Consider the following 49295-nt stretch of genomic DNA (forward strand, 5'->3'; position numbering starts at 1 on the left):
GTGCTCAATCGCTTCAGTCAGATCGGCCGACCGCAGACCGTGCCGGTGGTCGCCGTGGCATGAGTCCGTCCGGGGCTGGGGTCATGCCGTCTGCTCACGGGTTTGTGCAACAGAGCCGTCCGGTTGAGCGAATGGTTAGGCTGCGCCGATGATATGTTGACCAACTAAAATTACGGTATACGCGCCAAGCAGTGCCGGGAGCAAATACCGCCAAAAGAATCTAAGGCAAAGTGTGAATAACGCAGAAAATGTTGGCATCTCAACCATTGCATATTCTGTCGAAAACCACGAATTGCTCAAGAGGACTTCATCGCCACGTCTCCCGACCGAAGCCCATGCAAGCGCCTTTGCCCGAAGTTCAGAGAGCTTTGTGCTTTGTTCCTCGTGGATCAGTTCTGTGATACCTAACATGACGTCCAGTATGCTTTGCTGCATAGCTAAAGAGTTATAGTACTCTTTTCGTCTATTTTCGAACTCTCCAAGTGAGACTTTGTAGTCTGTGTAGGCGCCCATTATGAATGTTGCCAACGCGAGGAGCATTAGCCAAAACACGATTCTCGCAATGTCAAGCCCGGCGCCTGCGGAAAGCATTGAGCCAGCACCTTGCTTTGCAATACTCGATACATTCTGAAAAATGAACGCAGATACACCTGATAACACAAGAAATCTAGCCATTGCCGATGTGAATGGCTGGGGCGCGGACGACGCATAAAGGTGGGGAGCAAAATTCGACATTGGTAGATTGTATTGGTTACTGATGGAGGAGCGACGCTTGTTGATGCGCAGCCTAACGTTTGACATGAGAGGCCAGGCCCGGCTTGCCGGGACTGGTCCTCTCGATGGAAGGGTTAGGCGCCCGGTTGCGCGAAGTGCGCTTCAGGACGGAGCAGTTGGAGGTAGTCGGCGAAGTGGCTGCAACGAAACTCGTCATTTCTTGCCTACTTCCTCTCCGCCGCGGTAGATGACTGATTCCTCAGGTTGCCCCGTTGAGTTCCAGAAGTGCCACGTGCCTTCTTCCTTTCCGTCGGTGTAGAGCCCTTCTGAGGCTTTCTGACCGTTCTCATGGAATGAACACCACGAGCCTTCCTCCTTCCCGTTGAGGTAACTGCCCTCGGCGAGAACGACACCTGACTCGCTGTACTCGACGAACAGTCCTTGACGTATCCAACGGGTTCCGTCTTCCGAGAGCACTCTCGAATAGCGAAAGTGGACCGCCCCCGATTCGTATGAGATCTCGGCGATGTGGAGGTCTTGCATAGGGCGTAAGGCGTCTAACGTTTGAGCTGAGGCGCGAGCGCCGGAATGGCGCTTGGCCCGCTGGACGGATGATGGACCACTCCGGGAAGCGGGCCAAGTGCTATGCCGGTGCGAGTCGGCTCCAGCGAAGGGTTAGGCGGCACTCTCAGCAAAGACCGCCTTCGCGCCTGCACTGAGCCGCGACAGAAGCGAAGCAACGTTGAAGCTTTCGGTGGCGCTCAACATAGAAGGACTCGCAGGACTTCCGCTTCTCTACGGTGGTCTCCTTCTGGCCACAATCTTCAATGAGTTCCCGGAGATCTGTGTCGCGCAATGCGAACTCCAAGGTTACGTGCTGCTCGACCCAGAACCCCCTCGGATCCCAGGCTCGATGCAGCTTTGCCCTGACGCCGTCGGGTTGGCACGAATCTAGTTCGATCGCCACGCCAGGCCACGGCCGCTGGAACAGTGACATGAGGACGAGCATGCCGATGACTACTGCAAGTCCGATAAGGGCGTTCTTCATCTTCGACTACGCGGCACTATGGGGGATGTCTGTGCCGCCTAACGCCCAAGGTAAGCGGCGCCGGAAGGAGCGCAGCGAGTGAAGGGCACCAACAAGGCCCATGAAAATGGCGAAGCCATGGGCCTTGTTGGCGTCCGCTTGACCGCAATGTTAGGCCACGGATATTGGATTTTTGCGCTGAAATTCATGTTTGATGCCGTCCCTGGTTGAATAACGCACTTCATGTTGGATCGGATCCTGCGATCAGTGATTCTTTGAACGACTGTGGAACTGTGTCCCCCAACGGAATGCCGCGCGCAGACACTAAATTTCCGATTAGTCTTAAATAGCGATTTGCATGTTCATAGTACGTGGCGGATTCCTCGCCAGCCGGGAAATCGTTCATGTGTTGCAGAGCTCGCCCCACAAAGACCGGAACTACGTCGAGGTTTTCGCTGTTAAGCAGACCTATGATGTTGTTGATATAGCAGACAAGGTCGTAGTGAACCTTGTTTCGACGATAGCAGTGCCGAGGAACGATGTCCGCTCGGTTCAACTCGCTATGTAGCTTGAATATTTGCTCATCGAGCGTTGGTGGCATGACGCGAAATTTGTGTTGGCCTAACGAATGAAAGGGCCATCCCCTCGCACCGCCCCCGGTGCGCAGGATTCTGCCGATAGCCGGTGCGCCCGACCAGCGCGCACCATGGGATGGCAGAAGTTCAACCCGCGGCCGGACGCCGCAAGGAGATGACCATGACGGTGGTGTTTCTCGGGATCGATCTGGCCAAGAATGTCTTCGCGCTGCATGGCGTGGATGCTGCCGGCAAGCCGTGCCTGGTGCGGCCGCAGGTCCGGCGCGATCAACTCACCGAGCTGATCGCCAAGCTGCCGCCGTGCACCATCGCGATGGAGGCCTGTTCCGGTGCGCACCACTGGGCCCGCACGTTCAGCGCCTTCGGCCATACCGTCAAATTGATCGCGCCGCGCTTCGTCATCCCGTTTCGCATGGGCGGCAAGCGCGGCAAGAACGATCAGGCCGACGCCGCCGCGATCTGCGAGGCAATGCAGCGGCCGGCCATGCGCTTCGTGCCCGTCAAATCCGTGGATGCGCAGTCGATGTTGGCCCTGCACGCCACCCGCCAGGGTTTTGTCCAGGCGCGCACCGCGACGATCAATCGGCTGCGGGGTCTGCTCAGTGAATTCGGCATCGTGCTGCCGCTCAAGGCGCAAACCATCCGCAAGCGGGCTGCCGAGGCGCTGGAGGGTTTGCCGGGCTGGGCCCGCTTCGCCTGCACGGATCTGTTGAGCGAAGTTGGCCGCCTGGATGAGCGCATCGACACCTACGACACCCATATCCGCCTGAGCGCCCAGCACGACGCCACATGCCGGCGCCTGATGCAGATGCCTGGCATCGGGCCGACCATCGCCAGCGCGCTGCGCGCATCGGTCGGTGGCGGCCATGACTTCGACAATGGTGGCCAACTGGCGTCGTGGCTGGGGCTGGTGCCCGGGCAGTACAGCTCGGGCGGGAAGAATCGGCTGGGCCGGATCACCAAGGCCGGCGACAGCTATTTGCGCATGTTGCTGATCCTGGGCGCGCGGGCCGTGCTGGCCGCCGCCGCCGGCAAGAAAGACCGGATCAGCCGATGGGCCGTCAGCTTGGCCGAGCGGCGCGGGTATTGGAAGGCGGTGGTGGCCATCGCCGCGAAAAACGCGCGCATGGCGTGGGCCATGCTGTCCAAGGGCGAGGATTTCAAACCGGTGGAGGACGCGCTGCCCGCCGATGTGGCGCCGGCCTGAACCCGGCTGGACAGACGCACACCCCCTGCGACTTCGGAGATACCCGCCCGACTCCACTTCAGTTTCTTCCATCGCGTGACGCCTGCGTTGATGACACAAGGTTGGACCTGCGCGGGGACGGCTCGGTTAACTCAAGGTGGTGCGGCTCGACCGCAACCACGGCTAACGAATGGAGCCCCCGCGCGCGTCTTTTCATCAGGGCCAGCAGCCTTGGATGCTGCACCGAAGGCCGGTTGTAGTCATGCAGTCCGCTCCTTGTGTGTTTTGTGCGGGTGAAGGCGTGGAAGAAACCTGCTCAGCAGAAGATGGCGTCAGCAACTGCGGACGTCAGGGGACAGGTTTTGCTTGAAAGGACGGGGATGCCCTTGTAGCAGAGTTAACCGGGCGACGACGGGTGGGCGCCAGGCCCGCGCGGTGCATGATGAACCAAGGCGCCGCTCGGGCCTGGTGGCCAGCCGTTGGCGCTCCGGTTGAACGACCTGTTAGGCGTCATCGCTTACGAGGATTGTGGGAGCCTGTGTAGACGCGACGTTGACGATGTGGTCCAGGCACAGGACGCAGTAGTGCCTGAACGGACCTGGATAGTCGGGCGTTGCGAACGACGACCTTGCGAGGTAGTTCAGGTAGACCGACTTGGTGTAAACGCGAAGTAGGCGCCCTTCGTACTCAGATGAATCCGGCTCAGGCAACGCGAAGCTTTCGTTCTCGACGCAATAGCCAATGTACTTGGCCCAAGTGAGGGTGAAGACCTTGCAGCCTGGGCTATGAACGATCGCACTAGACTGGGCGAGGATCTTCTTTACTTCCGCGAGTGGTTCGGAATCCAGAACCTCAGCGTTGACTTGTTCACCAGTCCTTGCCTCGTGAATGACAAGGCGGACTCCTCCTTCTTCTGGCTCGGAGATGGAGTGCAAGTACAGGAACTCGCAGGCCTGAATGCATGAGATCGGGTCGTTCATGACGCCTAACGTTTGACATGAACGGTGGCTTGACGGCACAGCCGGCAAGACATCCGCTCGATGGAAGTGTTAGGCATCATCTTGCGGCTCTGCGGGCAGGCGAAGCAAGGGCTGTCGAGCGCGGAACCAAGGATCAGCAATCTCATCCCAAGGCCAAACGCCGCTGGTATTTGGGAAGACGATTTGAAGAACCTCAAAGTTCGGCCCCTCATACAGCCACAAGTTGTACCCAAAGTACTCTTCGTAATTTGATGCGTGGACACGATCGAAGAGGACATCAAAGCCATCAATGAAGCCAGCAGAGGTTTGTCCTGCAACGAAGGCTTCTCCAGCTCTAACTCTTCGGTTGTACTCATTCACAACGAAGTGGGCCAAGGGTTGCTTAAGACCAACCACGACGACCTCCGGGGCCGATGAGGTCTTGGATATCCCCATTGAGAACGCGAACGGCGGTAGATCATCCTCCGCCGCAATATGCATGACAGAGCAGCCGAAGCGCTCAATGTCATCAAGAATCTTTTGATCCGCTTCATCCATGCGCGTGATGCCTAACGCCCAAGGTAAGCGGCGCCGGAGCCCGATAGGGCGGAGGGCACCAACACTGGCCATGAAAATGGCGAAGCCATGGCCAGTGTTGGCGTCCGCTTGACCGCCGAGTTAGGCCACGGTGCCTGCGCGAAGCGCCCGTGCCAGTGCTCGGTGATGGCGTTACCACTTCCAGAGCGATGGCGTGCGCCAATGGGCGGACAGCTTTGCAAAGGTGCTCCCAACAGTTCTTGTTTGGCGCCGGTCAAGCAGCGCATCGAATGCAGCCAGCATAACGCGAAGACGCTGACCAGTGATGGCGAAGCCATGACTGCGGCTTCATGTTGCGAGCTGGTGGCGTGGCGAAGACACGGCACAGAACTTGGCGCTGATTGCCGAAGGACAAGCAGCCCACTTGGCGGTGGCGCGAGGCACTTTGGCGCCGCGCGGCGGTGAGCAGGCAGCCGAAGGACTGACAGCCAGATTGAGCCCGCGAACCGCGCGAGGTGGCGAACCAATTGGCGAGTTAGCGCCAGGCCTGAAACGAAGCCAGCCGGTAACGATGCGATTCAATTTTAATTGAAATAAGCGTAGGCGCCTGCTGCGGCAGCAAACCAAAATACCATGCCAACAAGAGAGGCTAATTCCGCCTCCATGATGTAGTGCCCTTTACCGCTTCGCTGCAGCCTACCAAATCCCGGCTTTACAAACTCCCGCAGGGGAGTCGGCTCCACATAAACCCGTCCGAAAGTGATGATCGGGACTATCAGCCATGCAGTTCCAAAGCAGGCCAGCTGCGCGACTATTTCTATGACTGGCTGAAGTATGGCTTTAGCAATGGCACTTAGTGGCATGAGAGGCCTAACGCAAAAGGTAAGCGGCGCCGGAAGGAGCGAAGCGAGTGGAGGGTACCGACATGGGCCAAGAAAATGCCGAAGGCATGGCCCATGTTGGCGTCCGCTTGACCGCACGGTTAGGCAGCGGCCGAGTTGGACGAGCCGCTGTGCTGAGGTACTGACCTGCGAAGTTGAACTGGATGTTCAAGCCGTGCCCTTCCTGAATGTTTGTGTTCGCTTGAAAGCGATGCCTTGACTGTAGCGGCCAACCGATGCGCCGCCAAGCGGTGGCGGGGAAACCGCGACCGTGGGCTGTGTGTGCGGTGGCTTGCCACGGCACATAACCTGACGCTGGCCGCCGCAGGACGGGCAGCCCGCAAGGCGATGGCACCTGGCACTTTGGCGCTGCGCCATGGTGAGCAGGCTGCCGAAGGACAGACGGCCAGATTGAGCCGTGAACATGCTTCCCATGGCAGAGCTGGGCAAGCCTTAGCGCTGAGCCTGTGCAGGAGCCAGGCCGTTGATGAGCTTGGAGCGGTTTGGGAATGAAAAACTGATCCCGCGAGTGCTGCCTAAATAGAAGCAAACCAGTTGCCAAACTCGCTTGGTATTTGGTGTTGCCTAACGCCCAAGGTAAGCTGCGCCGGAAGGAGCGAAGCGAGTGGAGGGTACCGACAAGGGCCATGAGAATGCCGAAGGCATGGCCCTTGTTGGCGTCAGCTTGACCACCCTGTTAGGCCACAATTTCGTGTATTGGTGTTGCACGTGCTATTTGGATTAATGGCCTTTGGTTCGTCACTCATTGCTGCCTGACTCGCAGTTTTTCAGTAGCGCTCGACCACGAGACTTGGTTACGAGACTGATGCATTTTGTTGTTTTCCCGTCATCCGTTGAGATGTGGACCTCTAAATCCTAGTCCTCAAATGACTGTAGTTCTTCGATCAACTGTCGGATTGTCTTTCCGCGTGTGACCCATTCTGGTTCGATGCTCATATGCGGTATTTGTGGCCTAACGCCCAAGGTAAGCGGCGCCGGAAGGAGCGAAGCGAGTGCAGGGCACCAACAAAGCCCATGAAAATGGCGAAGCCATGGGCTTTGTTGGCGTCCGCTTGACCGTACGGTTAGGCAGAGGCCGAGTTGGATGCGCAGCTGTGCTGAGGTACTCGTTTGCGAGGTTGAACTGGATGTTCAAACCGTGCCCTTCCTGAATGTTTGTTGTGCGCTTGAAAGCGATGCCTTGACTGTAGCGGTCAACTGAGGCGCCGCCAAGCGGTTGCGGCGAAGCCGCGACCGTGGGATGTGTGTGCGGTGGCTTGCCACGGCATATAACCTGACGCCGGCCGCCGCAGGACTGACAGCTCACAAGGCGATGGCGCACGGCACTTTTGCCTTGCAGCTGCCGGCTATAGCAGTCGATCGGTTGGTCGCTTAGGAGTGTGACGCCAGATCAATCGGGCCGCTGCAACCCCGGTGAGCGCGAGGGCAGAGAAAACAACGGCTACACCCTTGGTGCCGGCTATTGTGAAAAATATGCCTAATATTCCACGGCTCGTAGGTATGTACATGCCAGCCCAGGTCCGTGCCGCCAAATACGCAAAGAATGCGCTGATGACAACACAGAGACCGATAGCAAATCTTGTTTGATGCATAGGTGTTGGCATGTATTTTGGATTTGCCTAACGACCTGTTAGGCAGGGGCCGCGTTGGACGCGCCGCCGTGCTGAGGTACTGACCTGCGAGGTTGAACTGGATGTTCAAACCGAGCCCTTCCTGAATGTTTGTTGTGCGCTTGAATGCGATGCTTCAACTGTAGCTGCCAACCGATGCGCCGCCAAGCGGTGGCGGCGAAGCCGCGACCGTGGGCTGTGTGTGCGGTGGCTTGCCACGGCACATAACCTGACGCTGGCCGACGAAGGACGGGCAGCCCGCAAGGCGAGGGCGCATGGCACTTTGGGGCCGCTCGCTGGTGAGCAGGCTGCCGAAGGACAGACGGCCAGATTGAGCCGTGAACATGCGCCACATAGCCGACCTAGGTGAGCCTTAGCGCTGTGCCTGTGCAGACGCCAGGCCGGCGATGAGCTTGAAGCGGTTTCGGAATGAAAAACTGCTCCTGCGAGCGCTGCCTAAACAGAAGAAAACCAGCTGCCAAACACGCCTGGAATTTGGTGTTGCCTAACGCCAAAGGTAAGCGGCGCCGGAAGGAGCGCAGCGAGTGGAGGGCACCACCAAAGCCCATGAAAATGGCGAAGCCATGGGCTTTGTTGGCGTCCGCTTGACCGTAATGTTAGGCATTTTGCTTTATGCGGGAAAAATCTGATGCGATGAACTTCTCCCACTGAGGTTTGCAATACTCTTCCGTGTCTCCAGTGGTTTTGTTCTTGCGCCTGCCATTAAACCAAATGCTCCTCAGGCCAATATTTTTGCCACTTTTGTTCTTGACTGCCAGCTTGTCGAATTCCTCCGACGTGAGGATCCATGTCATGTCCATTCGTTCCGAATAGAAGATGAACCAATAGTTCTGGCGTACTTCTTCGTGGGGGATTGCGGCAAACAATGCTGCATCGCCTTCAACCACCTCTTTTGATCTTGCTTTGATTTGGATAAGTGCCGTGGTGCCATCGTGACGCTTAATGATTGCATCAACCGCGTGGTCATCAACCAGTGGGACATACACATCTAGCCCCTCTTTGAGCATTCGGCCGATGATCCAATATTCGATCCGCTTTCCAAAGGCCGCAGAGTTTCTGAAAGATTTGGTTGCCATGAGACGACTGTTGAAAGGAGAGGCCTAACGCAAAAGGTAAGCGGCGCCGGAAGGAGCGAAGCGAGTGCAGGGCACCAACAAGGCCCGTAAAAATGGCGAAGCCATGGGCCTTGTTGGCGTCCGCTTGACCGGACGGTTAGGCAGAGGCCGTGTTGGGCGCGCAGCTGTGCTGAGGTACTCCCCAGCGAGCTTGAACTGGATGTTCAAAGGCATGTGCCAACCTGAGTGTTTGTTGTGACGCTAGAAGCGATGCGACCACTGTAACCGGCGATGGCCAAGACGCCAAGCAGCGACGGCGCCAGCCGTGACTGCGGGATGTCTGCGCGGTGGCTTGCCACGGCGCAAAACCCGACGCTGGCCGCCGAAGGATGGACAGCCCAGCTAGGCGATGGCGCATGGCACTTTGGCGCCGCTGGAGTGAGCGCTGGCTGCCGCAGGACAGACAGCCCGATTGAGCCTGGAGCATGCGCCCCTTAGCGCTGCTGAGAAGAACTTAGCGCTGGGCCTGTGCAGACGCCATGCCGATGATGAGCTTGGAGCGGTTTGGGAATGAGGAACTGCTCACGCGAGCGGTGCGTAAATAGATGAAAAGCTATTGCCAACTGCGCCTGGAATTTGGTGTTGCCTAACGCCCAAGGTAAGCGGCGCCGGAAGGAGCGCAGCGAGTGGAGGGCACCAACAAAGCCCATGAAAATGGCGAAGCCATGGGCTTTGTTGGCGTCCGCTTGACCGTAATGTTAGGCCACGTATATAGGTTTTGGGTGTTACAATTTATGTGTGAAGCCGCGCCACGGATATTGGTTTTTCGTGTTGCGCTTCATGGGCGAATTCGTGTTTTTAATGAGTTTCCAATTTGGAATAAATCAAGGAGGCAAAATCGTTTGTGACGAATCCGTTTGAGTCGGTCATTGTTGGGCATTCGCCTGAATTGAACGCCAGCTTGAAGGCCTTCGAGAATTCATTGTTCACTTCGAATGGCCGAGTTGATTTTGGCGTTGAAGTGAGTTCTACCACCACGGATGTGGATGTTATTTTCGCAATGTGATCAACGAATAGCCATCTAGGCTTGTTGATCGCCTTCCCGCTTTTCTCGCTAACTTCGACTTGAAGGATAAAATCGCCGGGCTTGAAGTGCTCTTCTTCAATTCCGTGATAGTTTGTCCAATCCGGAGCGCCGAATGTCGCGATAAGACCATCCTGCAGTTCGATTACATCTTCCTCAGGTAAGTCTTCGCTAAATGTTGCAATTTTCCATTTTTTGGGGAACGCTGATCGCGTTGCCTCCTGGAAAGTTGGGCATTTGCTGGTCGTTGAGGTGTTGGCTGCCGGATTTTTTCTGGTGTATATGTTGTGCTCAAGGTCTAGCTTGGATAGATTGTCTTCGGAGACCGGGTAAATGGGTGATATTTGACTTAGTACGGTGCCGATGGCAAATTTCTCGTCGTCAATAAAAACACAGAATTCATGCTGGCCGCCGTTTAAAGCGTTCGTTGATAAGTTTGCGGATCCGATAATTACGCCGGCCCCTTCACGGTAGAACAGCTTGATATGCATGTCGTCGCAGAAGCTTACTTTGATTCCTGCGGAAATTAACTGCCTGATGCCGTCGGGGTGTGTGCCGCCGGCTAGCGGCCAGCAAATAACATGCAAATTGTTAATGCCATCAGGGAGGAGCGTGGTTGGCTTGCTCCCAACGAAGGCAACAATGGCTAGTTTTTTTCCTTTGTTGGAGAATAACTTGTGAAGCTCTTCTTTTATTGATTTTGAGGATGTAAGATATTTCATATTTGCTTTCTCGGGCGGCGTTAAGATGCACTTTATTTGCCCAGTCTGTTCTATTTCTGAGGCGCTCGTCTGAGTTGCCTAACGCAATTTAGGCGTCAAAAGTGACGCCTTTGGCCGGTGTAACCGTCAAAAGTGTCGGATAACCTGGGTGACACGCAAGTCGCTAAGTCTTTGCTGTGCCTTGGAAAAATGGCGTTTTTGACCATGTGACTCCCGTGTTTTACGACTGTTGTTACACATGAGGCTACCAGAGCCACCCGTGGCAGGCAATCGCCCGTGTTTTGGTGTTGCCTAACGCCCAAGGTAAGCGGCGCCGGAAGGAGCGCAGCGAGTGGAGGGCACCAACAAGGCCCATGAAAATGGCGAAGCAATGGGCCTTGTTGGCGTCCGTTTGACCGATATGTTAGGCGCTGAGTTTGGTGGCATTGATACTGCTGGCTGGCGTTGCGATTTATTTTTGAAGTCGCGATTGGCTAGCTATATATTAATTAATTGCAGGAAAGTGCATCGGGGCAATCACGGTTACTGGTGTGGCTATGCCATCTAACGTATACGGTAAGAACTTCATCTTGCGCATTGCTCCCAATGCCGCGCCATCCATCCTTGGAGTTCCATTGCTTTCCAGGATGACTGTTTTCACCACTTTGCCTTGCTCATCGACGTGCAGTTTCAAAACAACTGTGCCTGCGGGGCTTGCTTGTATTGAGCTGATAAGCATAGACGTTTGAATGCGCTGAGTGGCGCGCATGCTATTGATGCTTACAATTCTCTCTGGCCAGGCAGTGTCATCTTGCACTGACGCGCAGCCAATAAATTGCGTGCAAAGTCCCGTAATCGCCAGGGCTGTTACCGCGCGAATGAGCAACAAAGTTTGATCTCCTGCATTGAAAGATTCGAGGTCGCTACAAGGGGCGCGCCCTATGTGGAGAGGCCTAACGTGTTGTCGGGAGACTGTCGCTGCCGGATAACACCGCTGCAGTCTCCATAACACAGGTGATGAGATGGTGGCCAAGGGCTTGATGCCACAGGCTTTTTTGGCCAAGCGCCCGTTCTGGCCTGCTCATAAAAATCCGCAAAAGGCGGCAACGCGCATCGCATCGGTGGTCAGGCCGCCGGATAACACCGGGTGTCGCCGCATAACACGGCCTGTATGAGCGATCGCAAGTCCTTTTCGCAAAACGACTTCCTCCCGATTGACTGGATGTCTGTCCAGTACTAAATTGGCCGCAGGTGCGGCACTTGTTGCAGCCATTCTGGCTGCAGCACCTGTCCTTGCCAAGCGTTCAGGAGTTCACATGTCGCTGCCATCAGCCGCTACCGTGTTCGCGCCGCAGCGCCTGCTGGCTGCCCAAGATGTCCGGCGTTACGGCGTGCCCAGTGTGGCCAGCGCCGTTCGCCCGCCGCGCCTGCTGGATCGCGTCCGTCTGCAGATCCGTGCCTTGCATTACAGCCAGCGGACGGAGGACGCGTACGTGTACTGGTGCAAGGCCTTCATCCGCTTCCACGGCCTGCGGCATCCGCAGGACATGGGCGGCGACGAGGTGCAAGCCTTCCTGCAACATCTGGCCGCCGCGCGCCAGGTCGCGCCGGCCACGCATCGGCAGGCGCTCTCAGCCTTGCTGTTCCTGTATGGGCGCGTCCTGGATCGCAAGATGCCGTGGATGGAGGAGATAGGCCGTCCGGTGCCCAAGCGGCGCCTACCTGTGGTGCTCACCCAGGAGGAAGTCTGCCGGATCCTGTCGAGCCTGGGCGGCGTTCATGGCCTGCTGGCGCGCCTGCTCTACGGCACCGGTCTGCGGATCAGCGAGGCGCTGCAACTGCGCATCAAGGATGTGGATTTCGGCCAGCAGGCGATCTATGTCCGTGGCGGCAAGGGCGACAAGGACCGGATCGTGATGCTGCCGCTGGCCCTGGTGGCGGCATTGCGCGTGCAGATGCAGCAGGCGCATGCCCTCTGGGCGTCCGATGTGTCGGCGGGGCAGGCCGGTGTGGAGATGCCGCACGCACTCGAGCGCAAGTACCCACGGGCAGGCCAGTCCTGGGCCTGGTTCTGGCTGTTCCCGCAAGATCACCATGCCACCGACCCGCGCAGCGGTGTGGTCCGCCGTCATCACCTGTATGACCAGACCTTTCAGCGCGCCTTCAAGCGGGCACTGCAGGCGGCCGACATTCCCAAGCTGGCCACGCCGCATACGTTGCGGCATTGCTTTGCGACACACCTGCTGCAGTCGGGCAGCGACATCCGTACCGTGCAGCAGTTGCTCGGCCATGCCGATGTGTCCACGACGATGATCTACACCCATGTGCTCAAGATGGGTGGCATGGCGGTGCGCAGTCCGCTCGATGTGCTGGCGCCGCCCTGATCCGGCGGCGCCCTTCGGTCACCTCATGGGTGCCGTCACTTGTACCGCCCCTCCTGCGCGATCATCTGCGCCAGCCGGCGGCGCACGCGTACCGGGGCGGCGTCGCTGCTGATCAGCACGGGGTTGAGGGCGAAGAAGTCGGTGGTGCCCATCTCGTTGTGGACGGCTTCGATGATGGGGCCGTCCTCGTTGACGAAGGCGTCGTGCATGGCCTTGATCTTGAAGGCGTTGAAGCCCTCGTCGTCGACGACGTGGTTGCGGCGGGTGACGAAGAAGTAGTGGGTCTGGCCCTCGCTGGCGGGGGTGCAGGTGTGCAGGTCGTACTGGCCGGTGGTGTGGGCCAGGTCCATCGGGCCGCCGTCCTGGTTGGCGCCCACGCTGAGCTGGATGCTGGCCGGGGCGTGCCAGGTCACGTTCAGGAAGTGGCGGGCGGGGGCGGCGGGCTCGGCCATGAAGGGGGCGAAGATGCCCATCGGCGGCTGCTGCTGCCATTCCCAGCGCACGGTGATGGCGCCGTCGCGCTCGCTGACGGGCGGAATGATGGGCGAGAGCTGGCCGCGGGTGCTGATGATCTCGCCGTGCACGTGGTCGACGTGGCTGAGGTCCATCACGTTGTCGATGATCAGCTCGTAGTTGGCCTGCATCGGCATGTAGGTCCAGGCGATGGCGCTGGCGGGGCCTTCGTCGAGTGCGCTGTGGTCGGCCAGCTTGGCGGGGTCGGCGGGCTGGTCGCCCATCCAGATCCAGACGAAGCCGTGGCGCTCCAGCAGCGGGAAGCTGCGCACCTTGGCCGCCGTCGGGATGTGCTGGTTGCCGTGCGGGTTGTGGGTGCACTGGCCCTGGCCGTTGAACTGCAGTGCGTGGTAGGCGCAGCGCACCTCGTCACCGCAGCGCTTGCCCATGGACAGCGGCACGAAGCGGTGCGGGCAGCGGTCGTGCAAGGCCACGGGGCTGCCGTCGGCCAGGCGGTACATCAGCACGCGGGTGTCGAGCAGCTGGCGGCTGAACAGGCCTTCGGCCGGGATCTCGCGGCTGAGGGCGGCGGCGTACCAGCAGTTCAGCAGGTAGGGGGTGGTGGGCTTGCCGGCGGGGTTGCCGCTGGGGTGCAGCAGGATGGTGGGGCGCTGGGCGGCGGCCGGGGTGGCGGCGGATGCGGTGCCGGCGGTGGCGGGGCTGGGGTTCAAGGCATGTCTCCTGGGTTGTCGGCCTTGGGGCCTTGGGGCCTGGGCGGTCGGTGGCGTGCCGGCTTCTGTCGGGCCTGGTGCGAGCCTGTCGCGGACCTCTGTCGGGTCTCTGTGGGTCACTGGCGGTCCGGTCACGTGCGGTCTGCTTTGCAACCGGCGGGCCAGTGCGGGTTTGTGCGGGGCCGCGGCGGTGGCGGCCGGTGCCGTCCCTGGGGCGCCGGGCCATGGGTGTTGGCCACGATGGCGGGCGGGCCGTGTCGATTGCATGATTCCAGCAAGCCGCAGCCCTCGGCCTTGCATGATTTCAGGCAGGGCTGCGCGGGTGCCGCGGCCTTCAGGACCTTGCCCGATGCGCCGCAGCCCCCCGCCACCGGCCGATGCCCGCGATCCCACCCGCACGCTGGCCGCCCATCTGCACTTCTCGCCGGATGGCGGCCACATCCAGCTGTTCGACCAGCGCATGCTGCTGATGCACGCCAGCGCGCTGGCCCAGCTGCGCCAGGAGCTGCTGGCGCGCCTGGGCCTGGCGCAGACGCGTGAGCTGCTGATGCGCATGGGCTGGGCCCAGGGCTTCGAGGACGGCCAGCGCGTGCGCCGCGCGGTCGACACCTCGACGCCCGAGGCGGTGGCCGCGGCGCTGGCCATGGGCCCGCGGCTGCGCGAGATCGAGGGCTTCGTGCGCCACCAGCCGGTCGAGGCGATGCGGCTGGACATCGCCCGCGGCGAGTTCTACGGCAACTACTTCTGGCACGGCAGCTGGGAGGCGCAGGCCCATCTGGCCCACGCCGGCATCGGCGGTGAACCGGCCTGCTGGACGATGGTCGGCTATGCCGACGGCTACACCACCGCCGTCACCGGCGTGCCGGTGCACTGGCGCGAGGTGGAGTGCGTGGCGATGGGCCATGCGCGCTGCCGCGTGGTCGGCCGCCCGCTGGCCGAATGGGCGGCCGAGGATGCGCGCGCCGCGGCCGACGGCCATGCCCACCTCGGCCATCCGGAGCTGCAGGGCGCGTCGTCCGGGCCCGGGGCCGATCTGCGCTATCTGCGCATCGATGACTACGTGGTGCATCCGGCCTGGCCGCAGGCGGCGGGCCTGCAGGGGCTGGGCGGGATCGGCGGCTTCGTCGGTGCGTCGGTGCGTCGGCCGGCTTCCAGGCGGTCGCTCATCTGGTGCGCAAGGTGGCGCCCACGGCGTCCACCGTGCTGTTCCGCGGCGAGAGCGGCGTCGGCAAGGAGCGCTTCGCCCGCGCGCTGCATTCGATCAGCCCGCGCGCGGCGCGGCCCTTCGTCGCCGTCAACTGCGCGGCCATTCCGCCGGATCTGGTCGAGGCCGAGCTGTTCGGCGTCGAGCGCGGGGCCTACACCGGCGCCGATCGCAGCCGGCCCGGCCGCTTCGAGCGGGCCGACGGCGGCACGCTCTTCCTTGACGAGATCAGCAGCCTGGCGCTGCCGGCCCAGGGCAAGCTGCTGCGCGCGTTGCAGGAGCGCGAGATCGAGCGCGTGGGCGGCACGCAGACGCTGGCGGTCGATGTGCGCATCGTCGCCGCGGCCAACGTCGATCTGCGCGCCGAGGTCGAGGCCGGGCGCTTCCGCACCGATCTGTTCTACCGGCTCAACGTCTTTCCGGTCGAGATCCCGCCGCTGCGCGAGCGGCTGGAGGACATCCCGCTGCTGGTCGCGCACTTCCTGGTGCGTGCGGCCGAGCGCTGCGGCCGGACCGTCAGCGGCCTGACGCCACGCGCCCACGCCGCGCTGTGGGACTACGACTGGCCCGGCAATGTGCGCGAACTGGAGAACATGATCGAACGCGGCGTGATCCTGGCCGACGAAGGCGGCCAGATCGACGTGCAGCACCTGTTCGCCGGTGGTGAACGCCGGCGCGGCGGCGGGCTGTCGCTGGACGCGCACGGGGATCTGGTGGCCGAGGGTGCGTTGGAGGGGGGCGATCGGGCGGGCGAGGGGTCCGGCGAGGGGGTGGGCCTGCGCGACGGTGACGGCCGTGCGGCTGCCGCATCGGCCGCACCTTCAGCCGACACCCTGGCCGACCAGCTGCTGCAGTCCCTGCCCGATTTCGACGCCATCGAGCGCCTGGTGTTCGAACGTGCGCTGGCGCGCTGCGACGGCAATGTCTCGGCCGTGGCCCGGCTGCTGCGACTGGGCCGCGGTCAGGTCGAGTACCGGCTGAAGAAGCGTGCGCCGGTGGCGCCGTCGGCGACGCCAGAGATACCGGTATCTCTGGCGTCGCCGCAGCTCAAGGGTTAGCGGCAGCCGCCGCCCGCCCGCTCACTCCAACACGATCCGCGCCCTGGCCGCCACCATGCGGAAGCGGGTGATCTCGTCGTCGATCAGCGGCCGCAGCGCGGCGCGGCCGACGAAGGCCGGCTCCATCGCCTGCTGGCGGATGGTGGCCTGCACCGCCGGGTCGGCCAGCGCGGCCTGGGTCGCACGCTCCAGCGTGGCGCGGGCGGCCTCGGGCAGCTTGCCGGGAGCGGCCAGGCCGTACCAGGCGTCGAAGGCGGCGCCGGGCAGCTTCAGCTGGGCCAGCGTCGGCACCTCGGGCAGCGCGCTGGCCGGGCGGGTGTCCAGCACGGCCAGCGCCCGCAGCGCACCGGCACGCACCTGCGGCGCGGTGGCTGCGGCGGTGTCGATCAGGAACTGCAGCTGGCCGCCCAGCAGATCGGTCAGCGCCGGCGCGCTGCCCTTGTAGGGCACGTCCAGGAACTGCGCGCCGGTCTGCAGCCCCAGGATGGCGCCGGCCAGCTGCGGCGCCGAGCCGGGGCCGAAGCTGGCATAGGCCAGGCCGCCCGGCCTGGCGCGTGCGGCGGCGATCAGCTCCGGCAGCGTCTTCCACGGCGCATCGGCACGCACCACCAGCACCACCGGGGCGCGGGTCAGGCGGGCGATCGGCGCCAGATCGCGCATCGGGTCGTAGGGCAGGCGGCTGCGCAGCGCCGGGTTGACGGTGAAGGTCGACGAGCCCGAGATCAGCAGCACATGGGCATCGGCATCGGCCTTGGCCACGCTGTCGGCGCCGATGACGGTGGCGCCTCCGGGCTTGTTCTCGACGGCCACCGGCTGGCGCAGCTGCGCGCCCAGCGCCCCGGCCAGCGCCCGGGCCACGATGTCGGTGCCGCCCCCCGGCGCGAAGGGCACGACGATGCGCAGCGGCCGCGTCGGCCAGGCGGGATCGGCCGCACGGGCCGACCCGAACGTCAGCGCCGCACCCGCGGCGGATGCGGCGCCCAGCGCCAGACGACAGAAACGACGACGAGTCATGGGGTCAGGTCTTGCGTTTTGCCAGCGCACGGGCAGGGCCCGGGCGCCAGCGTGGAGGTGAGGGGAGACGAGGGAAGGGGATGAGGGGCGGGAGTCTTCAGCCGGCGCGCGGCCCCGTGGCCGCGGGATGGGCGCCGGCTGCGGCCGCCCACGGCGCGCCCGGCTCGCCCAGGTCCCACCACAGGCCGGCCATGATGCGCAGGCCCTCGCGGGCGATGGTGGGCAGCAGGTGCTCGTCGGGCGCGTGCTGGGCGCAGGCCGGGTAGGAATGCGGCAGCCACAGCGTGGGCAGGCCCAGCACGTCGGCGAACAGGTCGTTGGGCAGGCTGCCGGCCAGGTTGGGCAGCAGCACCGGGCGCTGGCCGCAACTGCCCTCGACCGAGGCGGCGGCCCAGTCCACCCAGGGGTGGCCGATGTCGAGCCGGGTGGCGGCGCAGGACATGCCGCGCTCGACCGTCACGTCGTCGAAGCCGGCGTGGTGCAGGTGGTCGCGCACATGCTGGTCGACGCGCTGCCAGTCGGTGCCGACGACGAAGCGCAGCTGCAGCGTGGCCACCGCCTCGGCCGGGATGGCGTTGACCGGGCGCTGCGGATTGCCGGCGCCCAGGGCCAGCACCTCCAGCGTGTTCCAGGCGTAGAGGCGCTCGGCGGCGCTCAGGCCGGGCTCGCCCCAGTCGGCGTCGAGGGCGGGATCGTCCGGGCCGCCGCCCACCGGCACCTCGGCCAGCGCGGCGCGGATGGTGGGCGAGGGCGCCGGCGGCGTGAGCCCCGGCACCTGGATGCGCCCCCGCGCATCGACCAGCGTGCCGATGGCCGCGCCCAGCCGCACCGCCGGATTGGCCAGCACGCCGCCCCAGTTGCCCGAGTGGAAGGCCTGCGGCCGGCGGCTGCAGCGCAGCGTCAGGTTGACCGCGCCACGGGCGCCGAGGAACAGCGTCGGCCGTTCGGCCTGCACACGCGGGCCGTCGCAGGCGACCAGCAGATCGGCGCGCAGCAGGCCGTCGCGCTCGCGCTCGCAGACGGCGCGCAGGCCGGGCGAGCCGGCTTCCTCGCCGGTCTCGAACAGCCAGGTGATGTTGTAGCCCAGGCGGCCATCGCGCGCGGCCAGCGCCGCCTCCAGCGCCAGCAGCGCCACCGTGTGCTGGCCCTTGTTGTCGGCGGTGCCGCGGCCGTACCAGCGCTCCTGGCCGTCGGCACCGTTCACCCGGCTGAGCTGCCAGGGCGAGCGGCCGGCGCCCCAGCGCCCGTCCTGGCCGCTGACCACGTCGCCGTGGCCGTAGCACAGCACGGTGGGCCGGGCCGCGTCCTCGATGCGGCGCGCGATCAGCATCGGGCCGCCGCGGCCGGACGGGTTGGCCACCGTCGTGCAGTCGAAGCCGAGGGCCTGCAGCGCGGGGCGCAGCTCCTCGTCCAGGTAGGCGATGAGCGCGGGCGGGTTGGCATCGGCGCCGTCGCTCTCGGTGCGGCAGGCGATGCGCCGTGCCAGGGTGGATTCGAAGCGGCCGTCGTCCATCGCGGCGGCGGCCTGCAGCAGCAGTCGGGTGCGGTTCATGCTTGCATCGTGCCCGCCTTCAGCTTTGCGCACCAGCATCGTTCATCGAATGCTGGTTTGCCGCAAAGGCACGGCAGGCCGGCGCTGGCGATGATGTGCGCGCCCGGTCTTTCCGATCCCCTGACCGTCCACCGATCCACCCGGAGACCGCCCAGCCCGATGCGAGCCGATCCTGATGCCCTGATGCTGAGCATGCCGATGCGCTACTTCTGCGCCGTGGCCGACGCGGGTTCTGTCAGCCTGGCCGCGCAGCGGCTGCACGTGGCGGCCTCGGCCGTCAGCCGCCAGATCACCGCGCTGGAGGACAGCCTGGGCGTGGCCCTGTTCCAGCGCGCCCAGCGCGGCATGCGGCTGACCGAGGCCGGCGAGCGCCTGGCCGGCCATCTGCGGGTGGTCTGCAGCGACGCCGGCCAGACGCTGGACGCCGTGCGCGGCCTGCACGACAGCGCCGCACGCTGTGTGCGCATCGCCTGCACCGAGGGCTTCGTCGCCGGGCTGCTGCCGCAGGCGCTGGCCGACTTCCGCGCGGATCAGCCGGAGGCGCGGGTGGAGATCAGCGTCTGCGCGCCGGACGAGGTGCTGCCGCGCCTGCACCGGCGCGAGGCGGATCTGGGCCTGCTCTACGCGGCCGGTCGCGTCAAGGATGCCGAGGTGCGGGTCGATCGCTCCGTGCCCACGGTGGCGCTGATGCGCGCGGACCATCCCCTGGCCACACGACGCCAGCTGACGGTCGACGAGGCCGCGGCCTGGCCGCTGCTGATGGGCGCGCCCGGCACCACGGCCCGTGCGCTGTTCGACACCGCCTGTGCCTTGCGCGGGCTGCAGCCCACGGTGGCGGTGTCGTCGACGGCGCTGGCCCCGCTGCTGGCCCTGGTGGGGCCGACCGATCTGCTGATCGTCAGCCAGACCACGGCGGCGCCGTTGGTCGGGCTGGCACCGCCGCACGGCGGCGGGCTGGCGGTGCCCGCCGCCACCGCCGCGGGGGACTGGGTGGCCGTGCCCTTCGCGGCCGGTGAGCTGCCGGCGCGTCGCCTGATGCTGCTGGCGCCGCGGGGCCGGGCGCTGCCGGCCTCGGCCGAGGCCTGCGCCACGGCGCTCACCCAGGTGCTGTTGCGGGCGCAGCCGGCCTCCGCGGGCGAGCGCACGGGCGAGGCCGGGGCACGTCGGCGCGCTGCGGGCTGAGGCTGGGCGCTCGGTGCCTGGTGCCTGGTGCCTGGTGCCTGGTGCCTGGTGCCTGGTGCCCGAGGCCCGAGGCCCGAGGCCCGAGGTGAGGCCGGCATCCGGCGTTCGGGGGGCGAGCCTGCCCGGGGCACTGGCTCATGCGGCGAGGCGGTGCGGCCGTGCGGAGCTGCGACACGCACCGCGCCGTACCGCCCCGCATCGCATCACCCGTGCACCTGGACGCTGCGATCAACCGCTATCAGACACCGTCATCGGCGCTCGGCGCTGCCGGCCGGCAGCGGGCGCCGGGCCCTGGACATGAGGGGCACCGCCGGCCCGGGCGCTCCGGCGATGACCCTGTGGCTCGCGCCCTGCCACAGCCGGTGTGCGGACAGACCGCCCTGCCGCCGGAAGCCCGCCTGAATCAGTGGGTGATCCCCTGGAATTCCGGTAACGGACATGGGGGGTATGACCCCCAAGGACTGGGGCTTGCGCGGCACTACTGTATGGCCATACAGTAGTGTCATGGTCGGAGTCGCGCTGGCCAGTGTTTCGGGGGCGGTGCACATGGGTGCGGTCCGGCTCCCGGGGCCCCCGGCGCGCGGTCCGGCCAGCCGTGGCGGCTGTGCTGCGCCACCTGTCCAGTCCGCTGATTCGCCCGCCGGAGCCCTCAGATGTCCTCGATCGATCGCCACGTCTACCCCACCAAATCCCGCCGCATGCCCACCTGGTTGAACCGCCTCTGGTCCTGGTGCTGAGTCCCTTGCCGTGTGGATCCTGGCCACACGGCCCATCCATCGCGTCAGGCTCATGACAGCTTCGTGGTGCACGCCTTTGCGGCACGCCAGATCTGCTGTCCGTGTGCCAGGGCCGGCTGGATTTTCCGGCCGCGCCGGTCGGGTTCCTGCCTCTCCTGCCACTCCTGCCGCACCCTGTTTCGCCTGATCTCCCGGTCGCCGCCTGCCGCTGCCTGCGGCCCGCTCAGCCCCGGGCTCCCGCAGGTCCGGTCTGCTTCAGGCGGTAGATCAGCTGTGAGCGGCTCAGGCCCAGCAGCCGCGCCGCGGCCGACTGGTTGCCACCGGTGGCGGCCATCGCGCTGCGCACCAGCGCCTGCTCCAGGTCGTCCAGCGCCACGGGTTCGATCCGTCCGGCGCACGGCCCATGGCCCTGCGCCGCGCGCAACAGGCGGTTCACGCCCCGGGCCAGCGGGTGGCTGTCCGGCCCCACTTCTCCTTCTTCGCCCCCCGTGCCCACCTCGCCCGTCGCGCTGACACCGCCTGCGCCGGGCCCCTCGCCACGCGGATCGGCCGCCCGTTCGTCCGCCCCTGCGTCCGGCCTGCGTCCCGGTCCGTGCGTCAGCGCCAGCCGGCCGTCGCGGCGCCAGCCCAGCCAGCCCTCGGGCGGCTGCTCGTCGCCCAGGAACAGGTGCGGCAGGTCGATCGCGCCATCGTCGCTGGCCAGCACCACGCCGCGCTCCACCAGGTTCTCCAGCTCGCGGATGTTGCCCGGCCAGCGGTAGGCCAGCAGCGCGTCGATGGCGCGCGCGGTGAAGCCGGCCACGCGCCGGCCGTCGCGTGCGTTGAAGCGGCGCAGGAAGTGGTTGAGGAAGACGGGGATGTCCTCGCGCCGTTCGCGCAGCGGCGGCACGCGGATCGGCAGCACGTTGAGCCGGTAGTAGAGGTCCTCGCGGAAGCGGCCGGCGGCCACCTCCTGCTTCAGGTCGAGGTTGGTGGCGGCCACCACCCGCACGTCGACCTTCAGCGTCTGCGTGCCGCCGATGCGCTCGATCTCGCGCTGCTGCAGCGCGCGCAGCAGCTTGCCCTGGGCGGTCCAGCCCAGGATGCCGATCTCGTCGAGGAACAGCGTGCCGCCATGGGCGCGCTCGAAGCGGCCGGGCCGCGCGCTCTGGGCGCCGGTGTAGCCGCCGCGCTCGACGCCGAACAGCTCGGACTCGATCAGCTCGTCCGGAATCGCCGCGCAGTTGATCGCGACGAAGGGCCCGTCGGCGCGCGGGCCGATGCGGTGCAGCGCCTGGGCCAGCACCTCCTTGCCGACGCCGCTCTCGCCGAGGAACAGCACCGTGGCCTGGGTGCCGGCCGCGCGCCGCACGAGGTGGCAGGCCGCGTTGAAGCCGGCCGAGACGCCGACCACCGGGCTGTCGCCGAGCAGGGCCGCGGCGTCCGAGGCCACGAGGGCGCTGGCGGTGCCGGCCGGCACCGGGGCCCGGCCGTCCCAGGCCGCGCTGCTGACGCCATGGCCCAGCGCATCGGCCTGCAGCGGGCGCAGGTCGTCGGCGGCATCGTCCCAGTCCTCGGCCGGGCGGCCCAGGATCACGCAGCAGGGCGCGCCGTGGCCGCTGCACTGCAGCTCGCGGAAGACCACCGGCCGGCCCATGAAGCGGCTGACATAACCGCTGGCATAAGCCGTCTGCTGCCAGCACACCGGGCCGGTGGACAGGCCGCACATCTGCACATGGGCCTCGGCCTCGGCGCAGCCGTGCCAGCGGAATTCACCGAGAAAGCGGCCCTGCTCCTCGTCGAGTTCCAGCCGCACCTGCTCGACCCGCGCCACGCCTTCGAGCATGTGCAGCCGCGGGCCGATGTGCAGCGCATCGGTCGGCGCCTGGCCGCGGCGCAGGCGGTGGGCCAGCTCGGCATCGTTGGCGCCGCTGTGGTAGCCGATGCGCGCGATCAGCCCGCGCGCCTGGTCCAGCCCCAGCGAGGCGATCAGCTCACGCCGGAACACGCCCAGCGAGGAGTTGTGCAGCAGCAGCATGCGCTGCTCGTCGAGCCAGATGCGGCCCTCGTGCGGGTCGAAGCGCAGCCGGGCCAGCAGCGCTTCGGTCGGGGGCAGGGGTTCGGCCGCGGGATCCCCGGCCGGGGCAACGACGGGGGCGAGCATGGCGCGGGCGGCGGGCGCGTCAGAGCTTCCAGACCGCCTTGAGCCACAGCGCCGTGCCCTGGGTGTGCCAGCGCGCGGCCGTCTCCTTCAGCACCTTGGCCTCCAGCGAGACGCCGGCCGGCGACTGCCAGCGCACGGCCGGGCCGAGCGCCAGCACGCGGGTGCGCATGCCGTCGCCGACCACCGCGCCAGCCTGTTTGTCGTCGGTGGTCTGGTGGATCAGCATGCCCTGCAGGCCGACCTGCCAGTCCGGCGCCACGCGCTGGCCGAGGTTGAAGTCGGCGTGCAGGTACTGGCCCGAGCGGTAGTCGGTGTCGTCGTTGCGGCCGTTGATGCTGTAGGTGATCTTGGCCGAGGCATCGAGCCCGGCCGCGTTCAGGTAGGAGGCGACGAAGACCGGTCGCAGCGTCCAGTGGTGGTTGCCGGTGTTGGCCAGGCGGGTGCGGTCGTAGGCGCCGGTCGGCGCGACGACGGCCAGTGCCGCGGCGTGGTGCCATTCGGGGCCGTGCCAGGCCACCAGCGCGCCCAGCTCCGGGTCGCCGAGGGCGGTGCGGCTGTCGCTGGCACCGGCGGCGTCCACCTTCAGATCGACCAGCGGCAGCACGCCGTAGGCGCCGAACTGGCCGCCGGCCACCGGCGTGTCCGACATCCAGACGACGCGGCCGACCACCGCCGTGGCCCGCACCTTGAAGCCGGGCACGGCCGAATCGCCGTCGCCGTTGTTGAAGCGGTCGGCCCGGTAGTGGTTGACGTAGACCAGACCGTAGCTGCCCGGGGGCGGCAGCGCGCCGGCCAGGAAGCCCTCGGCCCCGGCCGCGGCGGTGGTCAGGCCGCCCTCGGTGGCGTGGGCGGCGGGTGGGATGGCGGTCAGGGCGGCCAGCGCGGACAGGGCCAGGCCCGTGGCCCGCGCCGCGGTGGCCGCGGGCCGATGGGTGGTGCTGACGGTCGACGAGAGGGTCTTCAGGGGCTTCAGGGTCTTCGAAAGGCGCATGGTTGTCTCCTGCGTGGGTGTCGCTATCGAGAACGAGGGGAGAACGAGGGGCGGCGGCCGGCCATCGCGGACCGGCCTGCGGAACCCGGGGCCGGCGATGCGGCTCGCCGGGGGGCCGGAGCGCTCGGTGCTCCGGCCGGGACGGGCGCCGCGGGGCGCAGGCTCTGCCGGCCTGTCGCGCACCGCGGGCGCGGGCTCAGGGCAGGCCCTTGCGGCGGCCGGCGTCCATGAACAGCGTGCCGCCGGCCAGTGCGTCGGCCTGCGGATCGCACAGCAGCGCGATGGCCCAGGCGATCTGCTCGGGCGTGGTGAAGGCGCCGATGGCGGACTCGGCGCGCATCGCCTCCAGCACCTCGGCCGTGGACTGGCCGTCGCGTGCGCCGCGGGCGGCGGCCACGCGGTGCAGGCGCTCGGTGTCGGCCGGGCCGGGGGCCACCAGATGGGCGGTGATGCCGCGCTCGCCGAGTGCCCAGCTGTACTGCCGCACCAGGTTGGCGAGCGCGGCATTGGCCACGCCGGCGGTGGCCGCGTAGGCGCTGGGCTCGAAGCCGTAGTGGCCGCCGATGGCCACGATGCGCGACTGCCGCCGCAGCGCCGGCTCGACCGCCCGCACCAGCCGCACCAGGCCGCCGACCTTGATGTCGACCGCCTGCACCAGCGCGGCCGTCGGTGCCTCCAGCACGCCGCCGGCCGTGGCCACGCCGGCGCCCTGCACGGCGATGCGCACCGGCCGGCCGAGCGCGGCGACGGCCGCACCGATGTCGGCGATGGCGCGGTCGTCGGCGATGTCGGTCGGGCACAGGTGCAGGGTGGCGGCTGCGCTGGCGGTGCCGGACGCGGTGGGCGCCGCCGGACGGGCGGCGTGGTCCGGTGTCACGCCCGGGGCCAGGCCCGATGCATGGCCCCTCGCAGCGGCCTCGACCTCGGCCTTCAGCCCGGCCAACGCGTCGGCCGAACGGGCGACGGCCATCACGTGCAGGCCGCGCGCCAGCAGCGCCTGCACGATGACCCGGCCCATCGCGCCGGTGGCGCCGACGACGACGGCCAGCTCCGGCCCGTGGCCCGCGGGCATGGCGGTGGATGTGGTCATGGGGGCGGCGGCACCGGCACGGCGGCCGTCAGCGGCGTCCAGGGGCGGTGACATCGGCCCTCTCCCCTCAGGCGCGACGCGCCACGTCCTGGAGCAGGCCGCGGGCCTTGGCCATCGTCATCGCGGTGTCCTCGATCATGTCCTCCTGGCCGCCGATCATCTTCTGGCGGCCCAGCTCGACCAGGATGTCGCGCGCCGGCACGCCGAAGCGGGCCTCGGCCTTCTTCGCGTGCAGCAGGAAGGTCGAGTACACGCCGGCGAAGCCCAGCGTCAGCGATGAACGGTCGACCCGCACCGCGTGGTCCATCATCGGCACCACCACGTCCTCGGCCAGGTCCATCAGCGGGAACAGGTCGCAGCCGGTGACGATGCCCAGCCGGTCGCAGACGGCGACGAAGACCTCCAGCGGCGTGTTGCCGGCACCGGCGCCCAGGCCCGCGACCGAGGCGTCGATGCGGCTGGCCCCGGCGGCGATCGCCGCCAGCGAGTTGGCGATGCCCATGCCCAGGTTGTGATGGCCGTGGAAGCCGATCTCGGTCTCGGGCCTGAGCACCGCGCGCAGCGCCTGCACGCGGGCCGTCACGTCGCCGGGCAGCATGTAGCCGGCCGAATCGGTGATGTAGATGGTCTGCGCGCCATAACCTTCCATCAACAGGCCCTGGCGTGCCAGCCCTTCGGGGCTGTTCAGGTGGGCCATCATCAGGAAGCCGGTGGTGTCCATGCCCAGCTCGCGGGCGCGGGCGATGTGCTGCGGCGCGGTGTCGGCCTCGGTGCAGTGGGTGGCCACGTGCACGCTGCGGGCGCCGCAGTCGTGGGCGGCGCGCAGTTCGCGCATGGTGCCCAGGCCCGGGATCAGCAGCACCGAGACCTTGGCCTGCGTCATCCTCGGGCAGACGGCGCTCAGGTACTCCTCGTTGCTGTGCGGCGCGAAGCCGTGCTGCAGCGAGTTGCCGCCCAGGCCCGCACCGTGCGTGACCTGGATCAGCGGCACGCCGGCCGCATCCAGCGCGCTGGCGATGCGCACCATCTGCTCGACCGAGATCTGCTCGCGCTTGGCATGCATGCCGTCGCGCAGGCTCATGTCGTGCAGCATCACGCGGCGGCCGCGCAGCGCGGCGTCATCGAACCAGGGCGTGGCGCCGGCGGTCGGCGTGGACGGGGCGGTGCTCACGAGGGCTCCTTGGATGCGGCGTTGGCGTTCGTCGATGTCAGCGGGATGGCCTGCAGCGTCAGCCGGCCGTCCAGGATCTCCTGGGCGAACATCTCGGCGGTGCGGCAGGCGGCGGCGGTCATGATGTCGAGGTTGCCGGCATAGGTCGGCAGGTAGTCGCCGAGGCCGGCGACCTGCAGGAAGACCGTCACGCGCTTGCCGTCGAACAGCGGCCCGTTGACCAGGCGGTAGCCCGGCACATAACGCTGCACCTGCTCGATCATGGCCAGCACCGAGTCGATCAGCGCCTGCTCCTTGGGCGCCTCGTCGAGCAGGCAGCTGACGGTGTTGCGCATGATCATCGGCGGCTCGGCCGGGTTGATGATGGCCAGCGCCTTGCCGCGCCGTGCGCCGCCCACGCGCACCAGCGCATCGCTGGTGGTGTAGGTGAATTCGTCGAGGTTGGCCCGCGTGCCCGGCCCGACCGACTTCGACGACAGGCTGGCCACGATCTCGGCATAGTCGACCGCCTGCACCCGGCTGACGGCATGCACGATGGGGATCGTGGCCTGGCCGGCGCAGGAGATCATGTTGACGTTCATCTCCAGCCGGTCCACGTGGGTCTGCAGATTGACCGGCGGCACGCACAGCGGGCCGATGGCCGCCGGCGTCAGGTCGACCATCAGCACGCCCAGCGCATTGAGCTGGCGCGCGTTCTCGGCATGCACGTAGGCGCTGGTGGCATCGAAGGCGATCTCGATGCCGTCGGCCTGCACGTGCGGCAGCAGGCCGGCCAGGCCGTCGGCGGTGGTCTTCAGGCCGAGGGCGCGGGCGCGGGCCAGGCCTTCGGAGGCGGCATCGATGCCGACCATCCAGACCGGCTCCAGCACCGTGCTGCGCTGCAGCTTGTAGATCAGGTCGGTGCCGATGTTGCCCGAGCCGATCAGCGCGCAGCGGATCCTGCGGCCGCGGCCTGCGCCGGCCGCGGTGGGGGATGAGGACATGGAAAACTCCGGAAATGAGGGGTCGATGCGCTCAGACGAAGCGCAGACCGACGCTGCCCAGCGACTGGAAGCGGGCGCAGACGAAGTCGCCGGCCTTGACGGCGAAGGCCTCGGTGATGCCGCCGCTCATCACGAAGCTGCCGGCCGGCAGCGCCTCGCCCAGCGCATGCAGCACCTGGGCGACGAGGGCCACCGCATCGGCCGGATGGCCCATCACCGCGGCGGTGGCGGCGATCGCCTGAGGTTCGCCGTTGCGCTCCAGCACCACGCCCAGGCTGGACAGGTCCAGGTCGTGCGGTCCGCAGGGCTGGCCGCCGGTGACGTAGCGGGCCGACGAGGAGTTGTCGGCCACCACGCTGGGCAGGTCGAACTTGAAGCCGGCGTAGCGCGAATCGATGACCTCGATGGCCGGCACGATGAAGTCGGTGGCCTCCAGCACCTGCTCGCGGGTGACGTCGGGGCCGGCCAGCGGCGCCTTGAGCACGAAGCCGATCTCGCACTCGACGCGCGGATGCACGAGGTCATCGGTGCGCACCGCGCTGCTCTCGGGCCGGGCCATGTCGGCCAGCAGGAAGCCGACGGTGGGCACGCGCACGCCCATCTGGTCCATCTTGGCCCTGGAGGTCAGGCCGGCCTTCCAGCCGACCTGGCGCCGGCCGGTGGCCAGCCAGCGGTCGCGCAGCGCCAGCTGCACCGCGTAGCCGTCGCCCAGCGTCATGCCGGGCACCTCGTCGGTCAGCTTGGGCATGGCGCGCGCGGTGGTCTGCGCGGCCTCCACGCGGTCGGTCAGGGCCTGCAGCAGGCGCTCATCCAGGCTGCGGCCCATGCTCAGCGGGTTCGTCGTGCTCACAGCGCGGCCTTTCCATGGAAGCGGGCGGTGCAGCGGCCCAGGCCGCCGATGTGGCAGGTCAGCTCGTCGCCGTCGGCGACCGTCAGCAGCTGCGATTGCGAGCCCGACAGGATCACCTCACCGGCGCGGAAGGGCAGGCCGAGCCGGCCCAGCGTGTTGGCCAGCCAGACCACCGCGTTGACCGGCGAGCCCTGCACGGCCGCCCCGGCGCTGGTCGAGAACAGCGCGCCGTTGCGCTGCAGCACCATGCCGGCCAGCGTCAGGTCCAGCTTGCGCGGGTTGCCCTTGGCCTGGCCGAGCAGGAAGACGCCGCAGCTGGCGTTGTCGGCCACCGTGTCCTGGATCTTGATCTTCCAGTCGCGGATGCGCGAGTCGACGATCTCGAAGCAGGGCGTGACGTAGGCGGTGGCGCGCAGCACGTCGGTGGCGGTGATGCCGGGGCCCACCAGATCTCGCTCCAGCACGAAGGCCAGCTCGGCCTCGGCCTTGGGCTGGATCAGCGTCGAGAGGTCGACACCGTCGGCCTCGGTGCACACCATGTCGGAGGTCAGCTGGCCGAAATCCGGCTCGTAGACGCCGAGCAGGTCCTGCACCGGCTTGCTGGTGACGCCGATCTTCTTGCCGACGACGCGCTCGCCGGCCTGCAGCCGCCGCGCCACGTAGCGCGACTGGATCGCGTAGCCGTCGGTCACGGTGATGTCGGGATGGCGTTCGAGCAGCGGCGCCAGCGTGCGCCGTTCGCGCCACGCGTCGTACAGCGCGTCGCCGCACTCTTGAATCAGATCAGGACTCACGCGGTCTCTCCCCATGTGCGTGTGTTCATCCAGCAGCCGCCACGGAACCGGCTCCGCCGGGCCGTCAGCGGCGCCCCCTGGAGGGGGAGCGGGCTTGCCCGCTGCGGGGGTGGGCTCAAAGCTTGATGCAGACGTTGCGCAGCTCGCTGTAGAACTCCAGCGAGTGGACGCCGCCCTCGCGGCCGATGCCGCTCTGCTTGCTGCCGCCGAACGGCGTGCGCAGGTCACGCAGGAACCAGCTGTTGACCCAGGTGATGCCGACGTCGACGGCCTCGGCCATGCGATGGGCGCGCCGCAGGTTCTCGGTCCAGATCGTGGTCGACAGGCCGTAGCGGTTGGCGTTGGCCAGGCCGATCACCTCGTCCTCGGTGTCGAAGGGGCGGATGTGGCAGCAGGGGCCGAAGATCTCCTCGCGCACCACGCTGGCCGTCTCGGGCAGGCCGGTCCAGATCGTGGGCTGCACCCAGGCGCCCTCGGCCAGCGGGCCGCTCATCTCGGGCACGCCGCCGCCGGTCACCAGCGTGGCGCCCTCGGCCACGGCCTTCGCGTAATAGGACAGCACCTTGGCCTTGTGCTCCTGGCTGATCAGCGGGCCGTAGTTGCTGCCGGCGTCCGACGGCCGGCCGTACTTCACCGCCTCGCAGCGGGCCTTCAGCGCGGCGACGAAGCGCTCGAACAGCGGCCGCTCGACGTAGACCCGCTCGGTGCCCAGGCAGACCTGGCCGGTGTTCATGAAGGCCGAGCGGAAGATGCCTTCCACCGCGGCATCGAAGTCACAGTCGGCGAACACGATGCCGGCGTTCTTGCCGCCGAGCTCGAAGCTCACGTCGCGGATGCCGTCGGCCGCCGCCTTCATGATGGCCGCGCCGGTGCGCGTCTCGCCGGTGAAGGTGATGGCGGCCACGTCGTCGTGGCGGGTCAGCTGCTCGCCGGCCGCGTCCGGGCCGAAGCCGTGCACCACGTTGTAGACGCCCGGCGGCACACCGACCGCGTTCATCACCTCACCCAGCAGGGCAGCCGTGGCCGGTGTCTCCTCACTCGGCTTGACGACGACGGTGTTGCCGCAGGCCAGTGCCGGGCCCACCTTCCACGTCATCAGCAGGAAGGGCGCGTTCCAGGGGCTGATGACGCCGATCACGCCCTTGGGTTTGCGGATCGCGTAGTTGAGCGCGCCGGCGCCGTCCGGCGTGTCCATGCGGAAGCTCTCGGTCGGCACGTTCTTCACCACGTCGGCGAAGATCTTGAAGTTGGCCGCGCCGCGCGGCACGAAGGCATGCGCGATCACGTGGTGCGGCTGGCCGGTGTCGGCCTCCTCGGCCGCGACGAAGTCGTCGAAGCGTTTGGTGATGCCGTCGGCCACCGCGTGCAGCAGGGCCAGGCGCTTCTCGGTGGGCATGCGGCCCCAGTCGCCGTGCAGCGCGGCGCGGGCGGCGGCCACCGCCGCGTCGATCTCGCTCTGGCCGCCTTCGGCCACGCGGTAGAGCAGGCGGTTGTCCAGCGGCGAGCGCTTGTCGAAGCGGCGCCCGCTGGCCGAGGGCACGAACTGGCCGTTGATGAAATGCAGGGTCTGCGGCGTGTCGGTCATGGGGCGCTCGCGGTCGATGGAAGGCGAAGTGAGGAGATGAGGAGACGAGGGGCCGGCGGTGCTCAGCCGCCCTGGCCGGCGGCGCGGCGGGCCAGCTCGGCGGCGCGGGCCTGGCTGGCCGGCACGCCGCCGATGGCCCAGCGGTCCGGGTGGACGTGGTCGATCTGCACCCGCACACGCTGCGGGTCGCCGCCCAGCACGCGGGCGGTGGTCGCGCTGAGCGCGGCCATCACCCGGTGCAGGGTCTCGGTCGAGCGGCCTTCCATCAGCGCCATGCGGATCAGCGGGATCTCGGCCTGCGCACGCGGCGTGCGGGCCAGCACCTCGTCGGCGGGCTCGCCGGCGATCGCGTAGAGCTCCGGGTCGACCTCGGTGATCCAGACCTGCAGCCGTTCGGGCGGCGCGTCCAGCGCCTGGGCGAAGGCCGCCGAGGCCTCGCGCAGCAGCTGCTTGAGCACCGGCCGCGGGTGGCCGGCCAGCACGTGGATGTGGGCGATCGGCATCGTGCGGGGCCTCAGGTCACGACCGTCAGGAAGGTCTCGTGCATCTTGCGGTGCACGACATCCAGCCCGCCGCCCTCGCCCAGACCCTCCCAGGTCCAGCGGATCGGCGGCTGGTCGGGATAGGACGAGTTGCCGCCCGAGAAGGTCTCGAAGCGGTTGCCCGACGGATCCCACGCGTAGATCGTGCCGCCGCGGGTCACGCCGTGGCGCGTCGGGCCGATGTCGACCTTGACGTCGTGCGCGGCCATGATGTCGCCGGCCCGGAAGACGCGGTCGATCGACTCCATGTAGAACGAGACGTGGTGCAGCTTGCCCGGCTCCGGATGGATGACGAAGGCGATGTCGTGCGCCTTGTTCGAGCAGCACAGCCACAGGGCGCCGGGGATGTCGGAGCCGGGCAGGGTCACGTACTCGGCCAGATGGAAGCCCAGCACCTTGGTGAACAGCTCCAGCACCTGGTCGACGTTCGGCCCGTAGAGCAGCGCGTGGTCGAAGCGCATCGGCGCGATGCCGGTGTCGAAGCGCGTCGAGTAGGGCTTGGGGTCGACCTGGCCGAGCTGGTTGCCGACGAAGGTCTTGTCGGCATAGAGCTCGATCAGGTGGCCGCTGGGGATCTCGAAGCGCACGCGCTCGCCGGTCTCCAGCAGCTCGCCGGCGGGGATGCGCTCGGTCTTCAGCCCCCAGTCGCGCAGGTCGGCCTCCAGCTTGTCCAGCGTGGCGGCGCTGTCGACCTTGAAGCCGAAGAAATCCATGCCGGCGCGGTCGGCGGCGCGCAGGATGATGCTGTGGTGGTCGCGCTCGTCCCAGGCCCGCAGGAAGACGCGGCCGCTGGCGTCGCGGCCCATCTCCTCCAGCCCGAGCACGTCACGGTAGTGGTGCACGCCCGCATCGAGGTCCATCACCCGGATCTGCACGTGTCCGGGGCGAAGCACGCCTGTCATGGCCATGTCGAAGTCTCCTGTGGTGGCGGGCCGTCCACGGTCGGTCTGACGGCCGGGCCCGCTCGTCGCGCCCACCGGAAGACGCTCCGGTGCGACGCATGGGAGCCACTGTAGGAGCCGGGGGAGGGCATCGTCCAATACCATCCAGGCCTTGCAGACATACCTGAAAGGCATGTCTGGTGGATGTGATGCGAAGATAATGGTATGGTTTTCCCTGATGGCGCCTGCCGCCGCACGGATCACCCAACGCGCGTCATGCGCGACATGGATCGCCCGCTGGAGCCGGCATGGAACTGCGTCACCTGCGCTACTTCGTCTGCGTCGCCGAGGAGCAGAACATCGGCCGTGCGGCGCTGCGCCTGCACATCTCGCAGCCGCCGCTGACGCGGCAGATCCAGCAGATCGAGGACGAGATCGGCGCCCAGCTCTTCCGCCGCACCGGCCGCGGCGTGGAGCTGACCGACGCCGGACGCGTGCTCTACGACGACGCGCGCCAGATCCTGGCCATGGCCGAGCGGGCGGCCGAGCGGGCCAACAAGGCGGCCCAGGGGCTGATGGGGCGGCTGGACGTGGCGGTCTTCGGCTCGGGCATCTTCGGCCCCATCCCGCAGCTGCTGCGGCATTTCCGCGAGGCCTATCCCGAGGTCAACATCGTGCTGCACACGCTCGACAAGGAGGAGCAGGTCGATGCGCTGCGCCACCGCCGGGTCAGCCTGGCCTTCAACCGCCTGATGCGGCCGGTCGACGGCCTGGTCAGCGAGACGCTGCTGACCGAGCCGCTGTACGTCGCCCTGCCCGACGGCCATGCGCTGGCCGCGGCCGATGCGGTGGCGCCCGCCGCGTTGGAGGGCCAGCCGCTGGTGCTCTATCCGACCGGCTCGCGGCCCAGCTTCATCGACCGCGCGCTGCAGCTGTGCCGCGACAGCGGCTTCGAGGCGCAGGTGGCGCAGGAGGTGGGCGACGTGGTGCACGCGCTGACGCTGGTGGCCACCGGCTGCGGCATGTGCCTGGTGCCGCGCTCGGCCACCTCGCTGCAGTTGCCGGGCATCGCGTTCCGGCCGCTGGCGCACGCGGCCCGGGTCGACCTGTGCTGCATCTACCGCGAGGACGACGGCTCGGTCATCCTGCAGGCGCTGCTGGAATCGATGCGGCGTGCGGTGGCCGAGGGGCGGGTCGGCGGCTGAGCGCCGCGGCGGCCGGGCCGCGCGCCGTGCGCGTCAGAGCCCGAAGCGCAGGCCCAGCCCCGTCAGCACGAAGCCCACGCCGAGGACGGTCACCAGCCCGATGCGGCGGGCCATCGCCGGCAGCGTGGCGGGGCTGAGGTGGGGGATCAGGCGGAAGCGGGCGTCGATCGCGGCGATGACGGTGGCCGCCAGCAGGGCCAGCTTGAGCACGATGCCGGTGACGCCCGGCAGCTGCCAGGTGGCCGGCAGCAGCAGATCGGCCAGCGCCGTGCCGTGCGGCCAGCGCAGATGGGCCAGACCGAGGCCGGTGGCCACCTGCAGCAGCAGCGCGGGCATGCCGACGCGCTCGAAGCCGGCCTCGAAATCGCGCAGGCGGGCGACCGAGCGCTCGCGCATCACGCGGGGCAGGACGGCGAGCGCCAGCACCAGATGGCCGCCGGTCCATACCATCGCACCGAGCAGGTGCAGGGCCAGCAGGCTGACGTACAGGTTCAGGCTCATCTCGACTCCGGTGGGTCCGCGCTGAGGCGGGAACCCGACCGGTGTCGTGGCGGGGCGCGGACCCCACCGTCCGCACCGGGCCGATCGCCGCTCAGGACATCTGCGATTGTTGGTAGTTCTCCAGGCCCACCGCCTTGATCAGGCGCAGCTGCTGTTCGAGCCAGTGGGCGTGGTCTTCCTCGGTGTCCTTGAGCATGGGCATCAGGATGTCGCGGGTGACGAAGTCGCGTTCGCGCTCGCACAGCGCGATGGCGCCGCGCAGGTCGTTGACGACCTTGTACTCGACGGCCAGATCCTTGGCGATCACGTCGGGCAGGTCATCGCCGATGGTCAGCGCGGCCGGCACCATGTTGGGCTTGCCACCCAGCATCAGGATGCGGCGGATCAGCGCGTCGGCATGGCCGGTCTCGTCCTCCATCTCGTGGCTGATGCGGGCGGCGATCTTCTCGAAGCCCCATTCGGACAGCATGCGCGAGTGGATGAAGTACTGGTCGCGGGCGGCCAGTTCGTAGACCAGCAGGTCGTTGAGGGTGTCGAGAACGGCGGGAGAACCTTGCATGATGGCGCGTCGCAGGTAGGCTGGGCAGGAGGCCCCGGGGTCGGGGCCATACCCGGGATCCTACGCCGCCACGCGCCCGGTCGGTCATCCCGGCGCGATCCGGTGCGATCAGGCCGACAGCAGGGCGGCCGGCAGCAGGCCTTGCAGCAGCAGGCGCCAGTCGCAGGGCGGACGCGACGGCGCCAGGCCGTGGGCGGCCTCGCCGAGCTCGGCCAGCGCGCGGCCCTCGCGGTCGAGCAGCAGCAGGCTCTGGTGCAGGCCGTCCCGTCCGGGGCGGTTCAGCAGCCAGCAGCTGTCGATGGCCGACAGGCGCAGGCGCAACTCGAAGTCCTGGCCCTCGGCCAGGAGCCAGCCGTCGCGCAGGCGCACCTCGCGCGGCTGGGCGGCGCACACCGGCAGCGACGGCGTCAGCCGCAGGCCGCAGCGCTGGCCGGACTGGGCGGCCAGCGTCATCAGCTCGACCGCGGCATCGGTGCCCAGCTGGCGGGCATAGCCTTCGGGGGCCAGCCGCAGCGCCTGGTCCAGGCTCAGGCCCAGCGTGGCGCACAGCGGGGCCCACTGCCGGGGATCGCGCAGCGCGCGCCAGCCCTGTTGCAGGGCGGCGCTCAGGCCGTCGGCGGAGGGGGGCGCGGGCCGGTCCGTCGGGGCGGCCGCCGTGTGAGATGCGGGCCGGGCCGGTGCGCGGGCCGTGCCGGGCCCGGCGGGCGTCTGCGGGGTGTCCGGCCGCATCGGCGACCGGGCGGCATCGTCCATCAGGTCCAGCCAGGCCACCGGGGCCAGGGGGCCGTCCAGCAGCCACTGCAGCGTGCAGCGGCCCTGGCCGTCGATCAGTTGCAGGCTGCGTTGCACGCCGCCATCGGGCGCGCGGGCCTCGACCGCCCAGACGCGGCCCTCGGTCCGCGGGCTGTCGTCGCCGGCGCTCTCGTGGCCCGCGCCGCTGCCGGACGAGCCGCTGCCGAGCGGACCGCTGTTGCCGCCGCTGCCGGCGTCATGGCCCAGGCCCGCGGCCTGCAGCGCCTCGGCGGACGGGGGCGCACCGGCCTGCCAGCGCAGGCTGCCGTGGCGCCCCTGGGCCAGCATGCGCAAGGGCCACAGCGTGGCCAGGGCCGTGTGCAGGCCGTCGGCGTCCAGCGGCAGCGGCCGCACCTGCAGGCTGTGGCTGTCCGGGCAGGGCGGCGTCGGGTGGTGCAGATGGGCCTCCAGCAGCTGGCGCTCGCGGATGCCGATGGCGGCGGCCACCAGCGGCTGCAGCGCCGCCCAGCCCAGCGTGTCGCCGCGCAGCCGTCGGCGCAGATCCTGGGTGTGGCCGACGATGCGGGCATCGCGGGCGCCGGGGCCCAGACGATCGATGCGGGCCAGGTGCGCGGCCGGGCCGTCGTCGATCACCTGCCAGGGGTTCTGGCGGGGCGGGGCCGGCCGGAGCGCCGGTTCGGCAGCGCGCCGGGGAGCGGGAAATGCAGCCATGGGACGTCCGCCGCACAGGGCGGCGCATCAGGTCCGCAGGGCTGGCCTCAGGCTGGCGGCGGGCGTGGGTCGGGAGCGGCGGAGAAGGCCGTGAGGACGCCCCGCGCCCGGGCGGCCGATCGTGCGGCGGGCGTGTGTGGGGCCGTCAGGCTTGCATGGTAATGCGAACCATTCGCATATGGCAAGCGAGGCGATCGCGCCCTGCCGACGTCCGCGGGCGGCTCAGCGCGACGTGTCGGTGGCTGGGCGGCCGATGGCCGGCGGCGCGGGCTTGCGCGTGGCCAGCCAGATGGCGGGCAGGATCAGCGCCGCGCCGGCCGCGTGGTAGGCCTGCGGCGGCTGGCCCAGCAGCAGCCAGGACAGCAGCGCGCCGTACAGCGGCGCCAGGTAGAGCACCAGCGCGCTGCGGGCCGGTCCCAGCTCGCGCATCATCAGCGCGTAGGCGCCGTAGCTGAAGACGCCGGGCAGCAGCGCGGCCAGCACGATCAGGCCCCAGGCCTGGGGCCCGAGTGCGGGGGTGGGCGTCAGCACCGCCTCCAGCAGCGTGAACGGCAGCAGCACCACGACGCCCCCCGCGGCGATCGCCGCCAGCCGCGGCAGTGGCGCCAGGGCCGAGCGCCAGCGCGCCAGCAGCAGCGAGTAGGCGGTCCAGCTGACGGCCGCCAGCGCGATCCAGCCGTCACCCGGGTTCGGCCGCACCGACAGCAGCGACAGCGGCTGCCCCTTGCTGATGACCAGCAGCACGCCGGCCAGCGCACAGATCAGGCCCACGCGCTGGGTCAGCGCCATGCGCTGGCCGCTCAACCGCGTGTCCAGCAGCGCGATGGCCACCGGCGATGCGGCATAGATCAGCGCGATGTTGACCGGCGTCGTGCCCTGTCCGCCCATGTAGACGATGGCGCCGCAGATCCACATGCCGAGCGCGCCCAGCACCAGCGTGCGGCCGGCCTCGGCGCGCAGCACCGCGCGCTGCTGCCACAGCGTGCGGCCGACCCAGGGCAGCAGCAGCGCGCAGGCCAGCGTCCAGCGGCCGAGGGCCAGCTGGTGCGGCGCGATGCGGCCATCGGCCACGCGGGCGATCAGGTAGTTGGACGACCACAGCGCGGGCGTCACCCACAGCAGGATCAGGGCGAGGCGGTGGCGGGCGGCTGGGGTCACGGGCTCTGGGCGGCGAGGGGAGGCTGCGGCGGGGTGCCGCGGGTGCCCTGCGGCTGGGCATCGCAGGCGGCGGCGACCGATTGTGGCGGCCGGTCCCCCTGTCGCCAGCGGGCGCGGCCCGGGCCCGGCTGTGCATCGGCGCCGGACGGCTGGGCCCGGCCGCCGCACTGCAGCGCCGCCGTCAGCGGCTGCAGCCGCGCGCGGCGATCGGCCAGACCGCCTCGACGCGGCCGTCGCGCACCACCACCAGCGTGTCGTGCAGGTTGAAGGTCGGGTCGCAGTGGCCGGGGATCAGCTGCAGCACCTGGCCGGCGGCCGGCGGGTGCGCGTCGGCCGGCCAGTCGGCCACGCCGTGCTCGTCATTGGCCTGCCAGTGCGACCACGGCGCCTGCGGCGCACACGGCCGCGGCGGGCCGCTGTCGGTGGCCAGCGATTTCAGGCCGGCGTCCAGCACCCGGCGCCACGGGGCGCCCGCGCGGCGCACCGCGTCGCCAGCGCTGCTGATGACGGTGCTGGACAGGAACAGCGCCGGCTCGAACACGGCGTCGCTCGCCAGGCTGTGCGCATCGGGCTGGTTGTCGGCGTAGTCGCGGTCGAGGAAGGCGTAGCTGCCGGGCTGCAGCTCGGTCAGCACGCGTTCGGCATCGGGCGCCGGGTCGAGGTCGAAGGCCAGGCTGCCGGTGCCGCCGCCGCTCACGCGGCGTGGCGGCCGGCCGTCGGCGCGCAGGGCCTCGACGATGGCGCGCGTGCGCTGCGCGGCGGCGCGCACGGCGGCACGGCGTTCATCGGCCCCGCGCAGGTGCTGCAGCGCGCCCTGGTAGGCCTGCAGGCCGTCCCAGTCCAGGCCGGGCGCGGCATCGATGGCCGCGACCAGCGCCCGCACGGCCTGCGCGTCGTGCACGCCGCAGCGGCCCTGGCCGACGTCGATCTCGACCAGCACCTGCAGCCGGCTGCCGTGGCGCCGGGTGGCGGCGTCCAGCCAGTCGATCTGGCGCCGGTCGTCGACGACGATGGCCAGGCGTGGTGGTGCGTCCGCGGGGCAGGGCGGCTCGGCGGCCGGGTTGACGGTGTCGCCCGGGGCGGTGGGGTGGCCGGTCGGCGGGCTGGCTGGCGGGCAGGTGCTGATGCTGGTGCCGGTGCCGGTGCCGGTGCCGTTCGTGGCCGCGCGGGCGCGGGGTGCCGCCCAGCCGGCCAGCCAGTCGGCCTGGGCGGCCGAGGCGGGCTGGTTGCTGATCAGGATGTCGCGCACGCCGGCCTGCAGGAAGGGCCAGGCCTCGGACACCTTCTGGCAGCAGATGCCGACCGCGCCGAGCGCGATCTGCGCCCGGGCGATCTCCGGGCACTTGTGGGCCTTGCCGTGCGGGCGCAGCGCGACGCCGGCCGCGTCGGCCGCGCGTTGGGCGCGGCGCAGGTTGCGCTCGAAGGCGGCGGCGTCCAGCCACAGCGTGGGCGTGGGCAGATCGGCCAGCGCCTGGCCGGGTTGTGGCAGGGGCGGGGCCTGCCAGGAGGAGGGCGTGTGCATCGTCGGTCGGGGGGCGGAGGTGATGGGGCGTCTCAGGCGGCCGGGCCGTCCATCGCGGCGGCGAACTCGGCATCGGGCAGCAGCGCGCCGCCGGTGGTCCACGCGACATGGGTGGCCCGGGCCAGATGCGCGCCGACGCCGCTGCGTGCCAGCCAGGCGCGGGCGGCGGCCAGATCGCCCGCGCCGTCCGCGGCCGCCTTGTCCGACAGCGCCTGCGCACGGGCCAGCCACAGCGGGCCGTCCAGCGCGGCGGCGGCCGAGGGCTCCAGCCGCAGGCCGGCCGCCGTGTGGGCGGTGCGCATCAGCGCGCGCAGGCGCGCGTCGGTGACGGTCAGCACGCCGGCCAGCCGGTGGCCGACCTGCTCGGCCACCAGGGCCGAGGCCCGCGGCACCGCCAGGCCGTCGGCCAGCGTGCGGTTGTCCAGGCCGATGTCGTAGACGGCGGGCGGTTGCGGCGCACGCGCCAGTTGCGCCAGCAAGGGATGGGCCGCGCACACCGCCGGATGGGCGACCAGCAGCTGCAGCAGCAGGCAGGGCGAGGCCACCGGCTCGACGAAGAAGGGGTGGACGTGCGCACCGAACAGCCGCTGCAGACCCCAGGCGATGCCACCCGGCGCGCCGCCGACGCCACACGGCAGCCAGACGATCAGCGGATGCTCGGCATCGACGCGCCGACCGGCGTCCGCCAGCTGCCGCGCCAGGCCGCGGGCGGCGGCCGCATAACCGAGGAACAGCGCGCGCGAGCGCTCGTCGTCGACGAAATGGGCGCGCGGGTCGGCCTCGGCGGCGGCGCGCCCGGCGGCGACCGCGGCGGCATAGTCGCCCGTGTGCTCGACCACCCGCACGCCGTGGCGGCGCAGGCGGTCCTTCTTCCAGCCCTTGGCCTCGGCCGACATGTGGACGGTGGCGCGAAAGCCGAGCGCCGCCGCCATCAGGCCGATGGCCATGCCCAGATTGCCGGTGGAGCCGACCGCGATCTCGTGCTCGGCGAACAGCGCACGGGCCTGCGGTGAGGCGAGCACGGCGGCCTGTTGTGACGGAGGCGCCGGTGGCGCCGGTGGCGCGTCCGCGGCCAGCAGGCCGTGGCGGCGGGCCAGGGTCTCGGCCTGCAGCAGCACCTCGTGGAAGCCGCCGCGGGCCTTGACCGAGCCGGCCAGCGGCAGCTGGTGGTCGGCCTTGATCCACAGCGCGCCGGCCGCCTGCGGCAGGCCGAGCGCGGCCTGCAGCGCCGGCTGCGCCAGCAGCGGTGATTCGATCACGCCGCCGGCCGCGGCCAGGGCCGGGTCGCAGGCGGCCAGCACCGGGGCGCAGCGCGCCAGCCGGGCCTCGGCGTCGGGCAGGGCGGCGGCGAGGGCGTCGGACTCGGTTTCGGCGGCGTGCGCAGGGGCGGTGTCGGGATCGGTCCCTGTGCTGATCCCGGCCCTGGCCCCGGCCCCGGTCGGGTGGCCCCCCGGTCGGGCCGCGTCATCCCGCTCCTGCGGCGCGGCCGGCAGGCGGACCGGATGGCCGGCGCGGTCCTGCGTCCACAGCAGCGGCCGGCCCTGGCGCAGGGCATCGAGGTCGAGCGGGCCGGCCCAGGGGACGTCGATCGCCGGTGCCGCGGCGCGGGCGGGCGCGTCGCCCGGCAGGGTGACTGTCGTGGACGCCGCGGGTGCGTGGGCGCTCACGGGCGAGGGCGAGGGCGAGGGCGTCAGGCCGGGCCTGTGGTCCGGCGCATCGGTGGCAGTGATCTCGGTCATGGCGCGGATGCTGGCGTGGGCGGGCGGTGCGGGCAAGCGGCTTATAGTGGTCCGGGCATGAGTGTCACTGATGATCTGCGGCGTCTGTCCGCGCCGTCCGGCGCCCCGCTGAACGCCTCCGTCCTGTCCTGGTTGCGCTGCTTCGACGCGACCGCCCGCTGCCTGAGCTTCACCCAGGCCGCCGATGGGCTGTGCATCAGCCAGGGTGCGGTCAGCCAGCAGGTGCGGCTGCTCGAGGAATGGCTGGGCCGCACCCTGTTCGAGCGCCGGCCGCGGGCGCTGGCGCTCACGCCCGACGGCCGGCGCCTGGCCGCGATGACCGCGCCGGCCCTGGCCACGCTGGCCAGCGCCGTGGCCCAGCTGCGCCTGCCGCCGTCCGACGGCACGCTGGCGCTGGGCTGTGCGCCCTCGTTCGCGATGGGCTGGCTGACGCCCCGGCTGGGCGACTGCTTCCGCCGCCATCCGGGGCTGGCGCTGCGGGTGGTCAGCCTGTTCACGGTGCCGCGCGATCTGCCGGCCGAGGGCCTGGACGCCTGGATCGGCTACCAGCCCGAGCCCCCGGCCGGCGAGCATGTGGAGCCGCTGCTCGACGAATGGCTGTTGCCGGTGGCCGCGCCGTCCTGGCTGGCCAGTCCACGGCGGACCGTGCAGCCCGCCGATCTGCTGCACGATGACCAGCCCTGGCCGGGCGCCCACGCCAGTGATGAGTGGGGCTGCTGGCTGGCGGCCGTGGCCACCGGCCTGCGGCACGAGCCGGCGGCGCTGGCCCGTCGGCTGAGCGCGGGTGGCGGCGCCGTGGCACGCCTGTCGGCCGAGGCGCTGGCGCCGCTGCTCGGCCTGTTCGCCGGGCCGGCGGGGCGGGCGGACAGGGCCGACGGGGACAACCGGGCTGATCGGGCCGACCGGGCTGACCGGGCCGACAAGGCGCCAGCGGCCGGTGTCGAGCCGCCGCCCCGCGCCGGGGCGGGACCGGCCCTGGCGCCGCCCGAGGCCTGGGCCGCCGCGCTGGCCGGTGGCCGTCGCTTCAACCTGGTGCAGCTGTCGGTGGCGGCGGCCCAGGCCGGCCAGGGGGTGGCGCTGGCGCGCTGGTCGCTCGTCGCCGATGAGCTGGCCGAGGGCCGGCTGCTGGCGCCCTGGGGGGTGGCCGTGCTCAGCCCGGCGCGCTACTGGCTGGTGGCCTCGTCGGCGGCGGCCGCCTCACCCGCGCTCGGCTTGCTGCGCGACTGGCTGCGCGATGCCCTGGCCGCCGAGGCCCAGGCCCGGCGCCAGCGCCTGCTGCAGCATGGGCTGGTGCTGGTCGATGGCGCGGGCGTCCCGGCCGGCGATGTCGCCCATCGGCGATGATGCGCGCCCCGTCGACCGATCGCGCGGCACCGTCCCGCCACCCCGCACCATGCCCATGTTGTCCACGCTCGAACTGCATCCGGCGGAGCCCGCCACCGCCAGCCTGATCGTGCTGCACGGCCTGGGCGCCGACGGCAGCGACTTCCTGCCGGTGTGCCGCGCCCTCGATTTCCGTCGCACCGGCGCCGTGCGCTGCGTGCTGCCGAATGCCGCACCGCGCCCGGTCACCCTCAACGGCGGCCACCGCATGCCGGCCTGGTACGACCTGTACGCGGCCGACATCGGCGGCGACCGGCCGGAAGACGAGGCCGGCCTGCGCCAGAGCATCACCGACGTCCATGCGCTGATCGACCGCGAGATCGCCCGCGGCGTGCCGGCGCACCGCATCGTGCTGGCCGGCTTCTCGCAAGGCTGCGCGATGACGCTGCTGGCCGGCCTGCGCCATCCGCAGCGCCTGGCCGGCCTGGCCGGCCTGTCAGGCTATCTGCCGCTGGCCGCCACCACGGCGGCCGAGCGCTCGGCCGTCAATGCCGATCTGCCGGTCTTCCTGGCGCACGGCCAGAACGACGAGGTGGTGGTGCCGGCCCGCGGCGAGGCCGCGCGTGACGCGCTGCTGGCCCTCGGCCAGCCGGTGGACTGGCACACCTGGCCGATGGGCCACGCGGTCTGCCAGCCCGAGATCGACGCGCTGCAGGCCTGGTTGGACCGCGTGCTGGCGGTCTGAGGTCGGAGCGGCCTCGGGGCCGTGGCGCTCGCCGTGGGGCCCGTGCAGCCGCACGGCCGGCCCCCGGCCGCGTGGCCTCAGCCGCGGTTCCGGCCGCGGCGCAGGCCGGCGCCGCAGACGGCCAGGCCGCCGAGCATCAGGGCCCAGGTCGCCGGCTCGGGCACCGCGCTGGTCACCGCACTGGTCACCGCCGGTGCGGTGTAGCTGACGGTGGCCGCGGCCTGCAGCGAGGTCGCGCTGATCTCGCCATGGCGCCGGCCGCTGAGATCGCCGTAGCCGCCGCTCCAGGTGTCGTTGACGATGAAGCTCAGCGTGTTCACGCCCTCGACGAAGGGGCCGGTGATGCGCGCGATCGGGTCACCGCTGACGTACTGGAAGCTGTACGGCGAGGCGCTGCCGCCGGCCGTCATCACCATCGCCGTGCCGCTGCCCGTGCTCAGCGCCAGGCTCAGGATCTCGGTGCCGTTGAGCTGCACCACCGCGCGGTCGTCGGCCGTCAGCAGCGAGAAATCGAGGGCGGCGTTGCTGAAGCCGGCCGGCAGGACGAAGTCCAGCGTGGCGGTCCAGAAGTCGTCGACACCGCTGTGGTCGGCGGAGATCGACAGGTCGAGGGTGTCGGCCGAGGCCGCCGACACCGCGCCGGCGGCCAGCAGGCCGGCCAGCAGGGGCTTCAGGATGGGGTTCATGTGGGGTTTCCAGACGACGTCGCGGGCGGTTCGACGTGGACCGCCTCTAGGGGGGTGATGTTGCATCAACGCATCACTCGCGGCGGCGGCGTTCCCCAGGCAAAAGCCACGAATGGCCCCCGATCGGCGGCCCGAGAACCGGGGCGCGCGGGGCGCGAGCCGCACGGCCCGGCCGGCGGCCCGTGGCCGATGATTCCCGCCATTCTGGATGAAAGTTCCAATATGATGGATTCATGGGCATCGAAGACCAGATCGCACGACGCATCCACGGCCTGCGCCGCACCCGCGGACTGACGCTGGAGCAACTGGCCGCGGCCAGCGGCGTCAGCCGGTCGATGATTTCGCTGATCGAGCGGGCCGAGACCAGCCCCACCGCCACCGTGCTGGACAAGCTGGCCGATGCGCTGGGCGTGCCGCTGCCCTCGCTGTTCGCCGTGCCGGACGACGACGGCGAGCCGACGCCGCTGGCCACCCGCGCGCAGCAGGCCGAGTGGACCGATCCGGCCACCGGCTATGTGCGTCGCCAGGTGTCGCCGGCCAGCGCGGACCCGGCGCTGGAACTGGTCGAGATCCAGTTCCCGCCCGGTCAGCGGGTGAGCTTCGAGTCGCCGCAGCGGCCGGTGCGCGTGCAGCAGCTGGTGTGGATGCTGGACGGCGAGATGGAGATCGCGCTCGACGGCCGCATCTGGCGCCTGCGGGCCGGCGACTGCCTGCGCCTGGTGCTCGACCACACCATCACCTTCCACAACCCGACCCCGAAACCGGCGCGTTATGCGCTGGCCCTGACCACCCAGGCCGCGCCGCTGCGCGGCAGGAGTCCTGCATGAGCCCCGATCCCGATCCCGACGCCGGCATCCGCCCGGTGGCCTGCACGCTGGAGCGCCACGGCGCGGCCATCCTCGACATCTTCAACGACGCCATCGTCAGCTCGACCGCGCTGTACGACTACCAGCCGCGCCCGCCGCAGGCCATGGCCGCCTGGTTCGAGGCCAAACGCCACGGCGACTTTCCGGTCATCGGGCTGGAGGCGGCCGACGGCACGCTGCTGGCCTTCGGCAGCTACGGCACCTTCCGCGCCTGGCCGGCCTACAAGTACAGCGTCGAGCATTCGGTCTACGTGCACCGCGACCACCGCGGCCGTGGCCTGGGCCGGCGCGTGATGCAGGCGCTGATCGAGCGTGCCCGCGCGCAGGGCCGCCATGCGCTGATCGGGGCCATCGACAGCGCCAACGCCGGCAGCATCGCGCTGCACGAGTCGCTGGGCTTCGAGCGGGTGGGGCTGTTCCCGCAGATCGGCTTCAAGTTCGGCCGCTGGCTGGACGTGGCCTTCTACCAGCGCCTGCTGGACACGCCGGAACAACCCGTCGACGGCTGAGCCGGTCCTGCAGCGCTGCCACGGCGCGCTGCGGGCTCACCCTGTCGCGTCCGTGCGGTTCTCGCGTTAAATTTCTGGCTGTCGGCTGCCGTACGGGCCACACCCGTCGTCCACTGCCCGCTGCCGGGCGCGCCTGCGCCCCTGGCTCACCGCCATGCGCATGCCTCCGCCACCCGTCGCTGAAGAAGCCGTGATCGACCGCGCCCGGTCCGATCCACGCCGTCTGGCCGCGCTGCAGGCCACCGGTCTGCTCGACACGCCGCCCGACGAAGGGCTGGACCGCCTGACCCGGCTGGCCAGCCGCCTGATCGGCGTGCCGGTGGTGGCCATCACGCTGCTGGACGCCGAGCGCGACGTCTACAAGAGCCAGCACGGCTTTCTCGAACCGCTGGCCACGCTGATGCAGTACAGCGGCCGCACCTTCTGCCAGCACACGCTGCTGGACGACGCGCCGCTGGTGCTGGACGACACTGCCGGCACCGCCGGCTATGCCGAGGTGCCGACGGTGCAGACGATGGGTCTGCGGGCCTATGCCGGCGTGCCCTTGTGCGATGCCCAGGGCCAGCACATCGGCAGTTTCTGTGCCCTCGATTTCCAGCCCCGCCACTGGCGCGACATCGACATCGACCTGCTGCGCGAACTGGCCCAGACGGTGATGCGCGAGCTGGCCCTGCGCCGGGCGCTGCGGCAGACGCAGCGCGCCGAGGAGGCCCGTCGCGCCTTCCTCACCGAGATGAGCCACGAGATCCGCACGCCGATCCATGCGGTGCTGGGCAGCGCGCATCTGCTGGCGCAGACCGCGCTGGACGAGACCCAGCGCGGTCATCTGCAGCGCCTGAGTACCGCCAGCGAGCACCTGCGCGGCCTGGTCGACCGCCAGCTGGAGCTGGCCCGCATCGAGTCCGGCCAGCTGGAGCTCGAGCAGATCGAGCTGGCCCTGCGGCCCTTGCTTGACGGTGCGCTGGCGCTGGTGGCCCAGGCGGCCGAGGCCAAGGGGCTGCGCCTGACGCTGGACGCCGACACGGCCGTGCTGCCCGAGCGGCTGCGCGGCGATCCGACCCGGTTGCGGCAGATGCTGCTGAACCTGCTGGCCAACGCGGTGAAGTTCACCGAGCGCGGGGGGGTCACGCTGGCGGTGCAGGTCGAGCAGCGGCTGCCGGCGGCGGCCGGGATGCCGCCGCGCGTGTGCCTGCGCTGCGAGGTGCGCGACACCGGCGCGGGCCTGCGTCCCGAGCAGCTGGCCCGTCTGTTCCAGCCCTTCCGTCAGGCCGATGCCTCGACGGCCCGCCGCCATGGCGGCAGCGGGCTGGGCCTGTCCATCGTCAAGCGCCTGGCCGCCATCATGGGGGGCCGCTGCGGTGCGGACAGCCAGCCCGGGCAGGGCAGCCGCTTCTGGTTCAGCGTCTGGCTGGATGTCGTCGAGGGGGTGGCGGCCGAGGCTGGCGCGGCCATGTCAGCCCCGCCGGCGACCGACGCCGCGCCGCCCGCCGACGATGATGACCGGGCCTGGCTGCGCCATCAGGCCGCCGGCACCCGTGTGCTGGTGGCCGACGACAACCCGATCAACCGCGAGGTGCTGGCGGCCTTGCTGGGCGCGGCCGGCCTGCAGGCCGTCGTCGTCGACGATGGTCTGCAGGCGCTGGTGGCCTGTGGCCAGGGCGAGCGCCTGATCCTGATGGACATGGAGATGCCCGGCCTCGACGGTGTGGCCGCGGCGGCCGCGGTCCGCGCGCGCGACGGGCTGATCCAGGTGCCGATCGTCGCGATGACGGCCCATGCGGCACCGGCCGAGCGCGAACGCTGCCGGGCCGCCGGCATGGACGATTTCCTCGTCAAGCCGGTCCACCCGGCGCATCTGTATGCGACCCTGCGGCGCTGGTTGACGGCCGGGCGGCCCCGCCCCGGCTGAGGCGGGGTCCGCGCTGGCGCGGGCTTACAGCGGCCGGCCGGCGCGCTGCGTCAGCCAGGCCGGGGCGTCCTGCAGGCAGACCGCGCGCAGGAAACGCTGCATCGCCGCGTCGCCGACCGAGGTCGTCTCCGGGCGGGTGCTGCTGGGCCAGGGGCCGCCGTGCTGCTGGGCGGCGGTCACGGCCACGCCGGTGGGCACGCCGCTGAACAGCACGCGGCCGGCGATCGCCATCGCGCCACGCACCAGGGCCTGGGCCTCGTCCGAGGCCTGCTCGGCGCCCCAGACGGTGACCGTCAGGCTGCCGCCGATGGCGTCGAGCAGCTGCAGCGCCTGGTCGACGCTGGCGCAACGCACGACGATGCTGGCCGGGCCGAAGACCTCCTCGCGCAGCGCGTGCTTGGCGATGAACTCCAGCGCGCTGACCTGGGCCAGCACCGGCTTGGGCGGCTGGCCTTCGGGGGCGGTCTCGGCCAGCAGCAGCTCGGCGCCGGCCTCACGCCAATGGGCGATGCCGCCGTCGAAGGCCGCGCGCATGTGGCGCGTCAGCATCGCGTGCGGGGTCTGCGGGCGCAGGGCCTCGGTCAGCTGCGCGACGAAGGCGTCGTTGACGGCCTTGGCGTCCAGCCCCGGCTGCAGCTGGTCGATCAGCACGATCACGCCCGGGTTGGTGCAGAACTGGCCGCAGCCCAGCGTGATCGAGCCGGCCAGCGTGGTGACCAGCGCGGCGCCATCGGCGGCCAGCTTGGCCGGCAGCGCGATGACCGGGTTGACCGAGCCCAGCTCGCCGTAGAACGGGATCGGGCGCGGGCGGTTGGCGGCCTCGGCGGCCAGGGCGGCGCCGCCCTGGGTCGAGCCGGTGAAGGCACCGGCGGCGATGCGCGGGTGGCGCACCAGGCGCACGCCGACATCGCGGCCGCCGCCCTGCAGCAGGCCGATCAGGCCGGCCGGCAGGCCCTGCGCGGCCAGCACCTGCTGCGCCAGGCCGTGCACCTTGGCCGACAGCAGCGGGTGGCCGCTGTGCGCCTTGACGACGACCGGGCAACCGGCGGCCAGCGCCGAGGCGGTGTCGCCGCCCAGCACCGAGAAGGCCAGCGGGAAGTTGCTGGCCGAGAACATCGCCACCGGGCCCAGCGGCACGGCCCAGCGCTGCATGGCCGGATGGCCGGCCGGCGGCGGGCCGGCGACGGCCGGATCATCGGTGTAGGCGAACGGGGCGCCGGCCTCGGCCAGCGTGGCGAAGCGGCGCAGCTGGAAGGCGGTGCGGTCGAGCTCACCGTTCAGGCGCACCGGGCCCAGCGCGCTTTCCTGGTCGGCCAGGGCGACCACGGCCTCGCGGTCGGCTTCCAGGGCGTCGGCCAGGCCGCGCAGCAGGGCGGCGCGGGTGGTGCCGGCGGCCGACTGCCAGGGCCCGAAGGCGGCGGCCGCGGCCTCGCAGGCGGCGTCGACCTTGGCCGGGGTGTGGGCGGTCAGTTCACCCAGCACCTGGCCGGTGCGGGCATCGTAGGAGACGACAGAAGTCATGGCGGTTCGGGCGAGGGCCGCGGGGCGCCGGACAGGCCGTCGGAAGACGGTCCGCACGGGGGGCGGCGGTGGATCGGACCCATGCCAGGCACGGGCGACAGCGCCGATGTTACCGTTGTCATCGCCGTTTTGCAGCCCGACGCGCCGGCCGACCGCGCGTGACGTCCTGTGCAGTGGCGCGGCTGCTGTTTGCGCTTGCTCACCCATGTCACATCCGGCCCACATCGGGGCATCGGGGGCGCCGCTATGGTCGACGCGTCCGCCCGATCCCGGCTGGCCCGGTGCCGTCCGCGCCGCCGGCCCCGGGCCTCCAGGCCTGCGCCGTGTGTCCGGTCCTTCCACCGGAAGCGGGCGAAGGCTGCGGCCGCCGTCGCGGCCAGATCCGATCCGCCATGTCCCTGTTCCGCATCACCACCGCCGAAGGCCTGGCCTGGGCCCGCACCGCCGCACCCGACCTGCCGATGGAAGAGCACGTCGCGCGCGAGCGGGCGGCGATGCGCCTGCGGCAGAGTCCGGTCCGCCCGTTCGGCGCGACCGAGATGCCGCGCAGCGGCCCGGCGATCCGGTCGGCCCATTCAGCCCATTCAGCCCATTTGACTCACTCGGCCCTGGCCGTCGTCCACCCCGGCCAGGCGACGCCCGGCGGCCCCTGGCCGTCGTGGGAGGAAACCGTGCTGGATGCCGAGCGTGCCGCGTCCCGGCGCCGGGCGGAGCCCGATGCCGCCCCTGCGGGCGTGACGCCGACCCGTGGCGCGACCGGGCACCGCGCCGCGCCGGCCGATCTGCCGCCCGCATCCGGCGATGGGCCGGCCCGGCCGTCCGCGCGGTCGTCGGCGGCCGATGCCTCGCCCGCGCGCGCCGCCCGTCACGCACCGGATGGCCCGGGTCGGCGTGCCGGTCGCGACGGGGCGGAGGTACCGTCCGGCCGCCGTGGCGGCGGCGGGCGGTCCCGGCGTCCGGTCCGGCGGGCCGAGGATGAAGGCCGCCGCGGCCAGCGCCGGCTGCTGCAGGTGGCCGTGCTGGTCGTCGGTCTGGTCGGGGTCTGGCAGCTGGGCGCGCACTGGATGACGCGGCCGGAGGCGTCCACCACCAGCGCCGCGGATGCCCACCGCAGCGCCTTCGTGCCGGACGGCGCCACGGCCGGCGCGACGGGTGCGGTCGGCGCGACCGGCACCGTCCCCCCCGCGGTGGCCGACACAGCGGCTGCCGACGGCCTGCGTCCGGCGGTCGATGCCGCGGCGCTCGGCCTGCCGCTGCCGCCGGCGGCCGTGGTGCTGCCGGACACCGCACAGCGCGTGGAGCGCCCGGGCCTGGGCCACTGGCTGGCCTTGACGGCCCACAGCACCGTGCCCTGGGCGCAGCTGGTCGAGTTCTACCGCGGCCAGGCCGCGCAGGAACAGGCGGCGCGCGCCGGCCTGCCGGCGCTGGAGGCGTCCGGCGGCGTCGGCCTGCGGCCGGTGGCGGGCGCCACCGCAGCGGGGGCCGCCACCCCGACGGCCGCCGTGCTGGAGGCCTCGCCCGGCGCCGGCCAATGGCAGCTGACCTTCCAGGACGGTGCCGATGGCGCACGCCGGGCCGTGCTGCTGCTGCAGGACGGCGATGCCGTGCGCGTCAGCTTGAGTCGCTGGGTGCCGGCGGCCGCGGGCACCACCGTGGGTCGCGGTACGCCGTCACCCGCAGCACCCGTCCCGGTGACGGCCGTGGCCTCGCCGCAGGGGATGTCTGGCGTCCGCTGACAAGCCGTGAACGAACCGCCGATCGACCGTGGGGAGCGCATGGCTGCTGATTGCCGCAGTGGCGCGAGGAGGCGGGAGCCGATGCGCAGCGGGAGCGGTGTGAGGGCCGTTTGTG

41 protein-coding genes and 1 pseudogene are annotated in these 49295 nt (G+C 69.8%); 13 read left to right on the top strand and 29 right to left on the bottom strand.

Annotated features, from left to right (window positions below):
- Window positions 1-135 precede the first annotated feature (135 nt).
- Together AACH11_RS22980 and AACH11_RS22985 are read right to left on the bottom strand one after the other, a co-directional pair.
- Complete coding sequence (locus tag AACH11_RS22980) at window positions 136-735, bottom strand: hypothetical protein (RefSeq protein ID WP_341376622.1); 600 nt, start codon at window positions 733-735, stop codon at window positions 136-138.
- A gap of 192 nt (window positions 736-927) precedes the next feature.
- Window positions 928-1257, bottom strand: coding sequence for a toxin-antitoxin system YwqK family antitoxin (locus tag AACH11_RS22985; protein WP_341376623.1), 330 nt, complete (start codon window positions 1255-1257; stop codon window positions 928-930).
- A gap of 583 nt (window positions 1258-1840) precedes the next feature.
- Between AACH11_RS22985 and AACH11_RS22990 the strand changes: the two genes are divergently transcribed.
- Window positions 1841-1972 (top strand): hypothetical protein, encoded by a 132-nt coding sequence (locus tag AACH11_RS22990; protein ID WP_341376624.1) that lies wholly within the window; start codon window positions 1841-1843, stop codon window positions 1970-1972.
- 10 nt (window positions 1973-1982) lie between these two features.
- Here AACH11_RS22990 and AACH11_RS22995 read toward each other — a convergent pair whose 3' ends face one another.
- Window positions 1983-2342: a hypothetical protein gene (locus AACH11_RS22995; RefSeq protein ID WP_341376625.1), complete on the bottom strand. Its 360-nt coding sequence runs from the start codon at window positions 2340-2342 to the stop codon at window positions 1983-1985.
- A 155-nt stretch (window positions 2343-2497) separates the two neighbouring features.
- Here AACH11_RS22995 and AACH11_RS23000 point away from each other — a divergent pair, with 155 nt between their 5' ends.
- A complete protein-coding gene (locus AACH11_RS23000) occupies window positions 2498-3544 on the top strand; it encodes an IS110 family RNA-guided transposase (RefSeq protein ID WP_341376626.1) in 1047 nt (348 codons plus the stop codon).
- A gap of 482 nt (window positions 3545-4026) precedes the next feature.
- On the opposite strand, the gene AACH11_RS23005 is transcribed toward AACH11_RS23000, so the two are convergent.
- The 5 genes from AACH11_RS23005 to AACH11_RS23025 form a co-directional block, all read right to left on the bottom strand.
- Window positions 4027-4503 (bottom strand): hypothetical protein, encoded by a 477-nt coding sequence (locus AACH11_RS23005; RefSeq protein WP_341376627.1) that lies wholly within the window; start codon window positions 4501-4503, stop codon window positions 4027-4029.
- Window positions 4504-4572: 69 nt separating this feature from the next.
- Window positions 4573-5040, bottom strand: coding sequence for a DUF4262 domain-containing protein (locus tag AACH11_RS23010; protein WP_341376628.1), 468 nt, complete (start codon window positions 5038-5040; stop codon window positions 4573-4575).
- 3108 nt (window positions 5041-8148) lie between these two features.
- Window positions 8149-8628: a hypothetical protein gene (locus AACH11_RS23015; protein ID WP_341376629.1), complete on the bottom strand. Its 480-nt coding sequence runs from the start codon at window positions 8626-8628 to the stop codon at window positions 8149-8151.
- 837 nt (window positions 8629-9465) lie between these two features.
- The gene (locus AACH11_RS23020) at window positions 9466-10413 is read right to left on the bottom strand and encodes a phospholipase D-like domain-containing protein (RefSeq protein WP_341376630.1); all 948 of its coding nucleotides are present in this window, start codon (window positions 10411-10413) and stop codon (window positions 9466-9468) included.
- Between the two features lie 484 nt (window positions 10414-10897).
- The gene (locus AACH11_RS23025) at window positions 10898-11161 is read right to left on the bottom strand and encodes an energy transducer TonB (protein ID WP_341376631.1); all 264 of its coding nucleotides are present in this window, start codon (window positions 11159-11161) and stop codon (window positions 10898-10900) included.
- 547 nt (window positions 11162-11708) lie between these two features.
- On the opposite strand from AACH11_RS23025, the gene AACH11_RS23030 reads away from it, so the two are divergent.
- Complete coding sequence (locus tag AACH11_RS23030) at window positions 11709-12776, top strand: integron integrase (protein ID WP_341376632.1); 1068 nt, start codon at window positions 11709-11711, stop codon at window positions 12774-12776.
- Window positions 12777-12811: 35 nt separating this feature from the next.
- On the opposite strand, the gene AACH11_RS23035 is transcribed toward AACH11_RS23030, so the two are convergent.
- On the bottom strand, window positions 12812-13960 hold the full coding sequence (locus tag AACH11_RS23035) for a Rieske 2Fe-2S domain-containing protein (protein ID WP_341376633.1): 1149 nt from the start codon (window positions 13958-13960) through the stop codon (window positions 12812-12814).
- Window positions 13961-14420: 460 nt separating this feature from the next.
- On the opposite strand from AACH11_RS23035, the pseudogene AACH11_RS23040 reads away from it, so the two are divergent.
- Window positions 14421-14828: pseudogene (locus AACH11_RS23040) on the top strand (XylR N-terminal domain-containing protein); the annotation flags it as partial.
- A gap of 302 nt (window positions 14829-15130) precedes the next feature.
- On the top strand, window positions 15131-16222 hold the full coding sequence (locus tag AACH11_RS23045; RefSeq protein ID WP_341376634.1) for a sigma-54 interaction domain-containing protein: 1092 nt from the start codon (window positions 15131-15133) through the stop codon (window positions 16220-16222).
- A 21-nt stretch (window positions 16223-16243) separates the two neighbouring features.
- On the opposite strand, the gene AACH11_RS23050 is transcribed toward AACH11_RS23045, so the two are convergent.
- Both AACH11_RS23050 and AACH11_RS23055 read right to left on the bottom strand, forming a co-directional pair.
- Window positions 16244-17236, bottom strand: coding sequence for a Bug family tripartite tricarboxylate transporter substrate binding protein (locus AACH11_RS23050; protein ID WP_341376635.1), 993 nt, complete (start codon window positions 17234-17236; stop codon window positions 16244-16246).
- Window positions 17237-17333: 97 nt separating this feature from the next.
- Window positions 17334-18788, bottom strand: a complete 1455-nt coding sequence (locus tag AACH11_RS23055; protein WP_341376636.1) for a M20 family metallopeptidase — start codon at window positions 18786-18788, stop codon at window positions 17334-17336.
- Between the two features lie 159 nt (window positions 18789-18947).
- Here AACH11_RS23055 and AACH11_RS23060 point away from each other — a divergent pair, with 159 nt between their 5' ends.
- The gene (locus AACH11_RS23060; RefSeq protein ID WP_341376637.1) at window positions 18948-19970 is read left to right on the top strand and encodes a LysR family transcriptional regulator; all 1023 of its coding nucleotides are present in this window, start codon (window positions 18948-18950) and stop codon (window positions 19968-19970) included.
- Between the two features lie 960 nt (window positions 19971-20930).
- On the opposite strand, the gene AACH11_RS23065 is transcribed toward AACH11_RS23060, so the two are convergent.
- From AACH11_RS23065 to AACH11_RS23110, 10 genes are all read right to left on the bottom strand, one after another.
- On the bottom strand, window positions 20931-22850 hold the full coding sequence (locus AACH11_RS23065) for a sigma 54-interacting transcriptional regulator (RefSeq protein WP_341376638.1): 1920 nt from the start codon (window positions 22848-22850) through the stop codon (window positions 20931-20933).
- A 19-nt stretch (window positions 22851-22869) separates the two neighbouring features.
- Window positions 22870-23841 carry a SphA family protein gene (locus AACH11_RS23070; protein WP_341376639.1) on the bottom strand — a complete coding sequence of 324 codons (972 nt, stop codon included), beginning with the start codon at window positions 23839-23841 and terminating at the stop codon, window positions 22870-22872.
- Between the two features lie 196 nt (window positions 23842-24037).
- Complete coding sequence (locus AACH11_RS23075) at window positions 24038-24985, bottom strand: SDR family NAD(P)-dependent oxidoreductase (protein ID WP_341376640.1); 948 nt, start codon at window positions 24983-24985, stop codon at window positions 24038-24040.
- A gap of 13 nt (window positions 24986-24998) precedes the next feature.
- Window positions 24999-26024 (bottom strand): 4-hydroxy-2-oxovalerate aldolase, encoded by a 1026-nt coding sequence (gene dmpG / locus AACH11_RS23080; protein ID WP_341376662.1) that lies wholly within the window; start codon window positions 26022-26024, stop codon window positions 24999-25001.
- A 74-nt stretch (window positions 26025-26098) separates the two neighbouring features.
- Window positions 26099-27085 (bottom strand): acetaldehyde dehydrogenase (acetylating), encoded by a 987-nt coding sequence (locus AACH11_RS23085; RefSeq protein ID WP_341376641.1) that lies wholly within the window; start codon window positions 27083-27085, stop codon window positions 26099-26101.
- Between the two features lie 31 nt (window positions 27086-27116).
- Complete coding sequence (gene dmpH / locus AACH11_RS23090; RefSeq protein WP_423228804.1) at window positions 27117-27911, bottom strand: 2-oxo-3-hexenedioate decarboxylase; 795 nt, start codon at window positions 27909-27911, stop codon at window positions 27117-27119.
- Window positions 27912-27931: 20 nt separating this feature from the next.
- Window positions 27932-28744, bottom strand: coding sequence for a 2-oxopent-4-enoate hydratase (gene dmpE / locus AACH11_RS23095; protein WP_341376643.1), 813 nt, complete (start codon window positions 28742-28744; stop codon window positions 27932-27934).
- 100 nt (window positions 28745-28844) lie between these two features.
- Window positions 28845-30314: a 2-hydroxymuconic semialdehyde dehydrogenase gene (locus AACH11_RS23100; RefSeq protein WP_341376644.1), complete on the bottom strand. Its 1470-nt coding sequence runs from the start codon at window positions 30312-30314 to the stop codon at window positions 28845-28847.
- Window positions 30315-30376: 62 nt separating this feature from the next.
- A complete protein-coding gene (locus tag AACH11_RS23105; RefSeq protein WP_341376645.1) occupies window positions 30377-30817 on the bottom strand; it encodes a tautomerase family protein in 441 nt (146 codons plus the stop codon).
- Window positions 30818-30828: 11 nt separating this feature from the next.
- Window positions 30829-31764, bottom strand: a complete 936-nt coding sequence (locus tag AACH11_RS23110; protein WP_341376646.1) for a catechol 2,3-dioxygenase — start codon at window positions 31762-31764, stop codon at window positions 30829-30831.
- Window positions 31765-32045: 281 nt separating this feature from the next.
- Here AACH11_RS23110 and AACH11_RS23115 point away from each other — a divergent pair, with 281 nt between their 5' ends.
- A complete protein-coding gene (locus AACH11_RS23115; protein ID WP_341376647.1) occupies window positions 32046-32942 on the top strand; it encodes a LysR family transcriptional regulator in 897 nt (298 codons plus the stop codon).
- A 33-nt stretch (window positions 32943-32975) separates the two neighbouring features.
- Here AACH11_RS23115 and AACH11_RS23120 read toward each other — a convergent pair whose 3' ends face one another.
- From AACH11_RS23120 to AACH11_RS23145, 6 genes are all read right to left on the bottom strand, one after another.
- The gene (locus tag AACH11_RS23120; protein ID WP_341376648.1) at window positions 32976-33443 is read right to left on the bottom strand and encodes a copper resistance protein CopD; all 468 of its coding nucleotides are present in this window, start codon (window positions 33441-33443) and stop codon (window positions 32976-32978) included.
- Window positions 33444-33534: 91 nt separating this feature from the next.
- A complete protein-coding gene (gene bfr / locus AACH11_RS23125; RefSeq protein WP_341376649.1) occupies window positions 33535-34002 on the bottom strand; it encodes a bacterioferritin in 468 nt (155 codons plus the stop codon).
- A 108-nt stretch (window positions 34003-34110) separates the two neighbouring features.
- Window positions 34111-35466 (bottom strand): ChuX/HutX family heme-like substrate-binding protein, encoded by a 1356-nt coding sequence (locus tag AACH11_RS23130; protein WP_341376650.1) that lies wholly within the window; start codon window positions 35464-35466, stop codon window positions 34111-34113.
- A 222-nt stretch (window positions 35467-35688) separates the two neighbouring features.
- Complete coding sequence (locus AACH11_RS23135; RefSeq protein ID WP_341376651.1) at window positions 35689-36624, bottom strand: DMT family transporter; 936 nt, start codon at window positions 36622-36624, stop codon at window positions 35689-35691.
- A 181-nt stretch (window positions 36625-36805) separates the two neighbouring features.
- Window positions 36806-38146, bottom strand: coding sequence for a DSD1 family PLP-dependent enzyme (locus AACH11_RS23140; RefSeq protein WP_341376652.1), 1341 nt, complete (start codon window positions 38144-38146; stop codon window positions 36806-36808).
- Between the two features lie 32 nt (window positions 38147-38178).
- Entirely contained in the window at window positions 38179-39639 is a 1461-nt protein-coding gene (locus tag AACH11_RS23145; protein WP_423228805.1) for a D-serine ammonia-lyase, read from the bottom strand.
- 303 nt (window positions 39640-39942) lie between these two features.
- On the opposite strand from AACH11_RS23145, the gene AACH11_RS23150 reads away from it, so the two are divergent.
- Window positions 39943-41229, top strand: coding sequence for a LysR substrate-binding domain-containing protein (locus AACH11_RS23150; RefSeq protein ID WP_341376654.1), 1287 nt, complete (start codon window positions 39943-39945; stop codon window positions 41227-41229).
- 49 nt (window positions 41230-41278) lie between these two features.
- On the top strand, window positions 41279-41953 hold the full coding sequence (locus AACH11_RS23155) for an alpha/beta hydrolase (protein ID WP_341376655.1): 675 nt from the start codon (window positions 41279-41281) through the stop codon (window positions 41951-41953).
- 77 nt (window positions 41954-42030) lie between these two features.
- On the opposite strand, the gene AACH11_RS23160 is transcribed toward AACH11_RS23155, so the two are convergent.
- Window positions 42031-42639 (bottom strand): PEPxxWA-CTERM sorting domain-containing protein, encoded by a 609-nt coding sequence (locus tag AACH11_RS23160; protein ID WP_341376656.1) that lies wholly within the window; start codon window positions 42637-42639, stop codon window positions 42031-42033.
- Between the two features lie 233 nt (window positions 42640-42872).
- Between AACH11_RS23160 and AACH11_RS23165 the strand changes: the two genes are divergently transcribed.
- The 3 genes from AACH11_RS23165 to AACH11_RS23175 all read left to right on the top strand — a co-directional run bounded on the left by AACH11_RS23165 (window position 42873) and on the right by AACH11_RS23175 (window position 45923).
- Window positions 42873-43466 (top strand): helix-turn-helix domain-containing protein, encoded by a 594-nt coding sequence (locus tag AACH11_RS23165; RefSeq protein ID WP_341376657.1) that lies wholly within the window; start codon window positions 42873-42875, stop codon window positions 43464-43466.
- Entirely contained in the window at window positions 43463-44014 is a 552-nt protein-coding gene (locus AACH11_RS23170; RefSeq protein WP_341376658.1) for a GNAT family N-acetyltransferase, read from the top strand. Before AACH11_RS23165 ends, AACH11_RS23170 begins: the two co-directional genes overlap by 4 nt.
- A 160-nt stretch (window positions 44015-44174) precedes the next feature.
- Complete coding sequence (locus AACH11_RS23175; protein ID WP_341376659.1) at window positions 44175-45923, top strand: ATP-binding protein; 1749 nt, start codon at window positions 44175-44177, stop codon at window positions 45921-45923.
- A 24-nt stretch (window positions 45924-45947) separates the two neighbouring features.
- Here AACH11_RS23175 and AACH11_RS23180 read toward each other — a convergent pair whose 3' ends face one another.
- Entirely contained in the window at window positions 45948-47444 is a 1497-nt protein-coding gene (locus AACH11_RS23180) for an aldehyde dehydrogenase (NADP(+)) (protein WP_341376660.1), read from the bottom strand.
- A 392-nt stretch (window positions 47445-47836) separates the two neighbouring features.
- Between AACH11_RS23180 and AACH11_RS23185 the strand changes: the two genes are divergently transcribed.
- Window positions 47837-49180, top strand: coding sequence for a hypothetical protein (locus AACH11_RS23185; RefSeq protein WP_341376661.1), 1344 nt, complete (start codon window positions 47837-47839; stop codon window positions 49178-49180).
- The last annotated feature ends 115 nt before the right edge of the window (window positions 49181-49295 follow it).

The sequence above is a fragment of the Pseudaquabacterium rugosum genome (assembly GCF_038066575.1).
GTDB classification, from domain to species: domain Bacteria; phylum Pseudomonadota; class Gammaproteobacteria; order Burkholderiales; family Burkholderiaceae_C; genus Pseudaquabacterium; species Pseudaquabacterium rugosum.

Excerpts from the sequence above, each read along its gene's own strand:
- AACH11_RS22980 (WP_341376622.1), bottom strand. The coding sequence starts at position 735 with ATGTCGAATTTTGCTCCCCACCTTTATGCGTCGTCCGCGCCCCAGCCA.
- AACH11_RS22985 (WP_341376623.1), bottom strand. The coding sequence starts at position 1,257 with ATGCAAGACCTCCACATCGCCGAGATCTCATACGAATCGGGGGCGGTC.
- AACH11_RS22995 (WP_341376625.1), bottom strand. The coding sequence starts at position 2,342 with ATGCCACCAACGCTCGATGAGCAAATATTCAAGCTACATAGCGAGTTG.
- AACH11_RS23000 (WP_341376626.1), top strand. The coding sequence starts at position 2,498 with ATGACGGTGGTGTTTCTCGGGATCGATCTGGCCAAGAATGTCTTCGCG.
- AACH11_RS23005 (WP_341376627.1), bottom strand. The coding sequence starts at position 4,503 with ATGAACGACCCGATCTCATGCATTCAGGCCTGCGAGTTCCTGTACTTG.
- AACH11_RS23010 (WP_341376628.1), bottom strand. The coding sequence starts at position 5,040 with ATGGATGAAGCGGATCAAAAGATTCTTGATGACATTGAGCGCTTCGGC.
- AACH11_RS23015 (WP_341376629.1), bottom strand. The coding sequence starts at position 8,628 with ATGGCAACCAAATCTTTCAGAAACTCTGCGGCCTTTGGAAAGCGGATC.
- AACH11_RS23020 (WP_341376630.1), bottom strand. The coding sequence starts at position 10,413 with ATGAAATATCTTACATCCTCAAAATCAATAAAAGAAGAGCTTCACAAG.
- AACH11_RS23025 (WP_341376631.1), bottom strand. The coding sequence starts at position 11,161 with ATGCGCGCCACTCAGCGCATTCAAACGTCTATGCTTATCAGCTCAATA.
- AACH11_RS23030 (WP_341376632.1), top strand. The coding sequence starts at position 11,709 with ATGTCGCTGCCATCAGCCGCTACCGTGTTCGCGCCGCAGCGCCTGCTG.
- AACH11_RS23050 (WP_341376635.1), bottom strand. The coding sequence starts at position 17,236 with ATGACTCGTCGTCGTTTCTGTCGTCTGGCGCTGGGCGCCGCATCCGCC.
- AACH11_RS23055 (WP_341376636.1), bottom strand. The coding sequence starts at position 18,788 with ATGAACCGCACCCGACTGCTGCTGCAGGCCGCCGCCGCGATGGACGAC.
- AACH11_RS23060 (WP_341376637.1), top strand. The coding sequence starts at position 18,948 with ATGCGAGCCGATCCTGATGCCCTGATGCTGAGCATGCCGATGCGCTAC.
- AACH11_RS23065 (WP_341376638.1), bottom strand. The coding sequence starts at position 22,850 with ATGCTCGCCCCCGTCGTTGCCCCGGCCGGGGATCCCGCGGCCGAACCC.
- AACH11_RS23070 (WP_341376639.1), bottom strand. The coding sequence starts at position 23,841 with ATGCGCCTTTCGAAGACCCTGAAGCCCCTGAAGACCCTCTCGTCGACC.
- AACH11_RS23075 (WP_341376640.1), bottom strand. The coding sequence starts at position 24,985 with ATGTCACCGCCCCTGGACGCCGCTGACGGCCGCCGTGCCGGTGCCGCC.
- dmpG (WP_341376662.1), bottom strand. The coding sequence starts at position 26,024 with ATGCTGCACGACATGAGCCTGCGCGACGGCATGCATGCCAAGCGCGAG.
- AACH11_RS23085 (WP_341376641.1), bottom strand. The coding sequence starts at position 27,085 with ATGTCCTCATCCCCCACCGCGGCCGGCGCAGGCCGCGGCCGCAGGATC.
- dmpH (WP_423228804.1), bottom strand. The coding sequence starts at position 27,911 with ATGGGCCGCAGCCTGGATGAGCGCCTGCTGCAGGCCCTGACCGACCGC.
- dmpE (WP_341376643.1), bottom strand. The coding sequence starts at position 28,744 with ATGGGGAGAGACCGCGTGAGTCCTGATCTGATTCAAGAGTGCGGCGAC.
- AACH11_RS23100 (WP_341376644.1), bottom strand. The coding sequence starts at position 30,314 with ATGACCGACACGCCGCAGACCCTGCATTTCATCAACGGCCAGTTCGTG.
- AACH11_RS23105 (WP_341376645.1), bottom strand. The coding sequence starts at position 30,817 with ATGCCGATCGCCCACATCCACGTGCTGGCCGGCCACCCGCGGCCGGTG.
- AACH11_RS23110 (WP_341376646.1), bottom strand. The coding sequence starts at position 31,764 with ATGGCCATGACAGGCGTGCTTCGCCCCGGACACGTGCAGATCCGGGTG.
- AACH11_RS23115 (WP_341376647.1), top strand. The coding sequence starts at position 32,046 with ATGGAACTGCGTCACCTGCGCTACTTCGTCTGCGTCGCCGAGGAGCAG.
- AACH11_RS23120 (WP_341376648.1), bottom strand. The coding sequence starts at position 33,443 with ATGAGCCTGAACCTGTACGTCAGCCTGCTGGCCCTGCACCTGCTCGGT.
- bfr (WP_341376649.1), bottom strand. The coding sequence starts at position 34,002 with ATGCAAGGTTCTCCCGCCGTTCTCGACACCCTCAACGACCTGCTGGTC.
- AACH11_RS23130 (WP_341376650.1), bottom strand. The coding sequence starts at position 35,466 with ATGGCTGCATTTCCCGCTCCCCGGCGCGCTGCCGAACCGGCGCTCCGG.
- AACH11_RS23140 (WP_341376652.1), bottom strand. The coding sequence starts at position 38,146 with ATGCACACGCCCTCCTCCTGGCAGGCCCCGCCCCTGCCACAACCCGGC.
- AACH11_RS23150 (WP_341376654.1), top strand. The coding sequence starts at position 39,943 with ATGAGTGTCACTGATGATCTGCGGCGTCTGTCCGCGCCGTCCGGCGCC.
- AACH11_RS23155 (WP_341376655.1), top strand. The coding sequence starts at position 41,279 with ATGCCCATGTTGTCCACGCTCGAACTGCATCCGGCGGAGCCCGCCACC.
- AACH11_RS23160 (WP_341376656.1), bottom strand. The coding sequence starts at position 42,639 with ATGAACCCCATCCTGAAGCCCCTGCTGGCCGGCCTGCTGGCCGCCGGC.
- AACH11_RS23165 (WP_341376657.1), top strand. The coding sequence starts at position 42,873 with ATGGGCATCGAAGACCAGATCGCACGACGCATCCACGGCCTGCGCCGC.
- AACH11_RS23170 (WP_341376658.1), top strand. The coding sequence starts at position 43,463 with ATGAGCCCCGATCCCGATCCCGACGCCGGCATCCGCCCGGTGGCCTGC.
- AACH11_RS23175 (WP_341376659.1), top strand. The coding sequence starts at position 44,175 with ATGCCTCCGCCACCCGTCGCTGAAGAAGCCGTGATCGACCGCGCCCGG.
- AACH11_RS23180 (WP_341376660.1), bottom strand. The coding sequence starts at position 47,444 with ATGACTTCTGTCGTCTCCTACGATGCCCGCACCGGCCAGGTGCTGGGT.
- AACH11_RS23185 (WP_341376661.1), top strand. The coding sequence starts at position 47,837 with ATGTCCCTGTTCCGCATCACCACCGCCGAAGGCCTGGCCTGGGCCCGC.